We start from the raw sequence: 57,671 nt of genomic DNA on the forward strand, positions 1-57,671 counted from the left end.
TTAGCAAGTTAGCAAGTTAGCAAGTTAGCAAGTTAGCAAGTTAGCAAGTTAGCAAGTTAGCAAGTTAGCAAGTTAGCAACACTAGACTGCCAACCACTTGTGTCAAGCCGTTGTTTTTAAAATCTGACTTCTAACTACTGATATCTGATATCTCCATGTTTGTTCGGCGTTAAAACGCCTCCTACGTCTCGTATCTCGCAAACTTTACTCTTTCCCCTAGCAACTCGCTAACTTTTGGAACTTCAATCTGACAGCTGACGGCTAAATATTAAAACCAAAAAAGCCAAGCGTTTCGCAACGGTTGGCTTTTTCAGATTTAGTTTTAAGTCTAGCCGCTTAGGCTAGTGCTCTGTAATTAGCTCAGGTTCATTTCCTGAATGATTTCGTGGGCAATTTCCGGAGTTGTACTGACCGGCTTTTCGTGTAGTTTGGCTTTCATTTGCCCTTTACGATGTTTAAGTGATGCATCAAGTTTTTTTGCAGCACCTGCGATAGCTGGGTACATCACATCATCTTCAGCTTTTACTGATAAACGTGCGCCTTCATAGGTTGTACTAATCTCAGCCTGATACTTATTGTGTTCTTTTGAAAGAATAATATCGAGTGATATTAATGATGGAAAATGGCTAGCAATTTTCGAGAACTTCTCGTTGATATGAGCTCTAACAGCCTCAGTAACGTCAACATGATGACCAGAAATATTAATCTTCATAGGGTATCCTTTTTTCTTGTTACCTCACAGTTAGTATTGGGGGCGAATTGAATTAACACAAGCGAAAATTGCAGATAATTAGTAATTGATTGTAACCACAGATGATTTAGATCATGCGTTGCGGATAAAATATGCAAAAGCCCGCATCACACGGGCTTTTCAGAAAGGTTAACAACTGCTCATTAACTATACGAACAACAGTAGTCAGCAAACTCGCTGACCTTTACTAGAAAGGTAACATTTGCATCAACCGTAAAAGACTCTCCAGCTTGCATCGTTTGCCATTCGCTCTCACCGGGTAATAGCACTTGCCAACTGCCACCGTTAAGCTCCATCAACTCTTTTTTACTCGTAGCAAACTCAAACTCACCCGGTTGCATAAAGCCTAACGTCTTCGTGCTGCCATCAGCAAATACCACAGTACGGCTAGACACTTTACCGTCAAAATACACATTGGCTTTTTTCAGCACACTTACATTATCAAACTGAGACATCCTCACTCCTGTTGTTTTGTTATTAAGTTACAGACAGTGCCAGTTGTCTGTTTAGCATTCAAGGGGAGCTGGGTGAGAAATAATCAAGTCGGGCTAGCTGTAAGCTGTCAGTTTTAAGCCGAAGAAGCAATTGTGGTAGGTCGTGCTTTAGCGCTATAAGAGGTTAAAGGATCAAAAAACAATTTAATTCTGTTTTTGTCAAATATAGTAACTAAAGCATAACCCCACTGATGTGACACAGGCACCTAGCACTGACGCACCTGCAAATGTTATACAGTTATCTGCCATGTAACTAACCACGCCACCATGAACAAAACCATTATTTTGCTTTAGCTCTTCTTTAATTTCTAAACGTAACTCAGTATAACCAGCTTCGAACTTTTCAAGCTCCGCACCTAATAAATTGCTAAATTATTGCTGAGCCAATATTTCCTTTCCAGTTTTTAATGTAACTTGCAATTGTTTACTCCTTTATTTGAACCTTAAAAACCTAATACTCAAAAAACAGTCGAAAACCCTTTGCTCATAAGAAGCTAGTAATGTTGGTTGTGCTTTAGCGGGTAAAGAGTTAAATAAATCATTAAGTTATCGATAGACAATGATAGCGCCACCAATAAGCGGCTAAAAATAGTTGGCTAGAATTTGTTATTCACGAATAAAGCCAACCATTTTTTTTCCTCTGTTACAACTTTGCTAGCATTTTACTCAGGAGGAAAAAAGCTCCAAATATCAAGACCAAGTATATTTTTACACCACTCTTCAAAAGTATAGGTCTTTTCTTTTATAGTAAATTTTAGTGCCATTGGATAGGTTCTTATTTTCTCTTCATTAAGCAAGTCTACAAACTCAATATAGAAATCATCATCGAGGTCAGTATAAATATTAAGTTCATCAAATTCCCTCCTTACACAAGTTTCTATCAGGCAGCCTTTGTCTGTTACTACGCAAACATCTATTAAAGATGTAAGTTTGCACGTCCCTTTCCACTGAAGTTTAGCTGACCTTCTATGGCACTCTTGAGTAAATGAGTACTTTGTTTTTCCTGTAATTTTAAAAAACCAATTATCAATTACTTGTAGACACCCATCAATCTCATATTCACGCATCAATAACTCAAAAATTCTATCTTGTTTTAACTCTTTGCAATACCCTACGAAGAATAAGTCTCCTTTCTCATTTGCCAAAAGCTCTGACATTTTAGCTTCACGCTTTATACAATGCTGGACACCATTTTGGTTACATACTTCTATGAAATTGATTGAGTGATCTAAGTTACACACCGAAAATAACCTTTTAGTGAAAGAGGTATAGTCATGTGGAAACATGTACTTTTTTTTCTTTTTCCAAAACATTCTATAATTACCTTTTGAAGTGCAACATCTTATAGTGAGTTAATCACACATATTTCTGCTAACTTAACGCTCATTTTTCTACATTATTATAGTTTTAACAAATCATCTAACACATTACTATTATTAAGTTTTTCTTCTTAAAGAAAAATAAACAAGGCTGTTTGAATACCATAAAATCGGGAGTGAAATACCAATAAAATCGGGGCTGAAGAACCAAAAAAATCGGAGCTAAAGCTCCCTCCTACGATTTTATTTGGCACTGTGCTTTAAATAATTTTGATCTGACAGCTGAAAGCTTATGGCTGACAGTTCAGGAGACGCGCTAAAGCACGACCTACAACGACAGCGCGCGAAACAAGTTTCATGCCTACAAGCTCTTACCAACAAAAAAACCCGCGCTGTGCTATACAGGGCGGGCTTTTAAATTTTAGCGGCTTAAGCTTAGAACAAGGCGTTTGCTTTGTTTACGATGTTTTCAACAGTGAAACCAAAGTGCTTGAATAGCTCGCCTGCAGGTGCTGACTCACCGAATGTCGTCATACCAACTACTGCACCATTTAGACCTACGTATTTGTACCAGTAGTCTGCGATGCCCGCTTCGATTGCTACGCGGCGTGTTACGCTTGCTGGTAGTACGCTTTCTTTATATGCAACGTCTTGCTCATCAAATAAATCAGTTGAAGGCATAGATACCACACGTACTTTTTTACCTTGTGAACGAAGTTCTGCAGCAGCATCTTGTGCAAGCTGTACTTCAGAACCTGTTGCAATAAGGATAAGCTCTGGCTCACCGTCACAGCTAAGTACGTAACCACCTTTTTTCACATCGGCTAACTGTTGTGCAGTACGCGTTTGTTGCTCAAGGCCTTGACGAGTGAAAATGAGTGACGTTGGGCCATCTTTACGCTCAATAGCTTGTTGCCATGCAATCGCTGACTCAACTTGGTCACATGGACGCCAGTTCACTAGGTTAGGCGTTAAACGCATGCTTGCGATCTGCTCTACCGGTTGGTGCGTTGGACCATCTTCACCTAGACCAATTGAGTCGTGCGTGTATACGAAGATGCTTGGCTGCTTCATTAATGCCGCCATACGTACTGCGTTACGTGCGTATTCCATGAACATTAAGAATGTAGCACCGTAAGGAATAAAGCCTTTATGTAGTGCAATACCATTCATAATCGCTGACATACCAAATTCACGTACACCGTAGAAAATGTAGTTACCGCTAGCATCGTTAGCTTCTAGGCCTTTTGAGCCATCCCAAAGTGTTAAGTTAGAACCAGCAAGGTCAGCAGAGCCACCCATGAATTCTGGTAGTAACGGACCAAACGCGTTTAATGCATTTTGTGATGCTTTACGTGTTGCAGGGTTTGCAGGATTTGCTTGTAGCTCTTCGATGTAAGCTTGTGACTTTTCAGCCCAATCTGCCGGTAGCTCACCGTTTGTACGGCGCTTAAACTCAGCAGCAAGTTCAGGGTATGCACTTTCATAAGCTGCAAATTTTTCGTCCCAGCTTGCTTCTAGTTGCTTACCTTTTTCTTTGCCATCCCACTCGCTATAGATATCAGCTGGGATTTCGAATGCATCGCCAGTCCAACCAAGGAACTCACGAGATGCTTTAATTTCGTCTTCACCTAGTGGTGCACCGTGACAATCATGGCTACCTGATTTATTAGGTGAACCATAACCAATCACTGTTTTACAACAGATTAATGATGGCTTATCAGTAATGCTACGCGCTTCTTCGATAGCGGCGCGAATTGCATCAGGGTTATGACCATCAACATCGCTAACTACGTGCCAGCCGTATGCTTTGAAGCGCGCTGGTGTGTCATCGCTGAACCAACCTTCTACTTCACCATCAATTGAGATGCCGTTGTCATCCCAAAACGCAACTAGTTTACCTAGGCCTAATGTACCGGCTAATGAACAGGCTTCGTGTGAAATACCTTCCATTAAACAGCCATCACCCATGAATGCATACGTGAAGTGATCAACAATATCGTGGCCTTCACGGTTAAACTGTGCAGCTAGCGCTTTTTCGGCAATTGCCATGCCCACTGCATTTGTGATCCCTTGACCTAATGGACCCGTAGTAGTCTCAATACCTGGTGCATATCCATACTCTGGGTGACCCGGTGTTTTTGAGTGCATTTGACGGAAGTTTTTAATTTCCTCTAGTGGTAAGTCATAGCCACTTAAGTGCAGTAGAGAATAGATCAGCATTGAACCGTGGCCATTCGAAAGAATAAATCGATCTCGGTCTGCCCACTCTGGATTCGTTGGATTGTGCTTTAGATAATCGCGCCATAGTACTTCTGCGATATCTGCCATGCCCATAGGGGCGCCAGGGTGACCAGATTTGGCCTGTTGTACTGCGTCCATTGATAAGACGCGAATAGCATTTGCAAGTTCTTTGCGTGATGGCATGAATTCTCCTACCTTTATGTATTTGCGCTGGTTGTTTATAAAGCCCCATTCTTACTTATTGTAAGGGTACAGTGCAATTAAAAATCCGCATTAAATGCACCATTTATGGGCGTTTGTTAAGAACAATACGTTATTACTAATTTTAAATGGACGTCTAGGCGTAAAATTACTATGCAAACATATTTGTTTTAGATAAAATACGCCCCTTAATTTTTTAGCGCTATTACCGACGTTTGTGAAGCGCAATATTTGTGAGCAGAAATACAATGGCAAAACATTTATTTACTTCTGAATCTGTTTCTGAAGGTCATCCGGATAAAATCGCGGACCAAATCTCTGACGCGGTTCTAGATGCTATCTTAGAGCAAGATTCTCATGCCCGTGTTGCATGTGAGACTTACGTTAAAACTGGCATGGTGATGGTTGGTGGTGAAATCACAACTAGCGCTTGGGTTGATATCGAAGAAATCACACGTAAAACAGTACGTGAAATCGGTTACACGCACTCAGACATGGGTTTCGATGCTGACTCTTGTGCAATCCTAAACACTATCGGTAAACAATCTCCAGACATCAACCAAGGTGTTGACCGTGCTCGCCCTGAAGAGCAAGGCGCTGGTGACCAAGGTCTAATGTTCGGTTACGCATGTAATGAAACTGACGTTTTAATGCCTGCACCAATCACTTATTCGCACCGTCTAGTTCAGCGCCAAGCTGAAGTTCGTAAAAGCGGTGAGCTTAACTGGTTACGCCCAGATGCAAAATCTCAAGTAACGTTTGCATACGAAAATGGCAAGCCTGTTGGTATTGATGCAGTTGTTCTTTCAACTCAACACTGTGATTCAATCTCACAAAACGACTTAGTTGAAGCGGTAATGGAAACTATCATTAAGCCAGTTCTTCCAGCTGAGCTTATCTCTAGCGCAACTAAGTTCTTCATCAACCCAACAGGCCGTTTCGTAATCGGTGGCCCAATGGGTGACTGTGGTCTTACAGGTCGTAAAATCATCGTTGATACATACGGTGGTATGGCTCGTCACGGTGGTGGTGCTTTCTCAGGTAAAGATCCTTCAAAAGTTGACCGTTCAGCTGCATATGCTGCTCGTTACGTTGCTAAAAACGTGGTTGCTGCAGGCCTTGCTGACAAATGTGAGCTACAAGTTTCTTACGCTATCGGTGTTGCAGAGCCAACATCTATCAGCATCGAGACATTTGGTACAGGTAAATTAGAAGAAGCGCGTCTAATCGAATTAGTACGTGAGCACTTCGACCTACGTCCTTACGGCTTAATCCAAATGCTTGATCTTGAGCGTCCTATCTATCAACCGACTGCGGCTTATGGTCACTTCGGTCGTGATGAGTTCCCTTGGGAGCGTACAGACAAAGCAGACGCACTTCGCGCAGCTGCTGGCCTGTAATTGGTTAGATAAAATGAAAAAGCGCCTTTTGGCGCTTTTTTTATGAACACGAACCTAACTGACTTATTAAGTTATCTCGCGAGAACTGATTATTGGTTAATTGCTCTGTCAGTGCTTGTAGCGTTTTATAAACGCTCTTTAGCGATACCTTATTGCTCAACCAATGCGGGATTGAGCCACCCGGATCAGCATAGGCCTGATGGCTTACCAATAAATTACTTTGCTGCTCTTCTAAACGCCAATAAGCCCTGAGCTCTTTAATACGCACAACCCCAGAGACTTCTGCTTTAGCGTATGGCTGACTGATAATTTTTAGCTCTGTTTTATGTTCACCTAAGGCATGATAACAAGAGTAACTCACCAAATCGCGATCTAACACCGGCCAAGGCGAGTTAAAGTGAGTGTAAACAAGGGTTTCTGAGGGGCTTAAGCGCTCCATTAAAGTCACGCTTTTAACATTTTCGAGCCAATTGGGCGCGTTGTCGGTATCACTTAACAGCGCCATAAAGTCACTGGCCTTAGCATTTTTTACCAGCACAGAAGCATTAATTTCTATAATGCCAGTTTCGTGCTTTTTATAGCTAACCTTTATATCGTCTTGCTGTTTGTAGGTTTGCCATTCAATAGGGTTAGCCACTGCCGAGAGACTCAAACATGCTAACCCTATCCATAGGCACAAGCGCATTTATTTAAAACCAATAAGGGTCTGTATTAAATGACGCGTGGCGACTTTGCTCCATTGCACTGACCAAAAACTCTGACTTTTGATCAAGCCATGATTGAATTTTTGTTAGCTCTAAGTCGTCTTGCCCTGCACATAACTGCTTTAAGTACTCAAGGGTGCTTAACTCATAAATACCATGAGAGATATCAACCCACGGCATACGAAACTCGTTTCGATCTTCTTTATCGAACAAAGCGCCTAAGCAGTTGCCGCTGAGTAATGAGTTTTCAAGGCGGGTGCGCAGTGCCAAATAGTCTTTATCTGTAAACACTTGCTGCTCAGGAATAAGTTCGTGCATATCGTGCCAATCTTTAGCAAATAAACGCTTAGCAATATCGGCAACAGGTTTTTCAGCAGCTTGAAACTCAGTTTGCCCCCATGACTTACGCCATTGTTTTTCAATCAACCATGTTGTTAATTGTAATAATAAGCGATTGTATCGGGTGCTATGGAAAAGTTTTTCGATATCTTCAATGCTTGGCTGCAACTCTTTTAAGTCATTAATAACTTGAGTGAGCTCAGGCGCACTGTTGATTTTTTTGTAGTACGCGTGGCGCTTAGATGTGTAGGTTTTTAGCTGAATAGCATTTTCAACCCATGCTAATTCGCTTAATAACCACTTTAATTCTGTACGTAATGAGTCGGTATCGTCTTTACTAACAATATCGTCAAACAGCCAAAATGTATGGCGAATTAAACGAATACCGTCGGTGACACGCTTAAGGGTTTTTAAGCTTGGTTTTATGAAGTAGCAGGCTTCATGTTTTTGTACAAAGCGAATCGCGTAGTTAATACTTTCTACTAAAGCTTGTTCTTGGGTTGCACCACGTTTTAGTGGCACAAAGCCAATTGATTTGCTTGCTTTTAATGGTTTGTCATCTGCAAGACGATAACCTCGAGCAGCTTTAGAATAAAGCCCTAAGCGAACATGGCTTTCACTTACCAGTTTATCTGCCAAAGCAAACAACTCATTGCGACTACCTTCAATCAGTTCGATTTCAAGTTCAGAGATTGGCTCAACTTGGCCCGATGCCGCCACTTCACCTTTATCTAATACCACTTCAATTTTTGCGCCATTTTCGGTTTCGAGTAACCAAGTACGGCGTATAAAGTTAGTGCTAAAAATTGGGTATAGGTTTTCTGCAATAGCAGTCACTTGCATGCCATGCGGCCAAATAGCAGCATCAAATGCGAGTAAATCGGGGCGGTTACCTGACAGTGGTAAATTGTATTCTGGGCGCTGATGTAAGCCGCCAACCACTTCGCCAGCAAGCTTGATAGTTTGTTCACACTCACCATCACAACAGCGAGTACGAAGGCCAATATCTAAAGCTCGTAATTCTCGGCTTGGCGTATCGTAATAAGCATTTTGTAAGTTGCGTGACGGTTTATTGGTAACGGTTTTTGCAAATTGGGTAATTAATGCGGGGATCAGTGGAACAACGGCATCTGACACCAAAAACTTCAGTTCTATCTCAGTATCCATTCGCTTTGCGGAGTACATTTAAAATAAATAAGTGATCAAAATAAACAAAGCAGACTGTTAATGCAAATTTTTTCCTGTTTTTTGCGGTTAAGCCCACGCACGGATTACAATATCAGCCTTGCTATTAATAGTTGAAATCCCTACTATCTCTATACATAAAGAAATTATAAATTTAGCCACTTATAGGCAAGATCACATTAACAAGGTAGATTGATGTTAAAACAGTGTATTTTTGGGTTGCTCCTTGCGGCCACCTCTTTTATTAGCTACGCAGAAGAAGCACCAAGCAGCGACAGCCAAAACACCGCCTACATAGTCGATAACCTGTACACCTTTATGCACTCAGGTCCAAGCAAAAACTACCGCATTTTAGGTTCAGTCGATGCAGGTACACAAATAGTGTTATTGTCGGGTGAAGATAATGGCTACTTTAAAATTCGTGATGATAAAGATCGTGAAGGTTGGGTAGAGTCAAAATTTGTTACTGAAAACGCAGGTATTCAACAACAGTTTCAAGCGCTGAATAACGACATGACGGTAATGCAAGAACAGCTTCGTCAAGCTGAAATTGAACTACCACAACTACAAGAGCAGAACAAATCACTAACAGAGCAAAACCTAGCGCTTAGCAAGCAAATTGAAGCACTTAAAAGTACTATTGAGTCTGAGCGTAATGCTAAGCAAACAGCCAGTGCCAAAGAGAAACGTCAGTTATTAACTTATGGCGGCGCAATTGCGTTCATCGGCTTACTACTTGGTATTATCCTAACCGTGGTGTTATCTCGTCGTAAACGTTACGACGGCTGGGCATAAACCTCCTCCCCATTTTGACAAAAATAAACCCTGCATTTTGCAGGGTTTATTTTTTTAAACTTATCCACTTTTTACTCAAGAGCATTTTTGTCTAAGAGTATTAAACACTTCTTGCTTTAACACTAAAAACCCCTCTTTGTAACCTAAGATAAGCAATAACAATACCAAGCCTCCAGGCAATAGCACTGCAATAAGCAGAGGGCCTAAGATAAAGCTATAAAAGCAAATACCAGGTACGAATAATACATAACCAATTAAGCGTTTTAATTTATTCATAGTGCAACCATCCATTTAATTGAGCGCGCTCATTTTAATATTGAGCACGCTCAATTTACAACACCTTTGATTGAGTTTTTTTTAATTTCTGGTTAAATAGCATAAAAATTGGAGTGTTCAGTGACCAAAAAAGAGCAAACAAAACAACAGATACTTACAGCCTCATGGCAGCTTTTTTCAGAGCTCGGCTACCACCAGACCAGCACACGAGATATTGCAAGAGCAGCTAATGTCGCCAATGGCACAGTATTTAGTCACTTTGCGACTAAAGTTGAGATTCTTAAATACAGTTTTGAGAGTGAACTAGAAGACATTCTAAGCCGCGCTAAACATTCAGATTCGAGTACTACAGCGACAGATAGAATGTACCATTACGCTTGTTTTCTTTATGAGTTTTACCTTGCAAAAAAGGAGTTTAGCCGAGAGTTATTTAAAGAAATTATGTGGCAACAGAACGAGCTTGAACCGCAGCTTAAAGCATTCAAAAAGCGCCTGATCAATGACAATGAAGCAACCGCTTTAGATGCAGATATCATTATTGATATTTACTTTATGACGCTCATGGAAGGGCTTAATCAGGAAGACAGTTCTGTCGATTCGATGCTGGCAACACTCAAAGCAAAACTATCAAAAATTAACATCAATTAGGTTAGTTGTATAAACTGTAGCGCCGTTCGTTCAGTGCTACAGAAAGATAGGAAACCACTCGGTTTCCTTACGTTAAATATCGAATCTAAGGCCTGTGTCCTGTTTTATTTTTTCGATCACCATATAGGTGTGATGCGTACCCACTCCGGGAATATCAACTAAATCACCCAGTACTTGGCGATATTCATCCATATCTGAGACCCGTACTTTTAATAGGTAGTCATAGCCACCAGCGACCATGTCGCATTCAACCACTTGCGGAATATTCAATATATATTCGCGAAACACTTTAAATACCGATGTATTCGAGGTCACCAATGATACCTGTACATGTGCTAACAAGCTCTGGTTAAGTTTTGCTTCGCTAAGCTTTGCGTAATAGCCTTCGATGTAGCCTTCTTGCTCTAAACGTTTTACACGATCTAGACACGGGCTTGGGCTCAGATTTACCTGTTTTGCGAGGTTTACGTTCGATATTCTGCCATTTTTTTGCAGAGCGTCTAAAATTGCTAAATCGATGCGATCTAACATGCGTAATCTATTCGGACTGGTCATAACAGAATTTTATGCGGCTAAGTTAACGGTATGCCCTGTAAATTATCGTAAATCGAAAAATTTAACCAGCATATTCTGCTGGATTTTAATTAGAATGCACGAATTATATCAATGGTAAGAAATGCAATAAGTTCATTTCTAGACTCCACATACCAGAGGGTTACATATGCTATTTAATGGCGATTTGACAACTGAATGTCCAATTAGACAAAAGATCCGTGATTTCTACCGTATTGACGAAAATGCGGTTATTGATCATATTTTGCCTTTGGCTGAAGTAGGCGTGAAAGCGCGTAGCCGAGCGTGGGAACGTGCTCGTCAAATGGTTTTAAATATCCGTCGCGATCAGGATGGTCAAAGCGGTGTAGATGCATTACTAAATGAATTCTCACTTTCGAGTGAAGAAGGCGTTGTATTAATGTGTCTTGCAGAAGCACTATTACGTGTTCCAGATAAAGCAACGCAAGAGTCACTAATTCGTGACAAACTTGCTAAAGGTGACTGGAGCTCGCATTTAGGTAGCAGCGATTCTTTATTTGTAAACGCCTCTTCTTGGGGTCTGTTAGTAACCGGTAAAATGGTTAACTACAGCGACAAGTCAAAAGAGCAGCAATTCGGTGTTCTTAAGAAAACAATTGGTCGTTTAGGTGAGCCTGTTATTCGTAAATCTGTGAACTTCGCGATGAAGATCATGGGTAAGCAATTCGTTATGGGTCGTACTATCAACGAAGCGATTGAACGTGCAGCCGATAAAGAGCAAAAAGGCTACGTATACTCATACGATATGCTAGGTGAAGGCGCACGCACAATGAAAGATGCAGAGCGTTACTTCAACAGCTACATGACAGCTATCCACGCAATTGGTAAAGCAGCAAATGGCCGTGGTCCAATCAAGAGCCCTGGTATCTCAGTTAAAATTTCTGCGATTCACCCACGCTATGAATTCACACATCGTGAACGTGTTATTGCTGAAATCGTACCTAAGTTGAAAGAACTTGCACTTGCAGCGAAAAGCTACGATATCGGCTTTACTGTTGATGCTGAAGAAGCTGACCGCTTAGATATCTCTTTAGATGTTATTGAAGCGGTATTCAGTGATGACGATTTAGGTAACTGGAACGGCTTTGGTTTAGCAGTTCAAGCATACCAAAAACGCGCTATTTTTGTGGTTGAATGGGTTGCAGAGCTAGCTCGTCGCGTTGGTCGTAAACTAATGGTTCGTCTTGTAAAAGGCGCATACTGGGATACAGAAATCAAAACCACTCAACAAGATGGTTTAGATCACTACCCTGTATTCACGCGTAAAGCGACCACAGACGTTTCTTACAAAGCCTGTGCTATTAAACTACTTGAAGCACGTGATGTACTGTACCCGCAATTTGCTACACACAACGCCTACACTGCGGCAACTATTTTAGAAGTTGCAAAAGGTGACAACGAAGGTTTTGAATTCCAACGCCTACACGGTATGGGTGAGTCGTTATTCGACCAAATCGTAAGCCAAGAAAAAATTCAATGTCGTGTTTACGCGCCTGTAGGTCAACATGAAGACTTACTTGCCTACTTAGTACGTCGCTTATTAGAAAACGGTGCTAACTCATCATTCGTAAATGCGATTGTTGATACCACTAAGCCTGTTGAATCACTGTTACCTGACCCTGTAGAAACACTGCAAGGTTTACGTAACAAGTACAACACGCAAATTAAGATGCCAATTGATTTATACGGTGAAGAACGTGCTAATTCAAAAGGCATGGACTTAACTGATATCAATGTAATCACACCATTTAAAGAAAACCTTGATACCTGGTTTGCTGAGCACCGCATTGAATTAAGCGATGTGCCAGAAGGCTCTCTTCCGGTAAAGAACCCTGCGAATCACAAAGAAATCATTGGTCATGTGAAGCTACAATCTTCAGACGAAATGACTGCACTTTTAGAAAATGCAGAAAAAGCATTTGAGTCATGGTCACAAACGCCAGTAAAAGAGCGCGCAAACCTATTACGCCGCGTTGCTGATATCTTAGAGCGTCACCACGATGAGTTAGTGGCACTGTGTATCAAAGAAGCGGGTAAAGTAACTCAAGATGGTATCGATGAAGTTCGTGAAGCAGTGGATTTCTGCCGCTACTACGCTGCACGCGCAGAGGAACTTTCTGAAGATGAGCGTTTTGAAGCACGTGGTGTGATCTTATGTATCAGCCCATGGAACTTCCCACTTGCAATCTTCCTAGGTCAAGTTGCTGCGGCAATCGTGACAGGTAACACAGTTATTGCTAAACCTGCTGAGCAAACAAGCTTAATTGCACTTCGTACCATTGAACTTATGCTATCTGTTGGCTTACCAGAGCACGTTGTACAACCTGTTATTGCTCGTGGTAGCGAAGTAGGTAAAACAATCGTTCCTGATGAGCGTATTCAGGCTGTTATGTTCACAGGTTCTACAGAAACCGGTACTGTTATTTCGCAAACATTGGCTGCGCGTAATGATATTCAAGTACCGCTTATTGCTGAAACGGGTGGTCAAAACTGTATGATCGTTGACTCAACTGCTCTACCAGAGCAAGTTGTTGATGATGTAATCAGTTCAGGTTTCCAAAGTGCTGGTCAACGCTGTTCTGCACTACGTGTATTATTCTTACAAGAAGACGTTGCTGATGGCATCATTGAGATGATCAAAGGCGCTTTAAAAGAACTTCACGTTGGCGACCCTTCATTACTTTCAACTGATATCGGTCCTGTTATCGACGAAAAAGCACTTAAAAACTTAAGTGACCACGTTGAATACTTAAAAGGCAATGCAACACTTCACTATGAGTGTGCTATTCCTGATAACAGTGAAAATGGTGCTTACTTCTTTGCGCCTCGTTTATACGAAATCAAAGATTTATCTGTACTTAAGCGCGAAGTATTTGGTCCTTGTGTACATATCATCCGCTTTAAAGGCACAGAGCTTGATAACGTGATTGACCAAATCAATGGCACGGGCTTTGGCTTAACGATGGGTGTGCATTCACGTATCGAAGAGCGCTGTGAATACCTAGCGAAAATGTCACGTGCAGGAAACGTTTACATCAACCGTAATATGATCGGTGCGATTGTTGGCGTACAACCTTTCGGTGGCCGTGGTTTATCTGGTACTGGTCCTAAAGCGGGTGGCCCTAACTACCTACAACGTCTAGTGAAAGAAAAAGCATCACCAGATAACGTACAAATGACTAACCTAACACCTGATGAGTTAGATACTCACCACTATTCAGGTGCAGCTGAGCAAGTTGCTAAGCTAATGGATAACTCATTACGCGATGAGAAGATCTGGCGTGCGACACCACTAAATGACCGAGTTTCTGCTGTACGTCAATTACTTGCAAAAGTAGCGACTGTAGAAATTATTGACGAGCTTGCCGATGACTTAGCATTAACGCTAGCTGATGCACGTGCGCAACTTAACCGTCTTGAAAAACACATGCGTAAGCACACTGTGTTGCCTGGGCCAACGGGTGAGTCAAACACACTTCACTTAGAGCCTCGTGGTTGTGTGGTTTGTTATGCAGATAAGAGTACGTCATTTAACTTCTGGGCAATTTCGGTTATCACAGCACTTGCTGCTGGTAACACGGTAATCACGGTTGCTTCTGAGTTATTCTTTGACGAAGCGGTTGCATTCAGAGACAAGTTTATCTCTACAGGTATCGCTGAAGGTGTATTCCAAGTTGCTAAACCTAATCAGTTACAAGCTATCTTAGCGCACCCTCACCTTGCAGGTGCGGTTGTTGCAGCTCGTTCATCACGTTTAGGCTACTTTAGCCAGCAGCTAGCACAACGTAAAGGTGCAATCCTGCCAGTGATCAGCTCTGAGTACTACGACACGCTAATCAAGCGCTTACTGACTGAGAAAACAATCAGCGTTGATACAACCGCATCAGGTGGTAACACATCACTAATGACCTTGGTTGAAGACGACGAGTAAGTTGTATTGCAATAACTAAATGAGAAAGCCCTCGCTAGTCGAGGGCTTTTTGTTTACAGCCATAAAAACCCCTCCTTTTTACTATTATTATTTACTGATACACGAACTTTCTGCTAATTTTATATTATTGTAGTCGTTTAGAAGTAAAGGTCTTGAAAACACTTCCTATCAATCAACTTAAGCCGGGCATGTTTGTACAGAGCGTGACAAAACAAACAGGCAAGATCCGTATAAAAAACCAAGGTTGGGTTAAAACACAGGGAAGTATAGACAAGCTGATCAAAGCTGGCATATTAGAAATTGCGATCGATCCAGACAAAACACTGACCTTAGACAGTGACAATAAAGTGGTTGAGCAGCAACACAATCCGCAACCAGTAGGAGACGCTGCCGCTTTCGATCCTTGGCACACCACTCACAGTGTGTCAGCAGAAATGACTAAAGCCAATAACTTATATAACGAAGCAAGATCATTACAAAGTAAAGCCTTTGACGATATTCGTAATGGCAACAAAATTGATATTGCCCCTTTTCAAGAGCTCGCGACTGGATTTATTGACTCGGTTTTTCGTAACCAAGATGCGCTTGCTTGTATCACCCGTATGCGTGACAAAGATACTTATCTACTTGAACATTCAATCAATGTTTCGATTTTAATTAGTATCTTTGCTAAACACTTAGGTATCGAAAAAACCATTATTGAGGAGCTTGCGACCGGTGCTTTACTGCACGATATTGGAAAAATAAATATTCCCGATGAAATACTCAATAAACCCGGAAAATTAACCGATGCCGAATACCAAACTATTCAAGACCATGCTCGTTTTAGTAAAGAAATTTTAGAACAAGCAGGCTTGAGCGGAATTGCTGTTGATATAGCAGGCTTCCATCACGAACGTTTAGACGGCAGTGGCTACCCATTTGGTAAAAGTGCTGAAGAGATTAGCTTGTACGTACGTATGGCTTCGATTGTTGATGTTTATGATGCATTAACCGCAGAGCGGGTCTATAAAGCTGGTATGGAGCCAATTAAGGCATTTAAGATACTCAAAGATGGCTGCCCCGATAGCTTTGACGGAGACCTAGTCACTAAGTTTATTCAGTGCATCGGTGTTCACCCAGTCGGCACCTTAGTGAAACTTGAAAGCCAAAAATTAGGTGTGGTCACTCACAGTAACCCTACTAGCCCTTTAAAACCTCAAGTTAAAGTGTTCTATAACGCTAAACATGCACGCTATACCGAAATACAGGATATAAACTTAGCAAATAGTCGCTGTCACGACAGTTTAGAAGCCGCCGTCAGGCCGACTGAGTTCAACATCGACCTGATCCGCTTTTTTAAGAACTCAATTTTACCTTAATCCCTTAAGCTCAGGACTGGTTATTCAGGCCAGTCTTGTAATGCTTTTAAGGTAAACTCATAGCCATCGTAACTTAATAAGCTCTGCTCTGGGGTAATTTCAATTACTGATAACACGCCGATGTTATCGCCTTCATATAACTCACGACCATTTAACTTAATCCAGCGCTTCGATGTTTCTGAAGCATAAATATGCGCTTGATATTTTATGGTAGGAATAAGGCTTTGTAATGCATCTGGCAAAAGCTCAATAGGCTCTGCATAAGACGTGTTTTTAGTGCTACGGGTAATATCAACACTATGTTTGTTATCAACATCTTCAACTGCTTTAGCAAAGGCATCTTTCAATGTATCTGGCACATCTCTTAATTCATCATTTGTTGATGGTTGAGAAGCCGGTTGACTTGGCTGACCATCAAGCGGCTTGCCTAGCACCTTATATTTACTTAAATCAATGCCATTACTGCTCATTTGCTGCGGATTGATTTGCTGCATTGGCTGCAAAAACTGTGGCTGTGATTGATACACTGGCTGATTTTGATACATAGCTTGCTGCTGGTACTGAGGCTGAACTTGATAACCTTGATTAGCATACACAGGGGCTGAATTTACCGGAACTTGCACCCACTGATATTGCTGACCTTGCACTGGAGTCTGCTGCATCATTTGTTGCGGTACAGATTGTTGCACTTGCCCTTGTGGCATGGCAGGTGATTGCCCTGAGTTATTGGTCACTTGCGGGGTTTGGCTTTGTGCTACTTGCTGTTGCATCGTTGGTTGTTGTGTTTCAGGGTTTGCCTCAACTTCAGTCGCAACGTTTTCTGCGGCTTCATTACTGTTATTAACAACCTTTGGCTGCTCAGCAACTTTAGTTTGCTGTAACCATTTACCAATCGAAAAACCTGCCATAAGGGTTAATATCGCCGCCAGTAATAGGCCAAATGAAAAGGCCAAACGGCGATAGCGCGTTAATTCTTGCTGTTGTTTGAGCGCAAGAGCGGCTTGGTCATGATCTACGGCAGTTTGTGCATGCTGATCAGACTGTTTAATTGCATCTAATAATAAGGACATAAATGAACACTCGTTATATTAGGTAGGATAAACCAATACCCATTCCTAATACGGCTAAAAATGAAACTGGGTAAAGCCAAACATAACTCGGCTCTTTATTTGTTACTGTTGCAACAGGGGTACTGGTTGGAGGAAGAGCCTCAGCAGCAGAGAGCATTACAAGCTCACTGTCGATACTTAGCTTTTGCTGTGAAAACGCACCAACGAGGCACCGCTCACACAACAAATTGATTAATCTCGGCACCCCTTGAGTAACCTGATAAATCGCTTTTAACGCATCCCCTGAGAACAAGGCTTGCTCTGTCCCCGCTTTAAATAAACGATGCTTAACATAGGCAAACACCTGCCCTTCAGTAAGTGGCAATAAGTGATAACGAGCCGTAATGCGCTGGGCAAGCTGCCTTAATTCAGTGCGTTTTAATAACTCTTGCAGTTCAGGTTGCCCTACTAACACAATTTGCAGTAGCTTTTTATGATCTGTTTCGATATTGGTTAACAGGCGCAATTGCTCTAGCACATCAGGGGCGAGTAATTGAGCTTCATCAATAATTAAAATGGTATGACCGCCCGCTTGATTATTTGCCTCAAGGTGCTTTTTAATCACATCAGTAAGCGTCTTCAGAGTCGCATTCGCGCTGTCATACTCAATCTTTAATTCGTCACAAATACTGGCAAGCAGCTCAAGCTGTGACAAAGCTGGGTTATGAATTTGTGCCACTTGCGTGTTTTCAGGTAACTGCTCTTGCAGGCTTCTTGTTAGTGTTGTTTTACCTGTACCCACTTCGCCTGTTAATAATACGAAGCCTCCCGCTTCACCTAATCCATAGGTAAGGTGCGCTAATGCCTCTTTGTGGCGCTCACTAAGAAATAAATACTCAGGATTTGGGGCAATCGAAAAGGGTTTTTCTGACAAGCCAAAATAGCTTAAATACACCGTGTTATTCCTTGCGTTTAAAATCACGGTCTATAATGGCAAAAAACATCGCTACTTAAAACCTTGTTTACATTTTATTGGTTAAATAACGTAAAATAGCGAAAAGGTAAAATTATAGGTGTTTTATGCAGGTTTATTTAGTCGGTGGCGCAGTCAGAGACGCCCTACTTGGTCGTGACGTTAAAGAACGCGACTATGTGGTAGTTGGTGCCACGCCAGAACAACTGATCAGCCAAGGTTATCAACAAGTTGGTAAAGATTTTCCGGTATTTCTACACCCACAAAGTAAAGAAGAATATGCGCTGGCGCGCACCGAGCGAAAACAAGGTCAAGGTTACACTGGCTTCATTTGTGATTTCGCGCCGGATGTCACATTAGAGCAAGACTTAGTTCGTCGAGATCTCACCGTAAACGCCATAGCACAAGCCCAAGATGGCAGCTTAGTTGACCCATTTTCTGGCCAGCAAGACCTTGAAAATCGTGTCTTACGCCATGTCTCAGATGCCTTTAGTGAAGACCCTCTACGCATATTGCGAGTAGCCCGCTTTGCTGCTCGTTATCATTACCTAGGTTTTACTATTGCGCCAGAAACCCAGTCACTATTGACCGAGATGGTTAAAGCCGGTGAACTGAACACGCTAACTGCTGAACGCGTTTGGTTAGAATGCGAAAAATCCCTCAGTGATGGCGCATTTAGCGAGTTTCTAAATGTACTTGCCAGCATCCATGGCCTGTATGTAATTAGCCCTGAGCTTGAAAGTAAATGGTGTGATGAGCTTTACCGTACCTTACAAGCTCGCTTTGCCTATGCGAATGAACAACAAATTAGTGACACTGCGTTATTATTCAGCCAAGTTACCTTAGCGCTTTCAAGCGATGAGATAAAAGCGATAGCTAGCAACATACGCTTACCTAATGAAGTGCGCGATTTAGCGCTGTTTAGCCAAACTCATCAAACAAGTTTAAGTGCAGAAAAGCCGACTAGCGAGGCCGTTTTTGCTTGCTTTAATCAACTTGATTTATGGCGTCGCCCTGAACGTTTTGAGCAAGTACTCAAAGCATTAGAAGTTAGTCACCAACAGCCTGTAGTTTGTTATGACTCTCTCAAAAACGCAGCCACCCAAGCACGAGCTGTTAACCCGCAACAGTTTATTGCGCAAGGTATTAAAGGCGCAGAAATAAAAACCGCGCTTGAGCAAGCGCGGTTAGAGATTATTAAAGGTTACTTTTCGTAGCGCACTAAACGCAAATAAACATCGGACGTTTTTGCGTGAAGACTGTTGATGCCTTTATCAAACTGGTACACCCAAGCTAGATCAGTACGACTGATACCTGAAGTGCTACTCCAATAGTTTTGCAGCTTAGTCGATAAAAATGCGTTTTCGTTGATACTAGGCTGCACACAACTATGCTCTAAAATACTGGCTAACTCTTTAACATTTGGTACATGCCAATCGCTGTAATCAGCAAAGGTTGCATTTTCAGCCCCGCGTAAAGCTTCGCCCCAAGTAAGCTGCTGACTATTACCTTCACACGTATCCGTTTCAGCGTTGTAGCTTTGACCAAACGTACAACGTTGCCACATTAGACCTGTTTCGCTATCACTTACTGTACCATCTTCGTTAATAACAAAGCGGCTATCAGGAGTCGTTTCATTGACAGCGCTATAACATACTTGCGCAGCGGCATAACCCGATTGCAGAGCAATACCGGTAATTACTGTAATTAATGGTAACTTTCGCATATTACTCTCCTGGCGTTCTAACTAAGCGCACAAAGGCGGTGTTACTTTTCGGATATGCTAAATCATTAGCACTACTCATATCGATAATATAAGCTTGCGATAAACTTGTACCGTCTGCCGCGGTTTGCGAAGTCCAATAAGGCATAAATGAACTGCTACCAGTGCTTAACTGAGTATCACTTGGTTGATTTGGGAAGAAGTCACTGTTAAGTAACGTAGACTCACCTTGCTTGGCATAATCTAATAACCCTAATAATTCCGTGTAAGTTGGCACACGCCAGTTTGTGCCACCGCAAAAGTCGCTGCTGTTCACATCATTAATGTAAGTTTGTAGGCCACAGTCACTGCTGCTTGGACAGGTAGAGCCCGCAGCCCCTTGCACACTACCCGTTTGCACACCGCTTGAACCATTTAAATACCAAGTATAATGATTTGATGCTGCACGCTCGGAGGTTGCCGGTGGCAATGTTGAACTGGCTTCTTTTACTTCCCAAATAAGCCCAGTTACATTATCGCGTACGCAACTAAAGCTAGTCGCATCATCTGGAAGTTCGTCAGCAAACTCATTCATCTTAGTAAAATCAAATGCCAAATCACCTAGGCCGACTTTATCAAGCTGATTTGCGACGCTGTCACGACCTATATCTGCGTCTTGGCTTGGGAAGTCTTCGCTGCTGCAATTAATTTTTTGCGAATTGTTGTAGCAATCACTCATCCCGGTATCGTTAATTAACCCCAGTGGTTTTGGGCTAATATCAATAATCACTGTATCTGTGTCGCTACGCGATTTACTGTCTGTCACGGTAACTTCAAAACTAAGCTCTGAATCGGTATCAACATCAGGGGCTACAAACGTCGTGATACATTGGTTCTGGTTTGCCAAGGTCACAGTTTCGCCTGTTAATTGCTGCCAAAAACATGATTTTGTTGCCGTCACAATTTCACTATTGCTGGCATCAAGGGTTACGGTATCAAACTCGATAACCTGCTGATCAACACCTGCATCAGCAATAATTACCTCAACCGTTTTGTTTAAGGTGAACGACGCCTCAGTACTTGCTGAGCCACCTTCATCATCCGTTACAGTTAAACGCCATGTCATCGCTGTATTTGATTCAAGTAGTGGGTGAGTAAAGCTAATGGTTTGGTTGTTGTAGCTGTCAGCCGTTAAATCAGGGCCATCAAGTTGAGTCCATAAATAACTGTCAACTGTACCGTTTTCATCTATATCAGCAGATTCTTCGCCACTTAATGTGATCACATCATTATATTTTGACGGTAACTCTTCTGGCGCAGTTTGGGTGATCACTGCAACTGGCAGTTGATTATTCGAGGTAATAAAAATACTGACCTGATCGGAAACAAGTTGCCCATCGTCGGTTTGGTAATTTACTTTTAAAACAAGTTCTGAGTTAAGTTTAATATCAGGAGCTGTAATGGTTTGTTCAGCACCTTCGGCAGGAAAACCTTCTACTGCGGGGCCACTGACACGCTCCCAGGTAAAGGTACCATCTGCAGGAGAGCCTTTAGCTGAGACAGTAAATTCACTTTTTTCAATAATTTGTTGATCTGAACCAGCATTAACTGTCGCTGCGATTGTATTCGAATCACTCGAACCGCCACCACCACAAGCTGTTAATGTTGTTAATGCTATTAGGCTAAGAGGCACTAATCTCATGAATACCACCTTAAAATACAAAGCCGGCAATAACCGGCTGCCAAATAAACTAACAACTAGCAATTAAAATGCCAAACTTGGGGTTATAAATAACTTTCTTGGTGGATACGTACGAAGAGCTTGGTGCCTATTTTACTGTAATCAACTTTGTATTCTCTGCCATCTAGGGCTTGGATAAACAACAAACGTTTTTCTTCTGCAAATACATCTGGGCTTGATACATACACCATTTCTAAATAACGCTCTTTAGCCTCGCGACGATTTTTTGGCAGGTCTTCTTTAAACGGCTCTAAACCATTTTGAGTAACTTTAATGCGCGGATGGTTCTCACCATTCACAACCACTAAATCGAGTTTCTTATCTTTATGTATAATTGTGTTTCGACCGCTTTTAATAAAAGAACGTTCTTGACTCATAGTCTTTTCCTACTACATAACTGCCGCCTATAGCTTACTTTTCTGTAAGCGAGTCTCTAAAAACTCTTTAGGGTTCAGTTTCCAACGATTCAAATCAGCACTGAATTGCCAAATATCAACATCAAGAACATTGGCAGGTAATAGTAAATCGTATCCTGTCAACTGCCTTAAATGTTGCGTACGATTGGCAAACATGGCAATCAATCCTTTATAAATCTGACCACTAGGGGCCGTGTAGTCCGTCTCTTCTATTAACCATTCTGATGGGCAATCACCATTTTTGCAATACTTTTGAATGACTTGCATAAATAAATGACGTTGCTCGATAAGTAATCGTCCGGCAATTCTTGGGTGAATCTGTGTTAAAAATTCATCTATGTTATTGAGTTTAATACCAACTGCATTTAACTCAAGGTATTCTAAGCCCTGTTCCACTTTTGGTATACCACTATGATGAAAATTAGCACGATTTAACTGCCAATTCCCAATCTTATGATGATAAATAAGCAAATTCTGAGTAAAAGTTAAGCTAAAGTATGGTTCTTGAGTTTTTAAAAAGCCAATAAAAATTGCCGCTATACAGGTTGTGGCCAAAAAAATCTCAACAATGCTAATTTCACCGGGTCTCAATAAGTTAACCAGCATAATAATGATTAACCCTATTCCACCAACAATTAAAAACTCACTGCCATGGCGAGATGATTGAGCACGCACTTTTAGTGCAGGAAGATTTTTATCCATAAACAGAGAAGTAAAAAATAAACATCACAATTGTGACCAATATTATTTTTCTGAGCGTTAAACAATAATTACACTTTGGTGCTTTACTCATTCTAAACCTTTCTTAATTTGTCACAATAAAGGAACAAATTAGCATAACTTTTCACTTTTACGCTAAATGCACAAATTTATGAGATACCTGACATACGTGGCACGTACTAATTTTGTACACTACACTCAACTAAATTTCTGGTAACACGACGATGTACTCTACACAATCTGGTAAGGCACTATTCCCTTTTATTATTACCCTTTTTCTAGGGTTATGCATTTACTTATACCTTCCTTCGAGCCAAGGTGAGCAGAGCAACTTCTCAGGCGCTGCAACTCAAGTAACAGCTCACACTGTCACATCTGAAGAAAATGCTGTGCTCATAGAAGCAATAGGTAGTGCTCGTGCTAACCAAGCGATCTATATTCGCAGTGCGCAAAACGATTATGTTACAGATATATTTTTCAATGATGGCGACTTAGTCAGTAAAGGTCAAAAACTGGTTCAGTTACAGTCTCAAGAAGAAGAATTAGCAGTTAAAGAGCTAAGCATTAATTTACGCGAAGAGCGCCGTCAACTTGATCGTCTCACTGAACTATCACGCTCACAATCAACGGCTAAATCTTTACTAGAAGAGCAGCTTTCACGTGTTGATGCAACCGAGGCGCAGCTTGAGAGCGCCAAAACCAAGCTAGCAGAAATGACAATTAAAGCACCGTTTTCTGGCTTACTTGGCAAGCGCGAGATTTCAATTGGTACTTATGTTAGCAATACTACAAACATCACCACCCTTGATGATATCAGTATCATTAAAGTCGACTTTAAAGTGCCAGAAAAATACCTAGCGCAGTTACAACTGGGTATGAAAGTGATGACGCAAAATGATGCTTACCCAGAAAAAACCTTCAACGGTAAAGTGACCCACATTAGCTCGCGTATCGACTCAGTCACTCGTAGCGTTGAAGTGACAGCAAGCTTTATCAATGAAAAAGGCCTATTACGCCCAGGCATGCTGTTAAATACAGCATTAGAGCTAAGCTCAAACCAAGCGCTAATGGTACCAGAGAAAGCCGTCATTCCTCAGAAAGACAAACACTACGTGTTCCAAATTGAAGATGGCGTTGCTAACAAAGTCGAAGTACATGTGGCGGGTCGTCACAATGGCTGGGTAGCTATTGATAAAGGCCTTGAAAATGGTCAGCAAGTCGTGACTGAAGGCATCATTAAGATCCGTACTGGCAGCAAAGTAAGTATCAAGGGCTAAACCATGAAAATTACTGATACTAGCGTTAAACGCCCGGTCTTTGCGATCGTAATAAACCTGTTGTTACTTACCTTTGGTTTGGTGGCATTTTCTATGCTACCACTGCGCGAATACCCAGATATTGAAACACCGATTGTTAGTGTGAGCACTGATTACACCGGCGCCAGCGCAGAGATTATTGAAACTAAAATCACCCAAGTACTCGAAAACCGCATTTCGGGTATCGAAGGCATCAAAAGTATTAACTCATCAAGCCGAAATGGCCGCTCAAACATCACCATTGAGTTTAATATCAGCCGCGATATTGATGCCGCATCAAACGATGTACGCGAACGTGTAGCCCGTGCACTTGATAGCTTACCAGAGCAAGTTCGCCCGCCAGAGGTCTCTAAGTCAAACAGTGATGAAAGCCCTATTGCCTGGTTCGTACTAAACAGTACTACCATGGATTCATTACAGTTATCTGATTACGCACAGCGCTTTATTGTTGACCGATTAGCCGTTGTTGATGGTGTCTCTAACGTACGCGTGGGTGGCGAGCGTAAATACGCCATGAAAATCTGGTTAAACCGTAAAGCGATGGCAGCACGCGGTATTACCAGTAGCGATATTGAAAACACCTTACGCACTGAAAACGTTGAACTACCTGCCGGTGAAATCGAATCTATCGACCGTGATTTTACAGTACGTACCGCGCGTAGTTATAAAGATCAGCGAGATTTTAGAAACTTAGTAATCAAACGTGGTGATGATGGCTATTTAGTACGTTTAGGTGAAGTGGCCGATGTTCACCTAGAAGCTGCTGACGACGAAAGCTTATTCCGTGGTAATGGCCGTAATATGATTGGTTTGGGTATCGTCAAGCAAGCCAAAGCCAATACCCTAACCGTGGTTGATAATGCCCGCGCTGAGCTTGAAAAAATTAAGCGAAACCTGCCAGAAGGCACCACCATTCAAGACAGCTATGACTCATCAATTTTCATCAAAGAATCGATTGATGAAGTATATAGAACCCTTGGGATTTCAATGGCGCTGGTTGTATTAGTTATTTACCTATTCTTAGGCAATATTCGCGCAACCCTAGTTCCTGCTGTAACCGTACCAGTGGCGTTAGTGGGTAGCTTTATGTTCTTGCTCGCTATGGGTTACTCAATCAACTTGTTAACTCTTCTGGCACTCGTGCTTGCTATCGGTTTGGTAGTGGATGATGCGATTGTAATGCTTGAGAATATTCACCGCCGTATAGAGCTGGGTGAACCACCACTGCTTGCTGCATTTCGTGGTGCCCGTGAAGTTGGCTTTGCGATTATTGCCACCACCCTCGTACTGATTGCGGTGTTCGTGCCGCTAGTGTTTATGGATGGCCGTATTGGTGCCCTATTCACGGAATTTGCGATGGCAGTTAGCGCCGCAGTGTTCTTCTCTAGTATTACGGCATTAACACTTTCTCCAGCGCTTTGCTCTAAAGTATTGAAAGCTTCAGAAAAAGAAAGCAAGTTTAGCCAGTGGATGGATAGAACCTTTAACAAAATCGAAAACGCCTATCGTAACTCGCTGGCTTCAAATATGAGCCGTAAATGGAGCTTGCTACTGACTATGATTTTGGCTGGTGTTGCCAGCTTTATGCTGTTTCAAAAAGTGCCTTCAGAGCTTACGCCAAAAGAAGACCGCGGTACTTTCTTTATCATGATGAGTGGTCCTGAGGGCGCAAGTTATGAAAATAACGCTGCAAACATGGCAAAAATTGAAGAACGTTTAATGCCTTACTCTGAATCTGGTGAATTAAGCCGAGTGCTTGTTCGTGTACCTGGCTGGGGTGGCCAAGGTGGTGTTGCTATCATTGGTATGGCCGACTGGGATAAGCGTAAGCGCTCAACATGGGAAGTAATGGACGAAATCAGCGGCAAAATGACTGAAGTGACCGATGTGCGTGCATTTGCAATTATGCGCCGTGGTATTGGTGGCGGTGGTTCATCTCGCCCGATTGAATTTGTACTGCAAGGTAACGATTACGACCAACTAGCCGATTGGCGAGACCGTATCATTGAGCGTGCTGAGAAAAATCCTGGCTTGGTAAGAATCGATCACGATTACAAAGAAACATTCCCGCAGTTTTTAATCAATATTGATAAAAACAAAGCCGCTGATTTAGGGGTTTCTGTATCAGATGTAGGCCGCACACTCGAAACCATGTTAGGCCAACGCCGCGTAACGACCTTTATCGACCGTGGTGAAGAATACGATGTGATTTTAAAAGGCACCAAAGAAGACTTTGCTAATCCGACTGATATCTCAAATATCTATTTAAAATCACGCAGTGGCGAATTAGTACCGCTTGATAGCTTAATTAGCTTAAAAGAAGAAGCCACAGCATCGCGTTTAAACCGTTATAACCGTATGCGCGCAATTACGTTAAGTGCGAACTTAGCAGATGGTTATACCCTAGAAGAAGCGCTTAACTTCTTAAATCAAGTTGCAGCAGAAGAAAACGACATCGACGGTGCAATTGACTACAAGGGTGAATCCCAGCTGTTCTATGAAGGCGCATCGGCAATGACCTATGTATTCATACTGGCATTGACAGTCACCTTCTTAGTACTTGCAGCCCAGTTTGAAAGCTTTATTCACCCATTTGTGATCATGCTTACTGTGCCACTTGGTTTAGTGGGAGCATTATTTGGTTTGTGGTACACCGGACTTACTCTTAATATTTACAGCCAAATTGGTATTGTAATGCTGATAGGTTTAAGTGCGAAAAACGGTATCTTGATTGTTGAGTTCGCCAACCAACTGCGCGATAAAGGCGTTGAGTTTAACGAAGCGATTAGCCAAGCTGCTACGCAGCGTTTACGCCCAATTATTATGACCTCATTGACCACAGTGATGAGCTCGGTACCGCTAGTTCTTGCAAGTGGCCCAGGTGCAGAAAGCCGCATGGTAATTGGTGTGGTGGTGTTTACTGGTGTTATTGTTGCAACCTTACTTACCTTATTCGTGGTACCTGCAGCATACAGTGCACTTGCTCGAAATACTCAGTCGCCTGAGTACTTGCAAAGCAAGTTAGAACAACAAGCAAAAGACAAGCCGTTAGAAGAAATTTAAAACGCACTTTATTGATACAAAACGCCGTCTTTACGGCGTTTTGTTTTTTCGGCTATAGTCAGCAAAACGATAAGGGAGTTTAATATGGATAACAACATACAAATAGCCACTTTTGGCGGCGGCTGCTTTTGGTGTATTGATGCCGCATTTAGACGTGTGAAAGGCGTCCTTAATGTCAGCTCTGGCTATGCAGGCGGTGAGATTGAAAACCCTAGTTATCAGCAAATTTGTACTGGCTTAACGGGTCACGCTGAGGTGGTTCAGCTCGATTTTGACAGTAGTATCGTGAGCTATAACACCCTGCTTGAAATGTTCTTCACTTTACACGATGCCACACAATTAAACCGCCAAGGTAATGATGTCGGCACTCAGTATCGCAGTGTTATTTATTATCATAATGAACAGCAAAAAGCAGAATCTCAAGCCATGATTGATGCTTTACAAAAGCAAATTCGTGAGCCGATTGTCACCGAGCTGAGTCCGCTTACAAACTTTTATCCTGCAGAGCAGTACCATCAAGACTATTACAATGAAAACCCAAATCAAGGTTATTGCAGTATTCTTATTGCCCCAAAGCTTGCAAAGTTCGAACAGTATTACGCAGCTAAACTTAAATGAAAAAAGCCCGCTAAGTAGGTAGCGAGCTTTTAAACGCAGAACTAATAATTTTCCTTATTATTAGAACTGATAACGGGCACCTACAAACAAGCGACGCTCGGCCGTGTTGTAGTAATAAAATTCGTCGTTGATGTAATCACCATCTAGGTCTGTACCATAGGCATCAACGGCGTTGTACTCTTTATCGAATAGGTTTTCTACACGAAGTGACACTATTAAGTTGTCAGTCGCTTGGTAGTGACCAACTAAATTCCATAACGTATACGATGGTAAGTGCGTTAACTTGCCATCACGATCACCACGGTATTGCATATCGATACCAGCATCAAAATCACCCCATGCTTTGTTTAATGACCAATTTACACTGTGATTTGACACATAGGTTAGTGACTGACCTGTCTCAGTATCTTCCGCTGAAAGGTAGGTAAAGTTAAAGCTGTGATCAAAGCCAAACACTTGGTTTTTAAAGCTAAACTCAACACCTTCGTGGCGAGCTTCGTTTATATTAGTTGGGATCCACTGCCCTGATGCATTTGGTGCCCAAGCGATTTTGTTGTCGATTTCGCTGCGGAAAATCGCAATATCAAGGCTGATATCATTCACATTGAGTGATAAGCCAAGCTCTTGGTTATCTGATGTTTCAGGGTTTAACTCTGGGTTACCTGAGCCTGGGTAATATAGGTCATTAAATGTTGGAGATTTAAAACCTGTGCTTTGACTTACGCGGAATGTCGCGATGTCATTTAAGTGATAGCCAACAGCTGCAGTGTAAGTTGTTTCATCACCAAACTGCTGATCATCATCTTGGCGAACGGTTAGGTTTGCCAGCACGTGTTCGTCGTCATAATAAGCGCCAACAAACGCAGCGAATACTTCACGGCTGTCTTTTAAATAAGTACCTGAGTTAGTGTTCACTTCATCTTTATACCAACTCAGACCGCCACTAAGAGTCAGTACTTGATTGAAAAAGTATTGGCCATTGTAATCAATTTGCTCACGCTCAGTTTCAAACTTATCAACCACCGTTGCACCCGTGTAATCAATGCGTGAGTCATCTGAGCTATCACTTGATATGGCAATATCAATGGCATGACTGTGTTTTTCGAAAGCCTTTTTCCAACCTAGTGAAGCTTGGTAATTTTCGAACTCGCCTTTTTCTACGGTGCTGTCTGCAGGGCTATAAGCGCTATCGTATTTTGCTTCGCCTTCTGAGTATTGTGCTTGCGCTAAAAACTCACCTAACTGCTCATTTTGATAACCAAGATTAAAGCCAAGGTTTTTGTTCTCGTAGCCGTCTTCATCTGGCGCTAAGCCTTGCAGAACATCAAAACCATCTGTTTTTTCATAACCGGCATTAACGGCAACATCAACACCTGCAAACTGACCACCTGTCGCTACTTGGTACTCTTGGTAAGAGTCTGAGCCAAAAGTAACATCTAAGGTCGTGTTTTGTGCTTTACGGGTAATGATATTAATTACACCAGCTAGCGCATCAGAACCATATACAGCTGCACGTGAGCCTTTAATTACTTCAACACGCTCAATACTGTTTAAAGGAATATTGCTAATACTTTTATAGCCAAGTGTTGCAGAGCCTGTGCGTACACCATCAATTAAAATAAGTGTATGACGAGAACTTGCACCACGTAATGACACACCAGAGCTTTGCCCAAAACCACCATTGGCATTAATTTGAAAGCCTGCTTGAGTGGCTAGTAAGCTTGGTAAGTCACGCACATAGCTTGCTTCAATATCAGCGCGGTCGATGACAGTAACACTGGCTAATACATCATTAATTGATTGTTCGAATTTATTGGCAGAAACTGTGATGTGCTCGATTGATTGCTCGTCAGCAGATACAGAAAAAGACAACGCAGCAGCAACCGCTACGCCTAACGCAGATTTATTTAGCATGATATCCCCTAGCCTGTGCCCACCGCACACGCGAATAGTAAGTTACTTCAAGGCCGGTCTCCGGACTCTGTACATGCATGGCATCTACATTACCGTTGCGGGGGCAGTGTTGGCATTGTTTTCTCCCTGAAAACGCACCAACTTCCCGATTATCTTGCGACTATTTCACCCTTTGAAATAAAACGTATCTGAAGATACAGCAAGCACCTCGAAAATAGGCCGTTATTGTGATGATTTTGGGGAGGAAAGTCAATGGACGGCTATACTTCTAAAACAAAGTTTTAAGTCTAAAGCTTCAAGCTGCAAGTTAAGTGCTAAGGTGTAAGCCTAAAGTAAAAAAGCCAATCAGCATGGCTGATTGGCTTTTATAAAACAATGATTACCAGAAATACTCATGGGGTTTCGAGTTTCCTAACGAAAAAACAATTCCTTCTGGGTCAGCACCATTAAGCACAAGCTTACAAAGAGCTTTATTTAAACGTCTTCTTGGCTTGGTCATCGTCATTTTCACCCACCAACTTGGTGTTTGTTGGTAAAAATAAGTACTGTGTGGGCCTGTGTATTTTCTGTTTATTTTACCGTGTTTATTACGATCTATTGCTTTGTTTTTTACTGACATAAATATCCTCTAGCTGAAAATAGCTAGAAGATATCTTTTTCTCTGTAACCTAATATTTGTCTCAAAATACGCTCCTTGTAAAGTTCAAAAACTTGTAGGCTTATAGCTTAAAACTTACAGCTTAAAGCTAAAAACATAGAGTATTAATCGCGGAAGTTTTTGAACTGGAATGGTTGACCTAAATCAGCAGTACGAACAACTTGCATTGCTTCTTGTAAATCATCACGCTTTTTTCCAGTTACACGTAATTCTTCACCTTGAATAGCAGCTTGTACTTTAATTTTTGAATCTTTGATTAACTTAACGATTTTCTTCGCTACGTCTTTTTCGATACCTTGCTTAAGAGCAACGTCACGCATTACGTATTTACCGCTACGCGATTCATCTTTAAGCTCAAGGCTAGATACATCTAAGCCACGCTTTGAAATTTTCGCAGCAAGAATGTCAAAAAGTTGCATTACTTGTTGCGGTGCTTCTGCTTTTAACTTGATTACTTTATCACTTAGTTCGATTGATGCATCAACACCACGAAAATCAAAGCGTGTCTCTAGTTCACGCTTTGCATTATCTACTGCATTCTGCGCTTCGTTCATTTCTACTTCAGAAACAATATCAAATGAAGGCATGGGGTTCTCCTAACATAGTCTTTTTTAAATTCATTTATGGTTGGCAATTATAACGCTTATTTGTCGATTCTTTCTATTTTTATCCGACTTGTTCAGGTGCGATGCAAAAATTGTTTGTTATACTGGCCATTCAATTTCGGCATTTTTAGGGTTTATTGTGACAAGGCGTGTTTACCAAGTTATCTTTTTAGCCAGCATTATTGGCTTTACAATTTTATTTGCCAAAGAAATTAAAGGGGTGAGCAACCTCTTTCCACACGTTGATAAAGTGGCGCATTTTGGTATTTTCTTTGTACTGGCCATGGTGATGGACAAAGCCTTTAAATTGCCACTTATGGTGCAAATTTTACTGTTAGCCGGATATGGTGCAGCCATAGAATTTATGCAAGATATGCTGCCTTATCGTCAAGCTTCGGTTGGGGATTTTGTCGCTGATTTTATCGGTGCAGTTAGCTACTTTATCATTAAACTTGGTTTTCATTTAGGTAGTAAACAACGTAATGGCTAACATTTTAATTGTTGGCGACGGTGCGATTGGCTTATTGTTTAGCCATTTTTTATCTGCACAACATGACATTACATTACTGACCCGTAAGCCAACCCTGACCACGCGTTTTTATCAAGCGAGTAATGGTAAATCACACCCGATTAAAGCTCGCCTTATACATCACAAAGAGCTAAGCCAATCCGCCCCCTTTGACTTGGTGTTAATAACAGTAAAAGCATTCCAGGTGCAAACAGCCTTTGGGCAAGTAAAGCCTTATCTCAGTAAAACATGCCAAGTCGTTATTTCTCATAATGGCATGGGTAATGTTGATGAGCTGAATGCTCAGCTTTTAAAAACGCAAGGGTTGGCGTTTTTAACAACGCGTTTAGCTGGTTTTAAAACAACGCCTTATAGTGTGAGCCATACAGGTGATGGTGAAAGTGTGCTAGGTGCATGTAATGCGGCTGCATGTGAAAACCTCGGTGAACTTAAGCAGCAGTTTAGTTACTTACCACACTTTTCTGTGAGTGATGATATTCACTCATTGCGATGGCAGAAACTGTTAGTGAATATTGCTATTAACCCGTTAACAGCGATTCATAACGTAAAAAATGGCCAGCTACGTGCACCGCAATTTAGCACGCGTATTATTAATTTACTTAATGAGGCGTGCCTGGTAGCCAAAAAACAGGGGGTTAAGATAAAACTCAGCGAGGCGCTGGATCAAGCCTATTCTGTGATGACAGCCACCGCTGAAAACTTTTCTTCTATGCAGCAAGACATCAGCCATAATCGAGAATCTGAAATTGATGCAATTTGTGGTTATGTGTGCGAGCAAGGTGCTAAGTTAGGGATAAAAACCCCCTATAATCAAGCTATGCTGAGCATGATAAAAATAAAAAGTTAATGGGCTGCTAGTTACTTGGGGAAAGATTAAAGAATAAAGCTACAAGGGGAAAGGAGAAAGAGTAAAGTTACTTGCTTCTCGTTTCTCGTTTCTCGGAATGATTTCAGGCATTAAAAAAGCGCGAACATGTCGCGCTTTTCTCACTATCCCTTACGGGCGATACACTTTGACGTTGCTAAAGCCTTCTTCGTGCAAGATCAGCGCTTGTAGCTGGCTCATCACACCTTTAGCACAATATAAGTAATATTCTTTATCTTTTGGTAAGTCACCAAATTTAGTCGCTAAGCGGAAGAAAGGTAAATGTACAACTTCAATACCTTCAAGCTCTAATGGGTTTGCGTCTTCTTCTTCAGGTGAGCGAATATCAACAACAACTGCCCCTTCAGGTAAATCAGATACAGACTCTGCTTCTTTCACTTCTTCTTTTGCTTCGGTGTCGATATCGCGAATATCCATCACACGCGCATTTTCAACAACTGTATTTAGCACGTCGAAATCAAACTTAGCCTCTTCGGCAAGAATAGTTTTGATTTTAGCTTTAACCGTTGGCTTTTTAGAAATCACACCACAGTATTCTGGCATGCTTTCTGCCATCTCAGCCGTGCCGATTTGACGCGCAATATTGATAATATCTTGCTTGTCGTGTTGGATTAACGGGCGAATGATTAAAGTTTCCGTCACACGGTCAATCACACTCAGATTAGCCAGTGTTTGGCTTGATACCTGACCAATACTTTCGCCTGTTACCAGTGCTTGTACACCTAGTTTTTCTGCAACTTGGCTACCGGCACGCATCATCATTCGCTTAAGCACAACACCCATTTGGCTGTTTTCAACGTTCTCTAAGATTTCTGCTACAACAGGCTCAAAATCAACAGTAACAAACTTCACTTTATGAGTAGAGCTGAACTGTTTCCAGATATAATAACTCGCCTGCTTAACACCGATTTCGTGCGCAGCACCACCTAAGTTAAAGAACAAGAAGTGAGTACGTGCACCTTTACGGATCATTTGATAGCTAGCAACACCAGAGTCAAAACCGCCCGACATAAGCGATAATACATCTTCTTGTGTTGGCAACGGGAAGCCCGCCATACCTAAGTGAGTTTGAGTAACAATGTATGCTTTATCATCACGCACTTCTAAGCGAACAGTTACTTCTGGGTGAGATAATTTAACGCGCGCACCTTCAACATGCTGGTTTAAACCACCACCTACGTAGCGCTCTACATCGCTCGATGTGAAATCATGCTTACCAGAACGCTTACAACGTACACAGAAAGTTTTGCCCGCAATCGTATGGCCAATTAGCTCAAGTGCTTTTTGATAAATATCGTCGATTGAGTCGAAGTCTGTTTCTGTTACTTCAATAAACTGTACGATACCTGGAATGCGTTTTAAGCCATCGATAATATCTAAGCGAACTTGCTCAGAGTCTAGCAAGCTAACAACAGAGATATTGTCCCAGTTGTTTCTTACCTGAACTTTTTCGTCAACACGACGCAAAACGATCTTAATGTTATTTTCTAATAACTTGGTAAAACGCTTACGAACAGATTTACTCTTGATCGCGATTTCAGGGTGTAATTTGACGATAAATTTAAGCATAGTTCACTCTTAGACTGTGGATTTCACACGCCCCAAGGTATAGCAACCTCAAGGGCGCGCGATTATAACAAAAATTATAGCGTCTAGGAAATAAACTGCTTTGCGGGATTATTGTTCGCTTTGCTCTGTTTCAGCAAGGGCTAAATACTTTGCCCTTAATTGATTTACTTGCTCTAAGTGTTGCTCGGTGCAATGGGCTTTTAATAGCAGCAATACCTTTAAAATACCGTTATAAATATCAGCTCTGGCAAGTTCGCCGCTTAAGCGGCGAGCTTTGATGTAAGGTGTCCAAAAGCTCACTGTCATTTTAAGCATATGCGCAAGCTCTGTGACATCTTCGTCTTCAATGCAGATGATACCGCCTTCACGTAATGCAAAAAGTACCTCTTTTACTTGTTCCAAAAGCTCAGCTTGAAACGCAATGTAGCCTTTTTTCAGCTCTTCATCACGAGATAAAATATCGCCTAAGTTGTCGTAGAAAAACTGAAAACGCCACATAAGTTCAAATAGCGAATCAAGATAGCCCGCTAGGTTTTCTAGTGCATCATCGTCAGGAGTCAGTGGCTTAAAGTGGGTATGTAAATGGTCGCTATACAAAGCAAATATGTGGCGAATAATATCTTCTTTATTTTTAAAGTGATAATACAAGTTACCTGGGCTTATCCCCATATGCGAAGCGATATGGTTAGTTGTTATGGCACGCTCACCGTGGCGATTAAATAATTCGATGCTGGTGTGTATGATCTTGTCCTTTGTGCTCATAGCCTATTTACTCTGTTTTTTATGATTATTACGGTCCCCAGCCGAGCAGTATAAACAAATGCGCGACAATTAAATACTACCTTGAAAAATATTAACCTCAATCGGCTTAGTACCTTATATAGGTGAAGGTTCCTAATCCGATACGCGTATTTTCTAAGCTGCATAGTCGAGAAAACACTGTTAATATAGCAAGCAAATTTATAAATCGCTGATAGTTATGAACGTTACTGCAATCTATCCGGGCACTTTCGACCCACTTACAAATGGCCATACAGACTTAATTCATCGTGCGGCAAAAATGTTCGATAAAGTGATTGTTGCCATTGCGCATAATCCTAGTAAACAACCTTGTTTTACCCTTGATGAGCGCGTTGAGCTTGCTAATAAAATTTTGGCGCACCTTGATAACGTGAATGTAATTGGTTTTTCTGGCTTATTGGCTGATTTAGCTCGCGACCATAAAGCCGAAGTACTTATTCGCGGTATTCGTGCTGTGTCTGACTTTGACTATGAATTTCAGTTAGCTAATATGAATCGTCGTCTAAACCCTGATCTAGAAAGTGTATTTTTAACACCAGCAGAAAAGAATTCGTTTATATCATCAACTCTAGTTAAAGAAGTTGCACGCCACAATGGCGATGTGAGCGAGTTTGTTGACCCTATTGTAGCCAAAGCCTTACAGGATAAAATTCACGGATGAAATTAAAAAAGTTCATTAGCTTAACTGCATTACTAATGATCTCTGCGCCAAGTGTTGCTGGGCCATGGATAGAAAGCGACGACCCACTGCTTCGCGCTTCAATCGAAATGCTATTTAACCAAGGCATTATTAAACAGCCTATTAATAGCTACCCATTAATGTGGCAAGGTATCGCACGGGACCTAGACGTTGCCAATACCAGCCAACTTGATGAGCAAAGCTTATTTGCGTATCAGCATGTAAAACATGCTCTTGATAATGCAAAGCAAAAAACTAGCTCAGGTATTCGCCTAAACTACAACAGCGAGCCACTGTCTCAGCAAGGGTTTGGTAAACGCCACCAGCAAGAAAGCGGTGTAAATAGTTATGGTTCAATCACAGGGAAGCGTGTTAGCGCTAAAGTCAGTGTAAATTACGCCGATGATGCCCTTGATAAGCAGCATGTTACTTACCAAGACAGCTATTTAGCCGTACTCTTGGGAAATTGGTCACTTAGTGCAGAGCAAGTAAGTCATTGGTGGGGGCCAAGTAACGATAACGCCCTACTACTATCAAATAATGCGGCGCCAATGAAAGGCGTTCGCTTTACCAGAGCAAATACACAATATGTAGGCCCAAGTTGGTTATCATTTATCGGTAACTGGCAGTTAACGGGTATCTACGCCAAACAAAAGCCATATCTAAATAGCTCAGATGACGGTAACTTTTGGGCGCTCCGATTTGCAAGTACGCCATTAACAGGCCTTGAAATAGCAATTAACAGTGCAGGCTCTGATTATTTAACTAACTTAGAAATTGACCCTGTTACACTCGAAAGCAGTGAATCAACACACCGTTTAACTAGCTTAGATGTTAAGTACTCAACCTCTTTAGCGGCGCAACCTGTGGCATTTTATGCTGAAGTAATGGGTCGAAATGAAAGAGGTTTAGCACCGAGTGAGCCATTTTATACGCTGGGTGTTGAAAGCTATTTTGGCTCGAAAGAAAGTCTATTAAAAAGCTACTTTGAATACTCCAATACAGAGCAAACTTGTGAGCAAATTAGTGATTGCGTATATGGCTCTGGTAGCTATACACAACGCTCACGTTTAATTGGCAGCTCAACACCACAACAAAGTAAATCGGCTATCCTAGGCGCCTATTACCATACTCTAAACGGTTATGGTGGCCATGCTAAGCTTCGTTGGATTGAAAGCGAAGCAGCGCAAGCTGAGCTCGCATCAGATATGAGTCAGCTGCAGTTAGAACTCGGTTATCAACAATCTGTCTTTAATGGTCTGTGGAAAGTGACGGGGCTTATTTCAAAAGATGAAATAGGCGATGAGTCAGCAACAAACACAGCCCTTAGAACCAGTTGGGAATTCCGTTTCTAACTAATGAGGTCAAGCTGGTTCAGCTTGGCCTCGAACTCGCCTATAAAGCTTCACAAGCCCTAGAAAATCTTTATTACTGAAAAGGGCGATGAGCATCATTGCATCCACAATATTGACTGTAACCGTATAAAAGCCCCATAACCACCACTCTTCTGTATTCTCAAGTATATTAATATCTATATACATACTGATAAAAAGAGAACAGTTAATTAATAAACCTAATATTACATAGAGTTTTGCAGGGTAACTATAGATCGATTTATCCTTAGTTATCAGCAGTATTGCACCAATACAAGTTAGATCTAGAACTGTCCAAACTACATAGGCAGTTGCATAACTCATCGACTCAATCTGAAAAGTAGCTGAGGTTAGTGGATCTGAGGCTAAATAAGACAAAAACATTGTTAGCGAAATCCACATTAAAGTTTTGTCACCATTGGGCACGATTGACTTACTAACCATGTTATATAGGAAAGCCATCAGAAAGCCCCACATAATAAATGTTGCTAGATAAGCACTTACATACTTGTGAAACTCAGCCAAAGCTCTTAACCTTTTCGTTTGAAAAAATTCTCCCTACTACATGATGAAGCTTTAGAAAATCCTTATTAAAAAGCAGTACGAGAATCATAATTACATCAATGGTATTTACGCCAAATGAGTACAAGGTCCAAAGAAACCACTCTGACTTGTTTTCGTAAATAAAAATATCTATGTATATCGATAACATTAGAATTGAGTTGAGAATAAGTCCTAAAAGGATGTATGTTGTTCCGAAAAAGTTTGCTACCTTGGCACAGTACATCCAATATAAGACCACTGCTATAGTTAGTAAGTCAAAGTAAAACCAGTTCAGATAACTATAAATAGAGAGCTTAACGAAGCCACTGATGAAGTATGAAATCATCATAATAAAAGATAAAACAAGAACTCTACTATCTGTTTTATTAATATTAACCGCTAAGTTAAATAAAAAGGCCATCAAGAAGCCCCACTCGATGAAGGCCCCTAATAAGTCCCCCAAAAAAGCATCTATATACATAATTTAAGCTTGAGGGTGGGCAACCTTGTGTTTAAGTAAGCTTGAAAGACATGCCTTAAGTTTAACTAAACCTAAGAAGTCTCTATCGACTATCAGTGCTACTATCATCACAAAATCTGCGATGTTTACTCCAAAAGAGTATATATCCCAAAGAATCCAAGGCTCTTTTGTGTATTTGACATAAATATCGTAGTAGATAGCAAGGAACAATACTGTATTAACTAACAACCCTGTACAAACGTAATAAAAAGCTGTCGGTTTTTGGTCTTTTATAAATTTAGCAAAAAGAAGAATTAAAGAGAGTGTCACTAAATCCCAGACAGCCCAGTGAAGGTAAGTTTCTGTTGTTGAGAACCAAGAAAAGAAAGAATCACTTGAAAAGTAAGAGATAAACATTATAAAAGAAGAAAATAATAAAATTAGATTTTTCTTCGGAGTAGCTGTATATAAAAAGATATTAAAGAAAAAAGCCATCATGAAGCCCCAAACCACTAGGGCTCCTAATGATAAACCGAAATGATCTGTCAAAAACATCGACTATCCATTTTTATTGTGGCCTTTTATCTGGATCAATAATGATACCACCGCCACGTTGAATCTCTACACCACCTGATAAAGACAGCGCTTCTTTTGATAAAGTTACTGTATCAGATTGCAGGGTTTTATTACTAGTAGTTTGTTCCAAAGCAGGCTTTGTTTGTTGCATTTGGCTATAAGCTTGCATTTGCAATTGGCTATTGTTTGAAACTTGCATAAGTTAATTCCTTTAAGTTAATTGTTTTTTCAGTGTAGCTTACAATAGCTTGTAAGCTGAGTTAAGCGCTCTCATTTTTTTGACGCTTTTTTATACTTCATCGCGGCGTTGCCACCGCATTGATAATAAAAGCAATTAACGATCCAACTTTTACAAAAGTTGATCATTTTGATCATAAAAGTCAGTAAATCTAAATTTCAGACATAAAAAAACGCACAGGGGTAACCGTGCGTTTTTCCTATCCAGGGAAAATTAAACCACGTGTTTACACGGGATCACCGCGCTATTACTTGGCTTTAAAATATATTCCATTGCCACTTCATCGCAATTATCTTTACGAAGGCAAAGCTCACAATCTTTGATCACTTTTTCTGGCAAACTGTCTTTGCTACAAAAGCTGAAACCTTGGCTTGCAAAAAATTCTGGCACTCTTGTCAGAACAATTACCCGACTAAGCGCCAAGCTTTTGGCTTTTTTAAGCAGATATTCAACAAGTTGACGCCCCTGCCCGGCAATTCGTGATTCGGGGTCCACCCCAAGCGAGCGAATTTCAGCAAGACCAGTGTCGTAAATATACAGCGAGGCACAGCCAGCAACTTGGTTTTCAACTTCCGTGACAGCAAACTCATTAATTGAGTGAATCATGTCGCTCTTAGCCCGTGGTAGGTTTTCACCTACCGTAGCCCAATGCTGAATTAGCTTAGCAATAGACTCAACATCATTTAAGGTTGCGTCACGTACCGCTATTTGCTGTTTTTTTTTGCGTATTTGATGGCACTTGTTACTTGCTCAAGAGAGGTGCCACCCAGAGCTTGTCTTGCTTTAATACAGGCGTCTATTTCTAATACAGGATATACATCTGATTCGAAAATGCTATGCACTGACTTAAATTGCTCTAAACTTAAATCTTCTAAGTTATTCCCTTGTGCAATAGCCATTTGCACGAGCGTACCAACAATGTGATGACCTTCCCTAAATGGAATACCTTTAGCCACTAAATAATCAGCAAGTTCAGTCGCATTTGAGTGACCACCTTTTGCAGCTGCTAATGTTTTATCTGCATTAACTTTAATGCCTTTGATACACGCTTGCGCCATATGAATACATGCCAGCCAAGTTGGCATCGCATCAAATAAGCCCTCTTTGTCCTCTTGCATATCTTTATTGTAAGCAAGCGGCAGGGCTTTTAATGTCATCATCATGGCACTGAATGCGCCAAAAACGCGGCCCGTTTTACCACGAATTAACTCTAGTGCGTCTGGGTTTTTCTTTTGCGGCATTAGTGAAGAGCCTGATGTTACCCCATCAGAAAGCTCAATAAAGCCCGCTTCACCCGAGTTATAGAAAATTAAATCTTCAGCCATGCGCGATAAGTGGATCATCGAAATCGATGCACAGCTTAATAGCTCAACCACAAAATCACGATCTGATACAGCATCAAGGCTATTGCGTGTGGCACCGGTAAAGCCTAACCCTTCGGCAAGCATTTGCCTATCAATTGGGTACGCAGTACCGGCTAATGCACCGCTACCAAGTGGGCAATAGTTCATACGGTTTTTGGCATCGCTTAAACGGCTCTCATCACGCTCAAGCATTTCAACATAAGCCATACACCAATGACTAAATAACACAGGTTGTGCACGCTGTAAGTGTGTGTAACCCGGTAAAATAGTGCCAAGCTCACGCTCAGCTAAGGCAATAAACTCACCTTTCAGCTCTGCGATTGCTTCAAGAATATGCTCAGCTGTATCACGACACCATAAACGGAAATCTGTTGCTACTTGGTCATTACGGCTACGACCAGTGTGTAACTTTTTAGCAAGGTCACCCACTTTATCAATCAGTGCTGATTCAACATAAGAATGAATATCTTCATGCCCTGCTACAGCCACTGCTTGTGGGTTCGCTTTAACCTCATCTAACAGCTTATTAAGTGCCGCAACTAAGTCATCGTATTCTTGCTGATTTAAAACGTTTACTTGTTTTAACGCTCCAGCCCATGCAACTGAACCAATAATGTCTTGCTCTGCAAGTTGATAATCAAAAGGAAGTGAATCGTTGAATTGTTTAAACGCTTCATCTGGACCCGTAGAAAAACGTCCGCCCCATAGTGCCATTGAACTGTCTCCAAATTCGGCTATTGCCCTGCAATGCAGGGCAATAATTAAATTACTTTTTCGTTAGTGCTGAGATTCTGCTTGAAAGCGAGAATAAACGAATGAAGCCTTCTGCATGAGATTGGTCATATACATCATCTTCGCCGAAGGTTGCGAAATCTTCGCTGTATAAGCTATTCGGTGATTTTTTCTGTACCGCAGTGACTTGGCCTTTATAAAGCTTAAGCACTACTTCACCCGTTGCTAACTTAGACAGTGATTCAGCACCTGCAAGAATCGAGTCTTTTAATGGTGTAAACCAACGACCATCATAGACTAAATGAGAGAACTCACCACCAAGCACTTCTTTCCATTTACGGCTTGATTTATCTAGCACTAACTCGTCAATCGCTTGAAGAGCAGCCATGATCACAGTGCCTCCTGGTGTTTCATAACAGCCACGCGACTTCATACCCACTAAACGGTTTTCTACGATATCAACACGACCCACACCATGCGGCGCAGCAATGTCATTTAATTTAACTAAGCAGTCATATGGTTTTAATGACTCACCGTTAACAGCAACCACTTCACCTTCAACAACGTTTAATGTTACATATTCTGCTTCATTAGGTGCTTGCTCAGGCGAGTTAGTCCACGTCCATACTTGATCACTTGGTTGGCACCATGGATCTTCAAGCTCACCACCTTCGTGAGAAATGTGCCAAGCATTAGCATCACGGCTATAAATTTTTGTAGCTGACGCAGAACACGGAATATTACGCTCAGCTAAGTAATCAAGTAATGATTCACGGCTTGATAAGTCCCACTCACGCCACGGTGCAATCACTTTTAGATCAGGTGCAAGGGCTGCGAAACATGACTCAAAACGCACCTGATCGTTACCTTTACCAGTACAACCATGTGAAAGCGCATCAGCGCCTACTTTACGGGCAATTTCAACCTGCGCTTTAGCAATGATTGGACGCGCCATAGATGTACCTAGTAAATAAGTACCTTCGTAAATAGAACCCGTTTTTAAAGTTGGGTAAATATAGTCACTGACCATTTCGTCTTTTAAGTCTACGATATGGCATTCCGACGCACCTGAAGCAATGGCTTTTTCTTCAACGCCTTCAAGCTCTTCTGCGCCTTGGCCTACATCAGCGACAAACGCGATTACTTCACAGCCGTAGTTTTCTTTTAACCATGGCACGATTGCCGATGTATCAAGACCACCAGAATAGGCTAATACGACTTTTTTAATTGAACTCATTGGTGTTCCTTAAACAAAATTTGGATTTAATAATGTGACAAGTAGAGCGTTTTGCGCGTGCATACGATTCTCTGCTTGTTGAATAATTTTTGATGCTGGACCATCCATTACCTCAGAGGTAATTTCAAACTCACGATGCGCTGGCTGACAGTGAAGTACAGTCTGCGCACCGGTTTTCTCTAATAGGGCTTGGTTAAGCTGATAAGGCATATATTTAGCTTTTACCTGCTCAAGCGGTGTTTTATCACCCATTGAAACCCAGGTATCAGCATAGACTGCATTTGCGCCAACTGCCGCCTCAATTCTGTCACTCACCATAACAGACGCACCATTCATTGCTGCAATTTGCTCTGCTTGCTTAAGAATTTGCGAATCTGGCGAGCTACCTTTAGGACAAACTGCAACAAAATCAGTACCTAAAGTGGCTGCTAATAGCATTAGAGAGTGTGTGACGTTGTTACCTTCACCTAAGTAAGCAAGCTTTAGTTTGCTAACATCGCCATGCACTTCTTGCAGCGTTAAAAAGTCAGCAAGTGCTTGGCATGGGTGATATAAATCACATAGGCTATTAACAACAGGCACCGATGAATATTCAGCAAGTGTGGTCAGTGTTTTGTGCGCATTCACGCGAGCAACAATGCCATCAGCCCAAGTTGAGATATTAAGAGCAAAATCTTTAACCGATTCACGAGCGCCCATGGCACCATTTTGTGAATCTAAATAAACTGCGTGACCACCCAGTTTATTAATACCAATATCAAATGATAAACGAGTACGTAAACTTGGCTTTTCAAACAAGGTAACCACTGATTTGCCCGCTAATGCTTGGCTGAAGTCTGTTGGGTTTGCTTTAATTTTTTGCGCTAAGTTTAGTAATTTAAGTGCGCCTTTTTGGTCTAATTCAAGACCATTTAAGAAATTTTTTAACATGAAATACCTATGGTGTAATTTTCGTTCCTACATGCTCGCCTTTTAATAAAGCGACTAAGTTCTCTGGCTTCAGCCAGCTTGAGATATACACACCACGTCGTAAATGTTGGGCAGCAAGAAGGCTGGTCTTTACTTTGACCTCCATCCCGCCCTGAATAACTCCTTCAAGGATAAGTGTTTCGATTTGCTGCGTATTAAGTTGATGTAGTGGCTGCTTATTGGCATCAAGCACAGCCTCTACATCTGTCATAAAAATAAGTTCTGCATTAAGCTCTTTAGCGATAGCCGCTGCAGCTTCATCTGCATTGACGTTGTACCATTGGCCATCTTCCCCAAAACCAATAGAGCTCACTAGAGGTAAACGACCTTGTTCAAGCATGCTAGGTAGCACGCTGTCACAACTACCTGAGCACTGACCTACTTGCGCCAATACTTTAAGTTTTTCAGATACCAGTACACCCGCTTCATAAAGGCTTAAACCAACAGGTTTGTGGCCAGCGCTGATTGCTTGGCTCATCAATTGTTTATTGGCACAACCGGCAAGAGCACCAACAATATATGGCATTTGCTCATTTGGGCTGATACGTAAACCTTGATGTTTTGCAGTTACAAAGCCGGCGTCTTTAAGCCAAGCATCAACCAAGGCACCACCACCATGAACAATAACAAAGTTATCTTGTTCAGAGGCTAAAACATCAAAAAGCGCTTTTGCGGCATCTGCGCTATTTAACACAGCACCACCGACTTTAATGATCCAAGTTTTCATTACAGCGCTCCTACCAAACCAGTGTGGTGAGGTTCACCCATGGCTAAATTAATACACTGTAATGCTTGCCCAGCTGCGCCTTTTAGAAGGTTATCAATCGCTGACATAACGATGAGTTGCTCACCTTTTTGCTGCCATGCAATATCAACAAATGGTTGTTTAGCGACGCCTTTAATGCTTGGAATTTTATTGCCAAGTAAACGAATTAACGGCTCGTTAGCTAACACTTGATACGCCGCGCTCACTTGCTCTACTGTTACGCCTGGTTTTAATTGCACATAAATAGTTTCTAAGATTCCGCGAGGGAAATTACCTAAATGTGGGGTGAATAACACAGGGTGACCAAGGTGCTGCTCAATCTCAGGTGTGTGTCTGTGGTTAAACAAGCCATAAGGAGCAAGTGACACTTCGCAAAAGTGCGTGTTAACACTGGCTTTTCTGCCAGCGCCTGTAACACCTGACACCGCATTAACAATAATGGCTTGATCAGCTAATAGCCCTGCTTCTTTAAGTGGTTTTAAAGAATTAAGAGCCGCTGTTGGGTAACAACCCGCGACAGCTACAAGGTTCGCTTTACTAATTGCATCGCTATTCCATTCGGCTAAACCATACGCTGCTTGCTCTAAAAGCGTAGGGTGTTCATGTGCGAAACCGTAATAAGTCAGGTAATCCTCATTCCCAGCTAAACGGAAACCACCAGATAGGTCGAATACTTTTTTACCCATGGCTAAAAATTTCGGAGCAAGATCAACACTGACCTTGTGATCAGTACACAGGCATACATAGTCAGCATTGCTTTCGATATCTTGGAAAGCCTCAGCTGTTAGAGGTTGTAGTGGATACTCTAACAATCCAAGGTGCTCAGGGTATAAATCGCTTAATAATTTGCCTTTATCTAAACTCCCTTCAGACACATAACATGCTTGTAGGGTCAGTTTGGGGTGCTTAGCAACTAAACTTGCTAGCTCTGCGCCGCTATAACCACTTGCGCCAATAATCACTACATTCATTGCTTACTTTTACCTATTAAATCTGTTTATCGATACGCCTAAAATTACTCGCTCAATTGCGAATAAAAACACTGTCTAAAGTAATCAAATCAGGTTATCGTCGTTTCGTGTTCATCGTACAGCTTTGCTAATATTTATGCTCAAAAAGTGAATTGATATTCATCATAAATACTTTTATATTGTTATGCAATTAGATTGAATAATTATTTTTGGATTTTTTTATGTCGCTACCCTCTTTTATATCTATGTATCAGCAGCTAATTGCTGCCCCTTCAATTAGTGCGATTGAAGATTCTTTGTGCATGAGCAATAAAGGGGTAATTACCTTGCTCGCAGACTGGTGCGAAAGCCTGGGTTTTACATGTGAAATAACAGAGCTTGAAAACGGCAAAGGCCGTTACAACTTATTAGCTAAACGCGGTAAAGGAGATGGCGGTTTAATGCTTGCAGGTCATACTGATACTGTGCCATTTGATGATAGCCGCTGGAACTACGATCCATTTAAACTCAGCGAGCATGACAATAAACTTTATGGCTTAGGTAGTATTGATATGAAAGGCTTTTTTGCCTTTGTACTACAGGCTATCAGCGAGCTTGATGAAACTAAACAAACAGAGCCACTATTAATCCTAGCCACAGCCGATGAAGAAACCACAATGGCAGGTGCGCAACAAATTTGCCGTCACCCAGACTTAAAACCAGCGCGCTGTATTATTGGTGAGCCAACAGATATGACACCAGTATTTACTCATAAAGGTCATATGAGTACAGCGATCCGCGTAATTGGTCGCTCAGGCCATAGCTCTGATCCTGAACGTGGTTTAAACGCCATCGAAGTCATGCATAAAATGATTACAAAACTGTTAATCATCAAAGAAGAATTAAAGAATAAATATTCAGTCGAGCACTTTGAAATTCCGTACCCAACCTTGAACCTTGGCCATATTCATGGTGGTGACAATGCCAACCGCATTTGTGGCTGCTGTGAAATGCACATTGATATGCGGCCTTTACCTGGTTTAAGTGTGCAAGAACTACAAGCCATTTTGCTAACTGCTGCAGAAGAGATTAATGCCCAATACCCAAATGCAGTGAGCGTTATCGACATACATGAACCTATCCCAGCATTTAGTGGTAGCACTGATACAGCACTTGTAAAGCTGGCCGAAAAAATCTCAGGTCAACCCGCTGTCGCTGTAAACTATTGTACAGAAGCCCCTTTTATTCAACAGCTTGGCTGCGAAACCATCGTCATGGGGCCCGGCTCAATTAACCAAGCCCACCAGCCAGATGAGTTTTTGGCGATGGAAAAAATTAAACCATCACAAGCGATTATCAGTAACATGATTAAAGCAAGCTGCTTTAGTGAATAACGGGAGCATCACGCTCCCTTTGTTAATCCATATACTTACTTAAATATTTTTTAAATACCGGGTCAGTTTTCGCCAGCTCTTTTTGCTCCGCTAAAATATCTTTTAGAATTGCTTTAGAGGTTAACGGGTTGGCTAATACAACACGAAAAACCACGGTGGGCTGATGGTCATATTTTGCAGGAGTTAAACGTGTACGCGATACAAAAGAGCGACCCGCTTCACGCTGACGCTTTTGCATGCTTGCAGTAAAGCGATTCAACGAAGCGTAAATATCTAATTTAGTTTCTTCGTCAGCTTCTTTCAGTTTCGCTTGGATTTCTTTTGGTACGTAACGATAGGTTAATAGGCAAAGTTCAGGCTCTGAGATTAATTCAAAATCTTCATCCTGCTTGATCATATCGGCGAAAGTGCGCGCTTTCACGATACTGCGATCAATTAGCATCTCGTAGCCTTTACGGCCAATAACACGTAAGCAAGCATGCACTAACATTGCCATACCTGGGCGGCTGCCCTCAAGGGTATGACTGCCTAAATCTTTTGAGCCTTTACGAAGAATATATTCCGCATGATGCTCAATAGCATCCGTCGCTGCAGGGTCTTTAAATAACACCAGACCCGCTCCCATTGGCACATACATTTGTTTGTGAGCATCAATGGTAATTGAATCAGCGCGCTCAATACCGCTCAATAGGTGGCGGTAATTTGAAGAAAGTAAGGTTGCACCGCCCCATGCAGCGTCAACATGAAAATGACAACCTAGTTCTTCGCTTAAATCAGCCATTTCATTGAGTGGATCTATGCTGCCCGTTTCAGTCGTACCAGCAACACCCACAAGTGCCATTACCTTAATGCCAGACGCTTCAAGCTCATGGGCCTTTTTACGCATCGCATCGACATCGACTTTATTATTTTCGCCGGTTGCAATTGCGACAATGTTATCGCGACCAATACCTAGTAGATCAACGGTTTTACCTAATGAGTAATGGCCTCGCTCAGAAACAAGCACAGCTAAGCCTTTGTAACCATAGTGCAGCATTCCCGCGATTAAACCCTGTGCAGCAATGCCTTTATAGTCACCATCGGCTTTTAATAAACGGTTGCGGGCAATCCATAAGGCGGTAATGTTAGCGACAGTGCCACCTGAACAGAATGCACCTAATGACGTTTTCGCACTGTGCATCCATTTGCTATAAAAGCTGTCGTCTTCACCATAAGCAAGGTGATGCATCATGCCCAAAACTTGTCTTTCAAGTGGCGTAAATGCCTTTGAAGTTTCAATTTTTACTAGGTTTTGGTTTAGACCGACCATTAATTTAGAAAGCGGTAACACAAAATGCGGTAACGCTGAGGTCATGTGACCAATAAAGCTTGGTGCAGCAGTGTGCACTGAATGAGCAACCAACTGCTCCATAATATCTTGAGCATAATCAGAAACAAAGGTTGGCTCTTCTGGGATAGTGGCCGTTTGAAAGTCTTTTTCAATTTCGTGCAAAGGCTTTTCAATTGCAGCTATATTCTCATTTAAGAACCCAGCTAAGTTGCTAGAAATTTCAGATTCGATTTTACTTAATGTCGAGTCTGGTGCTTCTGGCACCGTAAAAATACGAATCAAGCTTTCTTTAGAGGCGACGGCACAACGCTTTTGATCCATCCTAATACCCATAATTAGCAGCTAAAAATGCACCTGATGATGGGACATCTTGGTGAACACTTTTGCGGCACTGTTGCTACGAAATTGGCTAACTTTACTGGAATATCACGAAAATGTCTCGCATAAAGCTAAAAAGGCATAATTTCGATGACAAAAAAATGATTTATTGATGAAATTTGCGGTCAAATTATACTATCAGAGAAGTATTTTTTAAGTATAATCAAACGATAACCGCAAAGGGAACGTTTATGCCCAAAGGAATGCAAAAAACTAGCTGGCTGCTATATGGTTTCGCCGTTTTTTTTATTAGTTTATTTGGCTATATCTATTATACCTATGAAACCACACGTAGTGAGATCATGGCAAATATCGATAGCAAATTGCTAAATGCCGCGGTCAGTGTCAAGCATATCCTAGGTGATGACTACCATAATACAGTCAATGCTGGTCTACCTATTTCCAGTTCTACCTACAAAGAAAAGAGTCTTGCCCTTTCAGAGTACGCAAAGCAAATGCAACTTGCTTATGTGTATGCAATGGTCCTTCGCGATGACAAAGTCTACTTTAGCGCCTCAAGTTACACTCAAAAAGATCAAAACACTGGTCGTGTCACACAGTTTTTAGATGCCTACCCCGAAGCGACAGAACTTAACAAAGAGGCCTTTTATTCGACCGAACCCGTTTTTGAAATATCGCAGGATCAATGGGGGTATTTTAAAAGTATCTTTGTTACTTTTGTCGATGATAATGGCCAAACTTATATAACTGGCGCAGACATTACTATAAGTGACTTAAACCAGCAGCTTCAGCAAAGCGTTACAAGGGCGATGGTTACCAGTAGCTTTTTCTTCTTTATTGCATTACTTATAGCAGGATTATATTTTTTACAGCTTAAACGCTCGCTATCAACAGACGCACGCACTGGCTTTGCTAATCATGTTGCCCTTGAATATCACATAAAGAAAACGACCAAACACCGTATGGAATTGGCGATTATCATCATCAACGAGCTTGAAGACATCAGCAGTTTTTATGGCAGTGAAGTGAGTGATAAAGTGATGGCTAACATACTTAGGTACTTTCAATCACGTATACCTCGTGATGGCGGTATTTACCGTTTAACAACCAATAAAATCGCATTATTACGTACTCATACTGATGAGCATAATATCAACGAAGTAATAAACGCTTTTAACAATGCGATCCCAGCACTCAAAGAACCGTTTATTTATGTCAGCTTATCCGCAGGTGTCGCTACAGGTAATAAATTATTACTGATAGAAAACGCCCACATAGCACTTCAGCAGGCCAAATTAAACAACCAGCGTTTAATACGCTATGAAAATGTTTTTAAACAAGTTGAAGAACAATTTAAAAGTAACGTTTTCCTTGCTAAAGAAGTCAAAGAAGCCTTCGATAACAATCGCATAGTGCCTTATTTTCAAGCAATTTATAACAACCAAAGTAAGGCCGTAGATCATTATCAATGCCTTGCCAGAATGGTAAGTTCAACTGGTCGAATTCACGCACCTGATTACTTTATGATGGTACTAAAGCGCTCACGCATGGATGGCCCCTTGAGACGTACTATATTTACTCGTTGTATTGAGCAATTTAGGAAAACCAATGTACGCTGGAGTATCAACATTACAGCACAGGATATCCTTGACCCAAGCTTGAGCGAGTTTTTTGAATTACAGCTAAGGCGTTATCCACAACCCCATAATATTATCTTTCAATTCCATGAACGCGATGCGATTGCTTACTTTGGTGAAATAAAAACCTTTATTAGCACTTTAAAGAATAAAGGTGCTCAGGTTTTTATTAATGAATTTGGCGCAGGCTTTTCAAACTTGCCTCACATTAGGAAGCTTGAGATCGATGGCTTGAAATTAGATAAAGGGTTGGTAAGCCAAATTCATACTAGTAAAGATAACTATCTGTTTATTGAAAACTTGGTGAAATACGCTCAGCAACTCAAATTAGATGTAATCGCTGAGCAAGTTGATAACGAGCAAATAGCAGACGCACTAGCTCGCGCGGGTGTGACTTTAATGCAAGGGAGTCACTTTGCACCGCCAACTCCCTATATTCATTAAAGGTTGATCACCAAGCGGTGGCTTTGTTGACCACTGGCCCAGTACTTTCGTTCGAATGGAGTAATGGCAATATCACTCTCATATAGTTCAACATCGCACTTATGCCCAGCAAGCTCTAATGAGCGGGCAAACTCTTTAACGTATATATCCCAATTGCTTCTGAGCTCTAAGCGACCGCCTAATTTAACGATAAACGGAAATATAGCAGCGCCATGCCATCGTCTTTGCAAGTGCTTGGCTTTTGGCCAAGGATTTGGATACAGCAGATAGTGATGGCTTGGCTGCCAGTTTGCAGCCACCGCCAAGCGCCAAAAATCGTTTAAATCAGCTTGCACTAAAATGTACTGCCCCGCATCCGTTTGCTTGTACTCGATATCATGCTTATCTAGACGATGTGATGATTTATCAATACCAATCACTAACGCATCTGGGTGGCGCTTTGCTAAGTTTGCGGTGCTTTCACCCACACCACAACAGGAATCAAGAATAATAGGCCCTGCAAACGCTTGCACCTTTTCGTTTACCTGATCAAAAGCTGATTGCGTATGCTCTGCAATCGGCTTTTTAAATTCAGCACTTAAGTGCTTTAAAACAATTTCGTCTAGCTTTTCATGTAAGCCAGGTTGATTCGATACAATACTTCTCGAATTTGCATCCGTCATTAGTGTCTAAGCCCCACACCACGTTTAATAAGGGTTAATGCTAAGGTAAATAACCCCACAATAAATAAACCAAGTACACCAAATGCTACCGATAAGTCGACATCAGACACACCTAAGAAGCCATATCTAAATGCATTTACCATATAAATAATTGGGTTTACTTGCGATACGCCTTGCCAAAATTCTGGCAACAAGGTGATAGAGTAAAACACCCCACCGAGATAAGTCAGCGGCGTTAAAATAAAGGTCGGGATAATACTAATATCATCAAAGCTATTAGCATAAATAGCATTGATAAGTCCGCCTAATGCAAACACAGCCGACGTTAAAATAACCGTAGCCATAATCACAAAAATATTATGAATTTGAATATCAACAAATAGCAAAGAGACACAGGTAACAATTAAACCAACCAGCATGCCTCGTGTCATACCACCGCCCATGTAGCCAAGTACAATGATGTAGTTTGGCACTGGTGCAACTAAGAGCTCTTCAATGCTTTTTTGAAATTTAGTCGAATAAAAACTCGAGGCAACATTCGAGTAAGAGTTGGTGATCACCGACATCATAATCAGACCCGGGACAATAAACTCCATATAAGTAAAGCCACCCATATCACCGATACGAGAACCAATCAGATTACCAAAAATCACAAAATACAGGCTCATCGTGATTGCCGGCGGAACTAAGGTTTGCACCCAAATACGTAAAAAGCGAATACACTCTTTGATCCAAATACTTTTTAGCGCTACTCCATATTTAAACATTATTCGCCTCGCCCTTGTTCTAATAACCCTACAAACAGCTCTTCTAAACGGTTTGCTTTATTTCGCATACTCAGCACTGTGTTACCTTGCTCGCTCAAGGCACTAAATACTTGGTTTAAGCCCTGAGACTTCGCCACTTCAACTTCTAAAGTGTGGTCGTCAGTCAGTGTGTATTTGTAACAGTCGATGCTAATTGGCTGCACAGGTTGCTTTAAATCCAGTACAAAGGTTTCTTTATCAAGCTTGGCAAGTAACGCTTTAATGGTGGTGTTTTCAACAATCACACCGCTGTCGATAATCGCGATGTTTTTACATAACAGCTCAGCCTCTTCAAGGTAATGGGTAGTCAAGATGATGGTCACACCTTGCTTATTTATCTCGCGAAGAAAATCCCACATAGAGCGGCGTAGCTCAATATCAACACCGGCTGTTGGTTCATCTAAAATAAGCAATTTAGGTTCATGCATCAGTGCACGAGCAATCATTAAACGACGCTTCATACCACCTGAAAGGGTGCGCGCTTGTTTATCTTTTTTCTCAAATAAGCCTAGCTGCTTTAAGTATTTTTCAGCACGCTCATGCGCCAGCTTTCTTGGTACACCGTAATAGCCTGCTTGGTTCACCAAAATTTGATTTAGTGTTTCAAACTGACTGAAATTAAATTCTTGCGGTACTAAGCCAAGTTCTGACTTAGCTGCTTCAAGGTCTGTATCAATGTCGTGACCAAATACCTGTACTCGACCGGCACTTTTATTCACTAACGATGAGATAACACCAATAGTGGTTGATTTACCTGCCCCGTTTGGTCCAAGTAAGGCAAAGAAGTCGCCTTGCTGAACTTGTAAATCAATGCCTTTTACGGCTTCAACACCATTTTTATAAACCTTTTTTAGGCCTTCAATATTTAATGCGATCGTTTTTTCGCTCACTGTTTGCCCTCTCCATAACCCCAACGTTTCGTCAAAGTATGTTCAATGTTTAAATGATCTAAAATTCGCGCCACCATAAAATCAACCAAATCGGAAATCTGCTCTGGTTGATGATAAAAGCCCGGTGCCGCAGGCATAATAGTTACGCCTAGTCGTGCTAGCTTCAGCATGTTTTCAAGGTGGATTTCGCTAAATGGCGTTTCACGCGGGACTAAAATCAGCTGCCCACGCTCTTTAATGACCACGTCAGCGGCGCGTTCGAGTAAGTTATCTGATGCCCCGACCGCAATTGCAGATACTGAACCTGCACTACACGGGCATACCACCATTTTTTTCGGCGCAGCAGAGCCAGATGCAACAGGGCTAAACCAGTTGTCTTTACCAAATACTTTAAGTTGCTCAGGAGCGGCATTAAAAAGTGTACTCAGTTGCTCTGTCGCTTTGTCTTCATTACCCGAAAGTTTGATATTCGATTCTGTATCAAAGACCACTCTTGCCGCACTTGAAATCAATACATACACCTGAAACTGCTGTTCAAGTAATACTTCTAATAACCTTAAGCCATAAGGAGCCCCAGAGGCACCGCTAAAAGCTAACGTTATTTTATCTTTAAATTGCATACAGTTAAGCTCCGTATACTGGTTAGTTTTGTTCAAGAGCAGTGATTAAACGCTGATGAATACCTTCAAAACCACCATTACTCATAATTAAAATATGTTGTGACGGCGCACTGTTGCCAACAACCTGAGTAATGATTTCCTCAGTGCTTTTCATGCAATGCATACCTGCTTTGTCTGCATATTCTTTCAGCGACCAGCTTAAATTTTCTGGCTCAAATAAATACACATCATCTGCTGCATCGAGTGAATCAATTAAGGTTTGTTGATGCACGCCCATTTTCATAGTGTTTGAACGAGGCTCTAAAATAGCAACTATCTTATCAGTGCCTACTTTTGCACGTAGCCCTGCTAAGGTCGTTTTAATTGCCGTTGGATGATGGGCAAAGTCGTCATACACTTTTATTGAGTTAATGTCGGCTTTCAGCTCCATACGACGCTTAGGAGAGATAAACTCAGCTAAGCCTGCAATACTGACTGATACCGCGATGCCTACGTGTCTGGCTGCTGCAATGGCCATTATGGCATTTTTGACATTGTGCTCGCCCATGGCTTGCCAGCTGACAACACCTTGTACTTGTGAATCTAGTAGCACTTCAAATTCACTACCATCAGCTTTAAGTAAGCGGTAATCCCAATCACCTAACAGTGTTTCGCTTTCGCTCCAAAGGCCACGTTCAATCACATCTTGTAGTGCTTCGTCTTGGCTTGGCCAAATTACTTTGCCACTACAGGGTAATGTACGCATCAAATGATGAAATTGTTTCTTTATCGCGTTTAAATCTTCAAAAATATCAGCATGATCAAATTCAAGATTATTCAGAATTAAGGTACGCGGTAAGTAGTGTACAAATTTACTGCGTTTATCGAAAAACGCCGTGTCGTATTCGTCGGCTTCAATAACAAAAAATGGTGTTTCGCCAACACGAGCAGACACACCAAAGTTTTGCACGATACCACCAATCAAAAAGCCCGGTGTCATTCCAGCGTATTCAAGTAACCATGCTAGCATACTAGCTGTGGTTGTTTTGCCGTGTGTCCCTGCTACAGCCAACACCCACGAATTTTGCAGTAAATTATGCTTTAACCATTCTGGGCCAGATGTATAAGGTAAGCCTTTATCAAGTACGTACTCAACGCAAGGATTGCCCCGACTCATAGCATTACCAATTACCACCATATCTGGCGCAGGTTCTAGTTGGGCAACGTCATATCCTTGAGTGAGCTTTATACCTAGCTCTTCTAATTGTGTGCTCATCGGCGGGTACACATTTTGATCAGAGCCTGTCACTGTGTGACCTAACGATTTAGCGATTGCGGCAATACCACCCATAAAGGTGCCACAAATTCCAAGAATATGAATATGCATCTACTGTCCTGAGCAAAATGAATAAGAGATAAGTAAGGCGCTATAATGCCAAATATAAGCTTTACTTACCATTACTACACGGCATTAGACTTTTGCCAAATAGCCAACATAAAAAAACACCTCAACGTGAGGTGTTTTTAAATTAAGTTTAAAGCCTGTTTACAGCATTAAGAATGCAAACAAACCAACACCTAATAGTAAGCGATAGATAACAAATGGCATCATGCCCATGCGCTCAATCACTTTTAAGAAAAAGAAAATACAGGCGTAAGCCGACACAAATGATAAACCAGCGCCTAGTAAAATTGCATGCCAATCAATCGCCTCACCTGCAGTAGCCAACTGATATACATAATATGAACCTGCTGCAGCAATAACTGGAATTGACATTAAAAATGAAAAACGCGCAGCACTTTGTTTGTTTAGGCCCAGCATTAAACCCACTGTTATAGTAATACCTGAACGGGATGTACCAGGGAATACCATAGCAAGCACTTGTGAAAAGCCCAGCAATAGCGCACTAAAAAAGTTTACTTGGTAAATATTTTTAACTTGCTTTGCTTTAGCATCGGCATACCAAAGTAGCAAACCAAATACGATGGTTGAGGTGGCAATAACCCATGCATTACGCGAGTAGCTCTCTACAAAATCTTTGAATAAGTAACCAATTAATAATGCAGGAATAGTCGCAACAATAATCCACCAGCCTAAACGACTATCATCGGTTGCACCTTGTGCACCAAACGACTTAAACCAAGCACCAAGAATATCGACCACTTCTTTTCTAAAGTACAATACAACTGCACCTAAGGTTCCAACGTGAACAGCCACATCAAATGCTAAGCCTTGATCGTGCCAACCTAAAACTTGTGAGGGTAAAATTAAATGCGCTGAGCTCGAAATAGGTAAAAACTCAGTCAATCCTTGGATCAGGGCTAAAACAATTATCTCAATAATACTCATGGGTTAGAAAACTCCACCTTCCATAGTTTTTGTTGGGGGTTGTTATAATTATTCCATAACTCAGCCAAAGTTAGCTTAGCTACGGGGTGATAAAAATCAGGCGCTATTTCAGCAAGAGGCTGTAATACAAACGCATTTTTGGTTATTTCATCCCGCGGTAATTGCGCAGGTGTTTCACAGATAATGTCATCATAAAACAATAAATCGAGATCTAATGTCCGTGGGCTAAATTTTTTATCCTCGCGGGTGCGGCCATTATCAAGTTCAATTTGTTTCAGTAGTTTACATAGTTTAGCTAATGGCATATCTGTTTTTGCTGCAACCACTGAATTATAAAAATTACTACCTGCAAACCCCACCGCTTCACTTTCGTATACTGATGAATGAATAAAACCAGGAAAGTAAGCTTTCAGCGCGATAAGCGCCTGTCGAAGATAGTGCTCTTTATTGACATTAGAACCTAGGCTTATAAAAATTTGCGCCATCTCTAATTTGCCTTACATCGGGTGATCTCAACTCCAACAGTTTGCGCTTGTGGCACTGCGGCTGGTTTACTCACGCGAATAGTGACTTGGCTGGTCGCAAACTCAGCTAAAATAATGGCAGCTAATTGCTCAACTAAAGTTTCTAGTAACTCAACAGGTTTTGCCGTTGTGTGCTCAATCACTCGCTCACTCACTTTGGCATAATCAAGAGCCAAATTTATATCATCTGTCGCCGCTGCGGCAGAAATATCACATAACATTTCGATATCAAAATACAGGCTTTGTTTACTTTCTTTTTCAAAATCATACACGCCAATGATGGTGTCTACGTGCAGTTGTGATATATATACCTTGTCCATTGATACTCCAAGCGACATAAATATTAAAAACAATACTCAGCCTTAACGCTTATTAATTTTAATAATGCGCTATATAAGCTGTCATACTGTTTTAATATGTAAAAATTACCCCTACAATAACGAATAGATGCATTGCATAGGGTGCTTACATCCGACTCGACGAGAGTGGCAAATGGTTTTGCCGCCAATGATAGCCCAAAAGTGCAGATTAAAAAATAAGGAAGCGCGTGTTAGAAGTTTTAATGTTAGTTTTGGCTTACATACTAGGTTCGGTCTCTTCCGCTATCCTTGTATCTCGGCTGTTTAAACTACCAGACCCACGCAGTCATGGATCGAATAACCCGGGTGCTACAAATGTTTATCGCCTTGGTGGTAAAGTCCCCGCTGTTTTAGTTCTTGTCTTTGATATTTTAAAAGGAACCATCCCTGTTTGGGGTGCTTACTTTTTAAAGATAGAGCCACTAATGTTAGGTTTAATTGGTGTAGCTGCTTGTTTGGGTCATATGTATCCACTGTTTTTTAGCTTTAAAGGTGGTAAAGCCGTCGCGACCGCTTTTGGCACGTTATTACCCATTGGTTTATCGCTAGGGGGGATGTTGATTGCAACTTGGCTTTTAATTGTTGCTATCACGCGTTACTCATCTCTCGCGGCACTGGTTACGGTTTCATTAGCGCCTATTTATACTTGGTGGATAAAACCTTTGTATACTCTGCCAGTTACCTTTTTAACCGTACTGATAATTTTCCGCCACAGAGCAAACATTACTCGCTTGATGGCTGGGGAAGAACCTAAAGTAGGGGCTAAGAAAAAAGCCCCAGAGCAGGAATAGTGATGTAAATTAAAGCGCTTCGAGTGAATCAATAGGCCAGCGCGGCTTAGTTTTCATATCAAGGCTAGCAAACTGCCCTGCCTTTAAGCGCTGCATACCAGCGTAAGCAATCATTGCACCGTTATCTGTACAAAACTCTGTGCGCGGGTAATACACACGCCCTTTCATGCCTTGCATTACTCGTTCAAGTTGCGCACGCAATTGCACGTTTGCACTCACACCACCGGCGATCACTAAACGTTTGATACCAGTTTGCTTTAATGCACGTTTGCATTTAATGATTAAGGTATCAATTACCGCTGTTTGGAATGCATGAGCAATATCAGCTTTGGTTTGCTCATCATCATCGCTATCACGAATAGCAAGCGATGCCGCCGTTTTTAAACCACTAAAACTAAAATCTAAGCCTGGTTTATCAGTCATCGGACGTGGAAATACAAAACGCTTAGGCGTACCCTGCTCCGCAAGTTTTGCTAAACGCGGGCCACCAGGGTAATCAAGACCTAATAACTTCGCGGTTTTATCGAATGCTTCACCAGCCGCGTCATCAACTGACTCTCCCAGCACTTCGTATTCACCAATGCCAGATACTTTTACCATCATAGTATGGCCGCCAGACACCAGTAGTGCGATAAACGGAAATTCCGGTTTGTCCTCTTCAAGCATTGGCGCAAGTAGGTGACCTTCCATATGATGTACAGCAACCGCTGGAATATTCCAACCATAAGCCAGTGAGCGACCAATTGAGGTTCCCACCAGAAGCGCACCAACAAGTCCAGGGCCTGCGGTGTATGCAATGCCATCTAAGTCTTCAGGACCACAACCCGCTTGTGCAAAGGCAGCATCAATCAAAGGTA

Annotated in this window: 52 protein-coding genes, 1 pseudogene and 1 riboswitch (1 of these 54 running past the window's edge); of the genes and pseudogenes, 16 read left to right on the plus strand and 37 right to left on the minus strand. The window is 41.5% G+C overall.

The features are described 5' to 3' along the window. Window positions 1-355: 355 nt before the first annotated feature. The 4 genes from hpf to tkt form a co-directional block, all read right to left on the minus strand. On the minus strand, window positions 356-712 hold the full coding sequence (hpf, locus tag NO991_RS08860; protein WP_054551132.1) for a ribosome hibernation-promoting factor, HPF/YfiA family: 357 nt from the start codon (window positions 710-712) through the stop codon (window positions 356-358). 182 nt (window positions 713-894) lie between these two features. Further along, window positions 895-1,206 (minus strand): pyrimidine/purine nucleoside phosphorylase, encoded by a 312-nt coding sequence (locus NO991_RS08865; RefSeq protein WP_054551131.1) that lies wholly within the window; start codon window positions 1,204-1,206, stop codon window positions 895-897. A 701-nt stretch (window positions 1,207-1,907) separates the two neighbouring features. After that, complete coding sequence (locus NO991_RS08870; protein WP_138599688.1) at window positions 1,908-2,558, minus strand: hypothetical protein; 651 nt, start codon at window positions 2,556-2,558, stop codon at window positions 1,908-1,910. Between the two features lie 441 nt (window positions 2,559-2,999). Next, window positions 3,000-4,991: a transketolase gene (tkt, locus tag NO991_RS08875; protein WP_054551126.1), complete on the minus strand. Its 1,992-nt coding sequence runs from the start codon at window positions 4,989-4,991 to the stop codon at window positions 3,000-3,002. Window positions 4,992-5,257: 266 nt separating this feature from the next. Here tkt and metK point away from each other — a divergent pair, with 266 nt between their 5' ends. Continuing rightward, window positions 5,258-6,409 (plus strand): methionine adenosyltransferase, encoded by a 1,152-nt coding sequence (metK, locus tag NO991_RS08880; RefSeq protein ID WP_054551125.1) that lies wholly within the window; start codon window positions 5,258-5,260, stop codon window positions 6,407-6,409. Between the two features lie 40 nt (window positions 6,410-6,449). Here metK and NO991_RS08885 read toward each other — a convergent pair whose 3' ends face one another. Beyond that, window positions 6,450-7,061: an START domain-containing protein gene (locus NO991_RS08885; protein ID WP_171041494.1), complete on the minus strand. Its 612-nt coding sequence runs from the start codon at window positions 7,059-7,061 to the stop codon at window positions 6,450-6,452. Between the two features lie 37 nt (window positions 7,062-7,098). Next, window positions 7,099-8,619 (minus strand): CYTH and CHAD domain-containing protein, encoded by a 1,521-nt coding sequence (locus NO991_RS08890; protein ID WP_300362159.1) that lies wholly within the window; start codon window positions 8,617-8,619, stop codon window positions 7,099-7,101. Window positions 8,620-8,832: 213 nt separating this feature from the next. On the opposite strand from NO991_RS08890, the gene NO991_RS08895 reads away from it, so the two are divergent. After that, window positions 8,833-9,432, plus strand: a complete 600-nt coding sequence (locus NO991_RS08895) for a TIGR04211 family SH3 domain-containing protein (protein WP_054551122.1) — start codon at window positions 8,833-8,835, stop codon at window positions 9,430-9,432. A gap of 75 nt (window positions 9,433-9,507) precedes the next feature. On the opposite strand, the gene NO991_RS08900 is transcribed toward NO991_RS08895, so the two are convergent. Next, entirely contained in the window at window positions 9,508-9,708 is a 201-nt protein-coding gene (locus tag NO991_RS08900) for a hypothetical protein (RefSeq protein WP_300362162.1), read from the minus strand. Between the two features lie 120 nt (window positions 9,709-9,828). On the opposite strand from NO991_RS08900, the gene NO991_RS08905 reads away from it, so the two are divergent. Next, window positions 9,829-10,356 carry a TetR/AcrR family transcriptional regulator gene (locus NO991_RS08905; RefSeq protein WP_054551120.1) on the plus strand — a complete coding sequence of 176 codons (528 nt, stop codon included), beginning with the start codon at window positions 9,829-9,831 and terminating at the stop codon, window positions 10,354-10,356. 72 nt (window positions 10,357-10,428) lie between these two features. On the opposite strand, the gene NO991_RS08910 is transcribed toward NO991_RS08905, so the two are convergent. Beyond that, a complete protein-coding gene (locus NO991_RS08910) occupies window positions 10,429-10,911 on the minus strand; it encodes a winged helix-turn-helix transcriptional regulator (protein WP_054551119.1) in 483 nt (160 codons plus the stop codon). Between the two features lie 166 nt (window positions 10,912-11,077). Between NO991_RS08910 and putA the strand changes: the two genes are divergently transcribed. Next, window positions 11,078-14,881 carry a bifunctional proline dehydrogenase/L-glutamate gamma-semialdehyde dehydrogenase PutA gene (putA, locus tag NO991_RS08915; RefSeq protein ID WP_138599685.1) on the plus strand — a complete coding sequence of 1,268 codons (3,804 nt, stop codon included), beginning with the start codon at window positions 11,078-11,080 and terminating at the stop codon, window positions 14,879-14,881. Between the two features lie 152 nt (window positions 14,882-15,033). Continuing rightward, window positions 15,034-16,242 carry an HD-GYP domain-containing protein gene (locus NO991_RS08920; RefSeq protein ID WP_054551117.1) on the plus strand — a complete coding sequence of 403 codons (1,209 nt, stop codon included), beginning with the start codon at window positions 15,034-15,036 and terminating at the stop codon, window positions 16,240-16,242. A 20-nt stretch (window positions 16,243-16,262) separates the two neighbouring features. Here the strand turns inward: NO991_RS08920 and NO991_RS08925 are convergent, their stop codons facing one another. Next, complete coding sequence (locus tag NO991_RS08925) at window positions 16,263-17,312, minus strand: general secretion pathway protein GspB (protein ID WP_300362168.1); 1,050 nt, start codon at window positions 17,310-17,312, stop codon at window positions 16,263-16,265. 13 nt (window positions 17,313-17,325) lie between these two features. Next, complete coding sequence (locus NO991_RS08930; protein ID WP_138599682.1) at window positions 17,326-18,246, minus strand: ExeA family protein; 921 nt, start codon at window positions 18,244-18,246, stop codon at window positions 17,326-17,328. Between the two features lie 125 nt (window positions 18,247-18,371). Here NO991_RS08930 and NO991_RS08935 point away from each other — a divergent pair, with 125 nt between their 5' ends. Continuing rightward, window positions 18,372-19,481: a tRNA nucleotidyltransferase gene (locus NO991_RS08935; RefSeq protein ID WP_294408102.1), complete on the plus strand. Its 1,110-nt coding sequence runs from the start codon at window positions 18,372-18,374 to the stop codon at window positions 19,479-19,481. On the opposite strand, the gene NO991_RS08940 is transcribed toward NO991_RS08935, so the two are convergent. The 4 genes from NO991_RS08940 to NO991_RS08955 form a co-directional block, all read right to left on the minus strand. Next, window positions 19,469-19,990 (minus strand): DUF1566 domain-containing protein, encoded by a 522-nt coding sequence (locus NO991_RS08940; protein WP_300363160.1) that lies wholly within the window; start codon window positions 19,988-19,990, stop codon window positions 19,469-19,471. The two genes, NO991_RS08935 and NO991_RS08940, sit on opposite strands and share 13 nt — an antisense overlap. Before the next feature lies 1 nt (window position 19,991). Further along, complete coding sequence (locus NO991_RS08945) at window positions 19,992-21,668, minus strand: DUF1566 domain-containing protein (RefSeq protein WP_300363162.1); 1,677 nt, start codon at window positions 21,666-21,668, stop codon at window positions 19,992-19,994. Window positions 21,669-21,751: 83 nt separating this feature from the next. Further along, entirely contained in the window at window positions 21,752-22,084 is a 333-nt protein-coding gene (locus NO991_RS08950; RefSeq protein ID WP_054551111.1) for a hypothetical protein, read from the minus strand. 27 nt (window positions 22,085-22,111) lie between these two features. Further along, on the minus strand, window positions 22,112-22,825 hold the full coding sequence (locus NO991_RS08955) for a DUF2982 domain-containing protein (RefSeq protein ID WP_138599679.1): 714 nt from the start codon (window positions 22,823-22,825) through the stop codon (window positions 22,112-22,114). Window positions 22,826-23,067: 242 nt separating this feature from the next. Between NO991_RS08955 and NO991_RS08960 the strand changes: the two genes are divergently transcribed. The 3 genes from NO991_RS08960 to msrA all read left to right on the plus strand — a co-directional run bounded on the left by NO991_RS08960 (window position 23,068) and on the right by msrA (window position 27,840). After that, window positions 23,068-24,120: an efflux RND transporter periplasmic adaptor subunit gene (locus tag NO991_RS08960; RefSeq protein ID WP_371351942.1), complete on the plus strand. Its 1,053-nt coding sequence runs from the start codon at window positions 23,068-23,070 to the stop codon at window positions 24,118-24,120. Window positions 24,121-24,123: 3 nt separating this feature from the next. Next, the gene (locus NO991_RS08965; RefSeq protein ID WP_371351943.1) at window positions 24,124-27,222 is read left to right on the plus strand and encodes an efflux RND transporter permease subunit; all 3,099 of its coding nucleotides are present in this window, start codon (window positions 24,124-24,126) and stop codon (window positions 27,220-27,222) included. Window positions 27,223-27,306: 84 nt separating this feature from the next. Then, the gene (gene msrA, locus NO991_RS08970) at window positions 27,307-27,840 is read left to right on the plus strand and encodes a peptide-methionine (S)-S-oxide reductase MsrA (protein ID WP_054551107.1); all 534 of its coding nucleotides are present in this window, start codon (window positions 27,307-27,309) and stop codon (window positions 27,838-27,840) included. 60 nt (window positions 27,841-27,900) lie between these two features. Here the strand turns inward: msrA and NO991_RS08975 are convergent, their stop codons facing one another. From NO991_RS08975 to NO991_RS08985, 3 genes are all read right to left on the minus strand, one after another. Then, window positions 27,901-29,754: a TonB-dependent receptor domain-containing protein gene (locus NO991_RS08975; RefSeq protein ID WP_371351944.1), complete on the minus strand. Its 1,854-nt coding sequence runs from the start codon at window positions 29,752-29,754 to the stop codon at window positions 27,901-27,903. A 33-nt stretch (window positions 29,755-29,787) separates the two neighbouring features. After that, a riboswitch (cobalamin riboswitch) is annotated at window positions 29,788-29,942 on the minus strand. Window positions 29,943-30,133: 191 nt separating this feature from the next. Then, complete coding sequence (locus NO991_RS08980) at window positions 30,134-30,373, minus strand: hypothetical protein (RefSeq protein WP_371351945.1); 240 nt, start codon at window positions 30,371-30,373, stop codon at window positions 30,134-30,136. A gap of 143 nt (window positions 30,374-30,516) precedes the next feature. Continuing rightward, window positions 30,517-30,999, minus strand: coding sequence for a YajQ family cyclic di-GMP-binding protein (locus NO991_RS08985; protein WP_054551104.1), 483 nt, complete (start codon window positions 30,997-30,999; stop codon window positions 30,517-30,519). Window positions 31,000-31,156: 157 nt separating this feature from the next. Here NO991_RS08985 and NO991_RS08990 point away from each other — a divergent pair, with 157 nt between their 5' ends. Both NO991_RS08990 and NO991_RS08995 read left to right on the plus strand, forming a co-directional pair. Beyond that, window positions 31,157-31,507 (plus strand): VanZ family protein, encoded by a 351-nt coding sequence (locus NO991_RS08990; RefSeq protein WP_055021578.1) that lies wholly within the window; start codon window positions 31,157-31,159, stop codon window positions 31,505-31,507. Then, entirely contained in the window at window positions 31,500-32,393 is an 894-nt protein-coding gene (locus NO991_RS08995; protein WP_371351947.1) for a ketopantoate reductase family protein, read from the plus strand. Before NO991_RS08990 ends, NO991_RS08995 begins: the two co-directional genes overlap by 8 nt. 150 nt (window positions 32,394-32,543) lie before the next feature. Here NO991_RS08995 and thiI read toward each other — a convergent pair whose 3' ends face one another. Further along, window positions 32,544-34,001 (minus strand): tRNA uracil 4-sulfurtransferase ThiI, encoded by a 1,458-nt coding sequence (gene thiI / locus NO991_RS09000; protein WP_054551101.1) that lies wholly within the window; start codon window positions 33,999-34,001, stop codon window positions 32,544-32,546. 108 nt (window positions 34,002-34,109) lie between these two features. Further along, window positions 34,110-34,763, minus strand: a complete 654-nt coding sequence (locus NO991_RS09005; RefSeq protein WP_138619258.1) for a TetR/AcrR family transcriptional regulator — start codon at window positions 34,761-34,763, stop codon at window positions 34,110-34,112. A gap of 217 nt (window positions 34,764-34,980) precedes the next feature. On the opposite strand from NO991_RS09005, the gene coaD reads away from it, so the two are divergent. Next, entirely contained in the window at window positions 34,981-35,463 is a 483-nt protein-coding gene (gene coaD / locus NO991_RS09010; protein WP_209327177.1) for a pantetheine-phosphate adenylyltransferase, read from the plus strand. After that, window positions 35,460-36,836: a capsule assembly Wzi family protein gene (locus tag NO991_RS09015; protein ID WP_371351948.1), complete on the plus strand. Its 1,377-nt coding sequence runs from the start codon at window positions 35,460-35,462 to the stop codon at window positions 36,834-36,836. The genes coaD and NO991_RS09015 overlap by 4 nt, the downstream gene beginning before the upstream one ends. 9 nt (window positions 36,837-36,845) lie before the next feature. On the opposite strand, the gene NO991_RS09020 is transcribed toward NO991_RS09015, so the two are convergent. The 8 genes and pseudogenes from NO991_RS09020 to argC form a co-directional block, all read right to left on the minus strand. Next, window positions 36,846-37,379, minus strand: coding sequence for a hypothetical protein (locus NO991_RS09020; protein ID WP_300360579.1), 534 nt, complete (start codon window positions 37,377-37,379; stop codon window positions 36,846-36,848). Between the two features lie 502 nt (window positions 37,380-37,881). Continuing rightward, window positions 37,882-38,412, minus strand: a complete 531-nt coding sequence (locus NO991_RS09025; protein ID WP_300360577.1) for a hypothetical protein — start codon at window positions 38,410-38,412, stop codon at window positions 37,882-37,884. A 13-nt stretch (window positions 38,413-38,425) separates the two neighbouring features. Then, on the minus strand, window positions 38,426-38,632 hold the full coding sequence (locus NO991_RS09030; RefSeq protein ID WP_209327181.1) for a hypothetical protein: 207 nt from the start codon (window positions 38,630-38,632) through the stop codon (window positions 38,426-38,428). A gap of 252 nt (window positions 38,633-38,884) precedes the next feature. Further along, window positions 38,885-40,749: pseudogene (argH, locus tag NO991_RS09035) on the minus strand (argininosuccinate lyase). Window positions 40,750-40,801: 52 nt separating this feature from the next. Beyond that, window positions 40,802-42,004, minus strand: coding sequence for an argininosuccinate synthase (locus NO991_RS09040; RefSeq protein ID WP_054551091.1), 1,203 nt, complete (start codon window positions 42,002-42,004; stop codon window positions 40,802-40,804). Window positions 42,005-42,013: 9 nt separating this feature from the next. Further along, window positions 42,014-42,934, minus strand: coding sequence for an ornithine carbamoyltransferase (locus NO991_RS09045; RefSeq protein ID WP_054560941.1), 921 nt, complete (start codon window positions 42,932-42,934; stop codon window positions 42,014-42,016). A gap of 7 nt (window positions 42,935-42,941) precedes the next feature. Next, a complete protein-coding gene (argB, locus tag NO991_RS09050; protein WP_138599667.1) occupies window positions 42,942-43,700 on the minus strand; it encodes an acetylglutamate kinase in 759 nt (252 codons plus the stop codon). Beyond that, complete coding sequence (argC, locus tag NO991_RS09055; RefSeq protein ID WP_300360570.1) at window positions 43,700-44,710, minus strand: N-acetyl-gamma-glutamyl-phosphate reductase; 1,011 nt, start codon at window positions 44,708-44,710, stop codon at window positions 43,700-43,702. Before argC ends, argB begins: the two co-directional genes overlap by 1 nt. A 221-nt stretch (window positions 44,711-44,931) precedes the next feature. Between argC and argE the strand changes: the two genes are divergently transcribed. Continuing rightward, window positions 44,932-46,083: an acetylornithine deacetylase gene (gene argE / locus NO991_RS09060; protein WP_371351949.1), complete on the plus strand. Its 1,152-nt coding sequence runs from the start codon at window positions 44,932-44,934 to the stop codon at window positions 46,081-46,083. A gap of 22 nt (window positions 46,084-46,105) precedes the next feature. On the opposite strand, the gene panP is transcribed toward argE, so the two are convergent. Next, window positions 46,106-47,734 (minus strand): pyridoxal-dependent aspartate 1-decarboxylase PanP, encoded by a 1,629-nt coding sequence (panP, locus tag NO991_RS09065; RefSeq protein ID WP_300360567.1) that lies wholly within the window; start codon window positions 47,732-47,734, stop codon window positions 46,106-46,108. Between the two features lie 248 nt (window positions 47,735-47,982). Here panP and NO991_RS09070 point away from each other — a divergent pair, with 248 nt between their 5' ends. Then, entirely contained in the window at window positions 47,983-49,833 is a 1,851-nt protein-coding gene (locus NO991_RS09070) for an EAL domain-containing protein (protein ID WP_300360565.1), read from the plus strand. Here the strand turns inward: NO991_RS09070 and NO991_RS09075 are convergent. From NO991_RS09075 to folB, 8 genes are all read right to left on the minus strand, one after another. Continuing rightward, complete coding sequence (locus NO991_RS09075) at window positions 49,830-50,495, minus strand: tRNA (guanosine(46)-N(7))-methyltransferase TrmB (RefSeq protein WP_199529447.1); 666 nt, start codon at window positions 50,493-50,495, stop codon at window positions 49,830-49,832. The genes NO991_RS09070 and NO991_RS09075 overlap by 4 nt on opposite strands. After that, on the minus strand, window positions 50,495-51,262 hold the full coding sequence (locus NO991_RS09080; RefSeq protein WP_054551083.1) for an ABC transporter permease: 768 nt from the start codon (window positions 51,260-51,262) through the stop codon (window positions 50,495-50,497). Before NO991_RS09080 ends, NO991_RS09075 begins: the two co-directional genes overlap by 1 nt. After that, entirely contained in the window at window positions 51,262-52,191 is a 930-nt protein-coding gene (locus NO991_RS09085) for an ABC transporter ATP-binding protein (protein WP_371351950.1), read from the minus strand. Before NO991_RS09085 ends, NO991_RS09080 begins: the two co-directional genes overlap by 1 nt. Next, window positions 52,188-52,811 (minus strand): flavin prenyltransferase UbiX, encoded by a 624-nt coding sequence (locus tag NO991_RS09090; protein ID WP_054551081.1) that lies wholly within the window; start codon window positions 52,809-52,811, stop codon window positions 52,188-52,190. The genes NO991_RS09085 and NO991_RS09090 overlap by 4 nt, the downstream gene beginning before the upstream one ends. A 22-nt stretch (window positions 52,812-52,833) precedes the next feature. Continuing rightward, window positions 52,834-54,177 (minus strand): UDP-N-acetylmuramate:L-alanyl-gamma-D-glutamyl-meso-diaminopimelate ligase, encoded by a 1,344-nt coding sequence (gene mpl, locus NO991_RS09095; protein ID WP_054551080.1) that lies wholly within the window; start codon window positions 54,175-54,177, stop codon window positions 52,834-52,836. Window positions 54,178-54,336: 159 nt separating this feature from the next. Then, entirely contained in the window at window positions 54,337-55,140 is an 804-nt protein-coding gene (locus NO991_RS09100) for an undecaprenyl-diphosphate phosphatase (protein WP_194441813.1), read from the minus strand. Further along, window positions 55,137-55,625 carry a 2-amino-4-hydroxy-6-hydroxymethyldihydropteridine diphosphokinase gene (folK, locus tag NO991_RS09105; RefSeq protein WP_300420324.1) on the minus strand — a complete coding sequence of 163 codons (489 nt, stop codon included), beginning with the start codon at window positions 55,623-55,625 and terminating at the stop codon, window positions 55,137-55,139. Before folK ends, NO991_RS09100 begins: the two co-directional genes overlap by 4 nt. Before the next feature lie 2 nt (window positions 55,626-55,627). Further along, the gene (folB, locus tag NO991_RS09110; protein WP_138599658.1) at window positions 55,628-55,984 is read right to left on the minus strand and encodes a dihydroneopterin aldolase; all 357 of its coding nucleotides are present in this window, start codon (window positions 55,982-55,984) and stop codon (window positions 55,628-55,630) included. A 227-nt stretch (window positions 55,985-56,211) separates the two neighbouring features. Between folB and plsY the strand changes: the two genes are divergently transcribed. Further along, window positions 56,212-56,814 carry a glycerol-3-phosphate 1-O-acyltransferase PlsY gene (gene plsY / locus NO991_RS09115; protein ID WP_138599657.1) on the plus strand — a complete coding sequence of 201 codons (603 nt, stop codon included), beginning with the start codon at window positions 56,212-56,214 and terminating at the stop codon, window positions 56,812-56,814. A 9-nt stretch (window positions 56,815-56,823) separates the two neighbouring features. Here the strand turns inward: plsY and tsaD are convergent, their stop codons facing one another. Next, window positions 56,824-57,671: the 3' portion of a tRNA (adenosine(37)-N6)-threonylcarbamoyltransferase complex transferase subunit TsaD gene (tsaD, locus tag NO991_RS09120; RefSeq protein ID WP_054551076.1), read on the minus strand. The gene runs 166 nt beyond the window's last position; only the last 848 of its 1,014 coding nucleotides appear in the window; the start codon falls outside the window, past its right edge; it ends in the stop codon at window positions 56,824-56,826.

The sequence above is a fragment of the Pseudoalteromonas sp. DY56-GL22 genome (genome assembly GCF_041414715.1).
In the GTDB taxonomy this organism is placed as follows: Bacteria; Pseudomonadota; Gammaproteobacteria; order Enterobacterales; family Alteromonadaceae; genus Pseudoalteromonas; species Pseudoalteromonas simplex.

What these genes read in the sequence shown, in the direction of transcription:
- NO991_RS09030 (WP_209327181.1), bottom strand. Translation starts at nt 38,632, where the DNA reads ATGCAAGTTTCAAACAATAGCCAATTGCAAATGCAAGCTTATAGCCAA.
- folK (WP_300420324.1), bottom strand. Translation starts at nt 55,625, where the DNA reads ATGGCGCAAATTTTTATAAGCCTAGGTTCTAATGTCAATAAAGAGCAC.
- NO991_RS09080 (WP_054551083.1), bottom strand. Translation starts at nt 51,262, where the DNA reads ATGTTTAAATATGGAGTAGCGCTAAAAAGTATTTGGATCAAAGAGTGT.
- NO991_RS08980 (WP_371351945.1), bottom strand. Translation starts at nt 30,373, where the DNA reads ATGTCAGTAAAAAACAAAGCAATAGATCGTAATAAACACGGTAAAATA.
- NO991_RS09100 (WP_194441813.1), bottom strand. Translation starts at nt 55,140, where the DNA reads ATGAGTATTATTGAGATAATTGTTTTAGCCCTGATCCAAGGATTGACT.
- NO991_RS09070 (WP_300360565.1), top strand. Translation starts at nt 47,983, where the DNA reads ATGCCCAAAGGAATGCAAAAAACTAGCTGGCTGCTATATGGTTTCGCC.
- NO991_RS09075 (WP_199529447.1), bottom strand. Translation starts at nt 50,495, where the DNA reads ATGACGGATGCAAATTCGAGAAGTATTGTATCGAATCAACCTGGCTTA.
- panP (WP_300360567.1), bottom strand. Translation starts at nt 47,734, where the DNA reads ATGGATCAAAAGCGTTGTGCCGTCGCCTCTAAAGAAAGCTTGATTCGT.
- NO991_RS08965 (WP_371351943.1), top strand. Translation starts at nt 24,124, where the DNA reads ATGAAAATTACTGATACTAGCGTTAAACGCCCGGTCTTTGCGATCGTA.
- coaD (WP_209327177.1), top strand. Translation starts at nt 34,981, where the DNA reads ATGAACGTTACTGCAATCTATCCGGGCACTTTCGACCCACTTACAAAT.
- NO991_RS09025 (WP_300360577.1), bottom strand. Translation starts at nt 38,412, where the DNA reads ATGTTTTTGACAGATCATTTCGGTTTATCATTAGGAGCCCTAGTGGTT.
- NO991_RS09015 (WP_371351948.1), top strand. Translation starts at nt 35,460, where the DNA reads ATGAAATTAAAAAAGTTCATTAGCTTAACTGCATTACTAATGATCTCT.
- NO991_RS08895 (WP_054551122.1), top strand. Translation starts at nt 8,833, where the DNA reads ATGTTAAAACAGTGTATTTTTGGGTTGCTCCTTGCGGCCACCTCTTTT.
- argB (WP_138599667.1), bottom strand. Translation starts at nt 43,700, where the DNA reads ATGAAAACTTGGATCATTAAAGTCGGTGGTGCTGTGTTAAATAGCGCA.
- NO991_RS08870 (WP_138599688.1), bottom strand. Translation starts at nt 2,558, where the DNA reads ATGTTTTGGAAAAAGAAAAAAAAGTACATGTTTCCACATGACTATACC.
- NO991_RS08985 (WP_054551104.1), bottom strand. Translation starts at nt 30,999, where the DNA reads ATGCCTTCATTTGATATTGTTTCTGAAGTAGAAATGAACGAAGCGCAG.
- tkt (WP_054551126.1), bottom strand. Translation starts at nt 4,991, where the DNA reads ATGCCATCACGCAAAGAACTTGCAAATGCTATTCGCGTCTTATCAATG.
- NO991_RS08890 (WP_300362159.1), bottom strand. Translation starts at nt 8,619, where the DNA reads ATGGATACTGAGATAGAACTGAAGTTTTTGGTGTCAGATGCCGTTGTT.
- NO991_RS08945 (WP_300363162.1), bottom strand. Translation starts at nt 21,668, where the DNA reads ATGAGATTAGTGCCTCTTAGCCTAATAGCATTAACAACATTAACAGCT.
- NO991_RS08955 (WP_138599679.1), bottom strand. Translation starts at nt 22,825, where the DNA reads ATGGATAAAAATCTTCCTGCACTAAAAGTGCGTGCTCAATCATCTCGC.
- hpf (WP_054551132.1), bottom strand. Translation starts at nt 712, where the DNA reads ATGAAGATTAATATTTCTGGTCATCATGTTGACGTTACTGAGGCTGTT.
- NO991_RS08960 (WP_371351942.1), top strand. Translation starts at nt 23,068, where the DNA reads ATGTACTCTACACAATCTGGTAAGGCACTATTCCCTTTTATTATTACC.
- NO991_RS09090 (WP_054551081.1), bottom strand. Translation starts at nt 52,811, where the DNA reads ATGCAATTTAAAGATAAAATAACGTTAGCTTTTAGCGGTGCCTCTGGG.
- folB (WP_138599658.1), bottom strand. Translation starts at nt 55,984, where the DNA reads ATGGACAAGGTATATATATCACAACTGCACGTAGACACCATCATTGGC.
- msrA (WP_054551107.1), top strand. Translation starts at nt 27,307, where the DNA reads ATGGATAACAACATACAAATAGCCACTTTTGGCGGCGGCTGCTTTTGG.
- metK (WP_054551125.1), top strand. Translation starts at nt 5,258, where the DNA reads ATGGCAAAACATTTATTTACTTCTGAATCTGTTTCTGAAGGTCATCCG.
- NO991_RS08950 (WP_054551111.1), bottom strand. Translation starts at nt 22,084, where the DNA reads ATGAGTCAAGAACGTTCTTTTATTAAAAGCGGTCGAAACACAATTATA.
- putA (WP_138599685.1), top strand. Translation starts at nt 11,078, where the DNA reads ATGCTATTTAATGGCGATTTGACAACTGAATGTCCAATTAGACAAAAG.
- NO991_RS08940 (WP_300363160.1), bottom strand. Translation starts at nt 19,990, where the DNA reads ATGCGAAAGTTACCATTAATTACAGTAATTACCGGTATTGCTCTGCAA.
- NO991_RS08925 (WP_300362168.1), bottom strand. Translation starts at nt 17,312, where the DNA reads ATGTCCTTATTATTAGATGCAATTAAACAGTCTGATCAGCATGCACAA.
- NO991_RS08935 (WP_294408102.1), top strand. Translation starts at nt 18,372, where the DNA reads ATGCAGGTTTATTTAGTCGGTGGCGCAGTCAGAGACGCCCTACTTGGT.
- NO991_RS09005 (WP_138619258.1), bottom strand. Translation starts at nt 34,763, where the DNA reads ATGAGCACAAAGGACAAGATCATACACACCAGCATCGAATTATTTAAT.
- NO991_RS08995 (WP_371351947.1), top strand. Translation starts at nt 31,500, where the DNA reads ATGGCTAACATTTTAATTGTTGGCGACGGTGCGATTGGCTTATTGTTT.
- NO991_RS08910 (WP_054551119.1), bottom strand. Translation starts at nt 10,911, where the DNA reads ATGACCAGTCCGAATAGATTACGCATGTTAGATCGCATCGATTTAGCA.
- NO991_RS09045 (WP_054560941.1), bottom strand. Translation starts at nt 42,934, where the DNA reads ATGTTAAAAAATTTCTTAAATGGTCTTGAATTAGACCAAAAAGGCGCA.
- NO991_RS08975 (WP_371351944.1), bottom strand. Translation starts at nt 29,754, where the DNA reads ATGCTAAATAAATCTGCGTTAGGCGTAGCGGTTGCTGCTGCGTTGTCT.
- argC (WP_300360570.1), bottom strand. Translation starts at nt 44,710, where the DNA reads ATGAATGTAGTGATTATTGGCGCAAGTGGTTATAGCGGCGCAGAGCTA.
- NO991_RS08900 (WP_300362162.1), bottom strand. Translation starts at nt 9,708, where the DNA reads ATGAATAAATTAAAACGCTTAATTGGTTATGTATTATTCGTACCTGGT.
- argE (WP_371351949.1), top strand. Translation starts at nt 44,932, where the DNA reads ATGTCGCTACCCTCTTTTATATCTATGTATCAGCAGCTAATTGCTGCC.
- NO991_RS09040 (WP_054551091.1), bottom strand. Translation starts at nt 42,004, where the DNA reads ATGAGTTCAATTAAAAAAGTCGTATTAGCCTATTCTGGTGGTCTTGAT.
- NO991_RS08865 (WP_054551131.1), bottom strand. Translation starts at nt 1,206, where the DNA reads ATGTCTCAGTTTGATAATGTAAGTGTGCTGAAAAAAGCCAATGTGTAT.
- mpl (WP_054551080.1), bottom strand. Translation starts at nt 54,177, where the DNA reads ATGCATATTCATATTCTTGGAATTTGTGGCACCTTTATGGGTGGTATT.
- thiI (WP_054551101.1), bottom strand. Translation starts at nt 34,001, where the DNA reads ATGCTTAAATTTATCGTCAAATTACACCCTGAAATCGCGATCAAGAGT.